Raw genomic sequence first — 56,587 nt, 5'->3', positions numbered from 1 at the left:
CGGCATCGCAGCGCGCGCTGCCGCTGATCGCGCCCGGCAGCGGCTGCCCCACGAACGCCCCCGCCAGCGTCGCACGCACCCGCCCCTCCGCCGATTCGCACGCGCCATCGACGAACCGCACCGTCACCCCGTCGAGGTCGAGCGCCGTCACCGGCAGCGGCGCGAAGGCATTGCCCGGCGACAGCGGTCCGCGCGCATCGATCACCGCCGCGCGGTTGCGCCCGATCTCGACTGTGCCCGCGATCCGCTGCGCGCTGTCGTCGCCCTGGCCCTGCAAGGCGATCCGCGCGCGCCCGATCAGCAGCGCGACCGGCGACAGTCCCGCGTCCAGATCGCCCAGCGCGATGTCGCCGAACTTCGCCTCGACCAGCCGCCCGGACCACAGGCTGCCCGTCACCTCGCGCGCGGTGAAGCCCTGCCCGTCCAGCCCGCTCCACCCCAGCGCCAGCCGCAGCGGCAGGAACGCCAGCATCGCCAGCGCGAAGAAGGCGAGGAACAGCGTGCGACGCCCGGTCGCCAGACGGATCCGCATCAATTCCCCCGCGTCCGCAGCGTCATCTGCGCGGTCACGCTGCCCGCGCCGTTGCCGGATACGCTGAGCGAGTCGACCAGCACACCGTCCGCCTCCAGCCCCGCGATCCACTGCATCAACGCCCCCGCGCGCGCGGTCGCGATCGAGGTGCGGATCCGCCCCGGCGCCTCGACGTCGAGGCTGGCGAGCGCGAAACCCGCCGCATCGGCACGCGCGCGCACCACATCGGCCAGCGGCGCGGACAATGGCGCGGCACGCCGCTGCAACGCCTTGACCTGCGCCAGCCCGGCCTGCGCCTCGCCCAGCCGCACCACCGCATCGGTATAGCGTTCGCGTGAAGAGGACAGGCCGTTGCGCACCGGCACGATGATCGCGCCCCACACCAGCGTCACGATCGCCAGCGCGACCATCACCAGCAACAGCCGCCGCTCGCGCGGCGACCGGCCGTCGAACCAGACCTTCAAGGCGTTCATGGCCGCACCGTCATGTCGCCGGTCAGTCGCCCGGCCGATTGCTGGAACACGCTCGATTCGACCGCGAACCCGGCCGCCGCCAGCCGCGACTTGACGGTGTTCGCCTGCGCCTCCCCGGCCAGCGACAACGACACGCGCAGCGCACCATTGGGCTCGAACTGGAGCGCGGTCACTTCGGTCTCCGGCACCGCCTCGACGATCGCATAGACGGCGGCGGCGGTGCGCGTGAAGCCCTGCCCCGGCCCGCGCAGCTGCGCCACCCGCTCGGCCAGCATCCGCGTCGCATCGCCGTCGCCGGTGCCGCGCGGCAATCCCTGTCGCGCGATCGTCGCGGCGCGCTGCTCGATCGCGTCGGCACCGAACGAATAGCGCATGATCCGGACGACATCGATCGCCAGCGTCGCCAGCAGGATCAGCCCGGCCAGCACCGCCAGTCGCCGCATCAGTCCCCAGTCGATGGCGGCGCGCCGCCGCCGCCGCGCGAACGCGCCCTGGCGCAGGTCGAGCGCCGGTTCGGCGATCGCCGCCACCGCCGCGGTGCGCAGCGCATCGGCGTCCAGCGCGCGCGGCGCCTCGCCGCGCGTCACCAGGTCGGTCAGCACCGGCTCGTCCGCCCAGCCGGTCGTGCGCCCGCGCACCACCTTCTGTCCCGGCAGGTCGCCGCGCCAATAGCCTTCCTCGGGCTCGGGCAGCAGCAGCGGCGCGGGAACCAGCGCGGCGGGATCGATCCCGCGTTGCGCCAGTGCCGCCAGCCAGCCCGCCATCCGCGCCGGGGCGACCACCGCGATCACGCGCTCGCCATCGCGCTCCTGCCCGACCGCGACGTGCAGGTCGTGCGCCGGCTCGGCGGTGGCATCGCTCACCACCACGCGCGCCGCCGCCACCGCCTGCGCGGCCGACCGCGCCGGCAGTGCCGCCCAGTGCAGCGTCACCGCATCGGCGGGCGCGACCGCGACGACGCGATCCGCGTCGGTCAGGTCGGGAAGCCCCTCGCCCTCGCGCTCGAACGCGTCGTCACGGATCCGCCACCAGCGCCACGGCTGCGAATCGTCGGTCGGCAGGAAGAGGAGCGTCGCGGCTGTCATGGTACATCCCCCCATTGCCGCGTCACGAGCCGGACGGGAAGGGTCCGCGCGTCGATCAGCCCCTCCTCATGCAATTCCGCGCCGCCGTTGGCGACATCGATCCGCAACGCGAACCACTTGCTGGTCGTCGCGGTCTGCTGCTGCGCGCCCAGATCGACCGAACCGCCGCTGCTCGCCAGTTGCGCCCAGAACTGGTCGACGCTGGCATAGCCGTTCGGCGGACGACGCAGCAGCAGCGCCTGCGCCTGCGCGATCCCCAGCGTGTCGGGCAGCAGCATCGCCAGCAACGGCGCCTGTTCGGGCAGCAGGGTGTTGACGTTCAGCACCGATTGCTGCGCGATCGGCAGCGTGCACAGCCACGGCCGCATCGCCCGATAGATGTCGGGCGTCACGCCCTTCACCGCGCGAAACTCGCTGACGTCGGCCATCAGCGTCCCGGCGGTGCGATAACCGCGATAGGCCGGATTCTCCGCGCCGCCCGGCAACGGCTCGTCGTTGCTGTCCAGCCAGTCGGCGGTGGCGACCGCGACCGCATCGCCGTCGGGGACGCGCAACAGCCGCATCAGCCGCTGAAAGCGCGTGATCGCCTGCCCGTTGACGCTGTACGTTCCCTCGAAGGCTGGCGACACCAGGCCGTTGAGATTGAAGCAATTGCCGCCGTCCGTGACACGCGCGGTGGCGGTGCCGCCGGGGATCGGCAGCCCGAACGGCCGCCCGCTCCACCCGCCGGTCAACGCCACGCGGTCGCGCGCCTGCTCCAGCAGCGACGTCACGCGCCGCGTCGCCAGCGTCTCGGCGGCATAGGCATAGCCGCGCGCGGCATCCAGCGCGACCGCATTGGCGGCCAGCCGCGTCGACAGCCGCAACCGCTCCAGCGCGGTCGCCGCCATCACCGCGATCACCGCCACCAGCAGCAGGACCGTCAGCAGCGCCGCACCGCGCTCGCCCTTATCGCGGCGCATCGATCGCTCCCTGCGGCGTGCCCGGCCCGCCTCCCTGCTGCGGCCCCTGCCCCTCGGCGGCGCGCGGCGCGCCGGTGCCGACCAGGAACAGCAAACGATAGGATTGCCCGCCGCCGCGCACGACCGTCAATTCCATCGCCTGCGGCAACGCGGCGCGCTCGTCGCCCTGCCACGTATCGCTCCACGCGCCGGCATAGCGGAACCGCACCCGCACCTCCTGCACGCGATCGAGCAGCAGCGCGGCCGGTAACGGCGCGGCCCCGTCCAGCGCGGGATAGGCGACGCGCTCGATCCCCTCGGCGGACAGACGATATTCCACCTTCTGCAACGTGGCGCGCGGCGCCTGATCGGGATTGCTCCATCCACCGCGCACGAGGCGCAGCATCGGCTGCGCGTTGCGATCGCCGCTGAATGCGGGGAACAGCGTCCCCGTCACGTCGCGGGTCGGTCGGTCCTGCGCCTGCGCCAGATCGGCGGTCATGATCGATACCAGCCGGTTCAGCGCCGCATTGTCGTCCAGCGCCGCGGCCATCGCGCCCTGCGCGCGGACGCTGAACGCCAGCAACGCGACGCCCGCCGCCGCGATCATGCCGAAGATCATGAGCGCGATCATCACCTCGACCAGCGTGAACCCGGCCTCGCGCGGGGGGCGCGCGCTCACGGCCCGGTCCTGACCTGCGCGACCGGGGCGGCGGGGGGACGCACCATCGTCGCGCGGCCCATCACCGCGCCGCCGGCATCGCTGACCGCGACATCGACGCGCTGCACGTCGCCGTCGCCCAGCGGCTGGACCTCGCGCACCCAGTTCCATGCGCGCCCGCCGGCCTGCTCCACCCCGGTCGCGCGTCCGCGCACCGGCGGCTGCGCGTCGGTCACCGCCTCGATCGCGACGTTGCGCGCGACGATCTGCGCCAGCAGCGTCGCCGACACGAATCCGGTCGAACGGATCGTCTGCCCCTCCAGCCGGATCAGCGCCAGCGCGGCCAGGCTGAACACGACCAGCGCGACCATGATCTCGATCAGCGTGAAGCCGCCCTGTCCGGCACGCCCGTCCCGGCGAACGCCCGACCGCCGCGAAACTTGCCGCTCCCGCCTCCTTCGGTCCGGCACCCCGGCGAAGGCCGGGGTCCATGTTTCCGCAAAAGCGACGACCGGTGCGTGTGCGGAAACATGGATGCCGGAACGCGTCCGGCATGACGAAGGGACGCTCGCGGACCGCGCGCGAACACCGGGGTCCGGTTCGGTAACGCCGGTGGCGCGACCGATCCGTTCCGTCGGCGGACCACGGCGTCTGCCGGGCGGGCACGGGGCCGCGGGGCGGCGGGCGGCGCCGCGCTCACCCCGCGACACGGACCGTCCCATCCGCCTCGATCGTCACGTCGGTCCGCATCCCCTCGCGGGTCAGCGTCACCGTCATCGCGCGGTCGGCAAGGCCGGTGGTGTCGAAGGTCAGCCGGTCGCGCGCCGGCCCCGCCGCCGCCGTGCCGGGCTTCCAGCGTTCGACGCCCAGCGCACCGTCCATCGGCGTCCATGCGCCGCCACGCCACTGGTCGAAGCCATAGCCGCCCGGCGTCACCCACAGGCTGACCGGGCGCGCCTCGACGATCGCCGCGTCATGCGCGGCGCGGGTCCGTACCGCGAAGCGCGCCGCCTCGTCCATCAACCGCCCGCGCGTGTCCGGCATCATCAGCACCGCCGCCGCCGAGGCGAGGCCGATGACGGTGATGACCACCATCAGCTCGATCAGCGTGAAGCCGCCCTCGCGCCGTGGCGACTCCGGCTTCGCGTTACTGCCAGGAACCGATATCGGCATCGATCCCCTGCCCGCCGTCCTTGCCGTCCGCGCCCAGCGTCCAGACGTCGGCGGCGCCATGCTGCCCCGGTGAGGCGTACAGATACGGCCGGTTCCACGGATCCTGCGGCAGGCGCTTGATATAGCCGCCCGCCTGATAACGCGCCGGATCGGCGCCCGCCGGTGGCGACACCAGCGCCTGCAACCCCTGCGTCGTCGTCGGATAGCTGCCCATCTGCAGGCGATAGAGTTCCAGCCCCTGTTCGATCGTCGCGATATCGGCCTTCGCCTTCTGGATGCGCGCGGTGTCGCCCGACGGCAGCACGTTCAGCGCGACGATCGTCGCCAGCAGGCCGATGATGACGATCACCACCATCAGTTCGACCAGCGTAAACCCGTTACGCTTCTTCCGACGGTTCTTCTGTTCGGTCGACATAGGCATTCTCATTGTCCGGCCAGCGTGTTGAGCTGAAGGATGGGGAGCAGGATCGATAGCACGATCGTCGCGACGATCGCGCCCATGATGACGATGATGAGCGGCTCCAGCAGCGACATGGCGGTGGCGGTGAAGCGATCGAACTCGCGCTCCAGATAATCCGCCGCGCGCTCCAGCATCTCGTCCAGCCGCCCCGCCGCCTCGCCGCTGGCGGCCAGATAGACCAGCAGCGGCGGAAACACCCCCGCGCGCCGCATCGCCGCCGACAGACTGCCGCCGCCACGGATCGATTCGGTGATCTCGTCCGATGCCGCCTTCAGCCGGCGGTTGTGGATCGTGCCCGCGGTCAGGCTCAGCCCTTCGAGCAGCGGCAGGCGGCTGGCGACCATCGTCGACAGCGTGCGCGCCATCCGCGCCGCGTGCAGGTCGCGCAGCAGCCGCCCGAGCAGCGGCACGCGCAGCAGCCAGCTGTCGAACGCCAGCCGGATCGGCGGCTGGCGCAGTGCGGCCCAGGCCCCGACGCCGATGGCGATCAGCGTCAGCAGCATCAGCCACCACCACCCCACCAGAACGTCCGATAATCCGATGACCACCCGGGTCAAAAGGGGCAATTCCTGACCGACCGTGTCGAACTGTTCGACCACCTGCGGCACGACGAAGGTCATCAGCGCCAGGACGACGCCCAGCGCGACGGTCGCCAGCACGGACGGATAGGCCATGGCGGTCAACAACTTGCCGCGAATCTCCGCCTGCCGCTCCAGCAGTGTGGACAGCCGCTCCATGATCTGCGGCAACGTCCCCGAACTCTCGCCCGCCGCGACCATCGCCCTGTAAAGCGGCGGAAAACTCTTGGGCTCGCGCGCCATCGCGTCCGCCAGCCGCCGCCCCTCGACCACCGCCGTGTGAACGGTCTGCACGATCGCGCGCACACTCTCCTGCTCGGTCTGGCGGGTGATCGTGCGGAGCGATTCCTCCAGCGGCGACACGCGGTTGAGCGTCGCCAACTGCCTGGTAAACAACGTCAATTGCTTGCCCGACATTTTCGGGCGGCCCAGTTCCAGCCCGAACAGCGGGCGGGTGCGCGCCTGCGGCGTCGCACCGGGATCGATGCGAACGACGTACAGCCGCTTGCGGTTGAGCGCGGCGCGCGCCGCCTCCATGTCGGTCGCGCTGACATGCCCGCGCGTCTCGTTCCCGCGCGTGTCGATCGCGAGATAGTCGAAGTCAGCCACTGGCGATCGCCGCCTCCGCCGCATCGGCGTTTTCGCTGCGGGAGACGCGAATCGCTTCCTCGGCAGTGGTTTGGCCACTCTCCACCAGCCGCCGTGCGGCGGTCGCCAGCGTATCGTTACCGGCGAAGGCATGGCGCGCGATGGCGTCTTCGTCGCCGCCCTCGTTGATGAGGCGGCGGACCACCGCATCGACCCTCACCGCCTCGTAAACGCCGATCCGGCCACGGAAACCCGTCCGATTGCATTGCTCGCACCCGACCGCCTCATACACAGTCGTTCGCGGATCGATGCCCAGCAGCGGCGCGACCGTCTCCGCCGCCGGCACCGGACGCGCGCAATGTTTGCACAGCCGCCGCACAAGCCGCTGCGCGATCACCGCGCGCAGCGTGGAGGCGAGCAGGAACGGCTCGACCTTCATGTCGCGCATCCGGGTGATCGCGCCGACCGCGTCGTTGGTGTGGACCGTCGACAGGACGAGGTGGCCGGTCAGCGACGCCTGCACCGCGATCTCGGCGGTTTCGCGGTCGCGGATTTCGCCGATCATCACCGTATCGGGATCCTGCCGTAGGATCGCGCGCAAGCCCGCCGCGAACGTCAGGCCGACCTTGGCATTGACCTGCGTCTGCCCCACACCTTCGACCGCGTATTCGACCGGATCCTCGACGGTCAGGATGTTGCGGCTACCGTCATTGAGCAGACGAAGCGCGGCGTAGAGCGTCGTCGTCTTGCCGCTGCCGGTCGGGCCGGTCACCAGCACGATTCCGTTCGGCTCGGCGATCGCCTCGCGCAGCAGCGCGTACATCGGCGCGCTCATGCCGAGCGCGTCGAGGTCCATCCCCGCATTCTCCTTGTCGAGGATACGCAGCACGACGCGCTCGCCCGCCCGGCTCGGCAGCGTGGACACGCGGACGTCGAGCAATTTCCCTCCCAACGTCAATCCCATGCGCCCGTCCTGCGGCACGCGCCGCTCGGCGATGTCCAGACGCGCCATGACCTTTATACGGCTGACCACCACCGGCGCGACATGCGGCGGCATCCGGAGCGTTTCGCGCAACACCCCGTCGATCCGCATCCGAACGACCAGCCCGGTCTCATAGGGCTCGATATGGATGTCCGACACGCCGTTGCGCGCGGCATCGGCGATGATGCCGTTGATCAGCCGGATCGCCGGCGCGTCGTCGGCGGTGTCGAGCAGGTCCTCGGCGGTCGGCAGCCCCTCGGCCAGAATATCGAGTTCGTCGCCCATGCCGACGGCGGCGGCGGCGGTGGCCTGTCCGTCCATCGCGTAATTGTCACTGAGCAGCCGGTCGAAGGCGACGGGCGGCACGACCGCGACGTCGAACGCGCGACCCAGCACGCGCCTGACCTCGATCAGCGCGCGCGGATCGCTACCCTCGCGCAGCGCCACGCCCTCGCCGTCCAGCACCACGCCGAACTTGCGCGCGAAGGCATAGGGCAAGGCGACCGGCGGAATGACCGGCACCGCGCCACCAAGCACGGTCGCCCCCTCGGGCGCGGGTGGCAATGGCGCGGCGGCGGCGTCGATCTGCGCTCCGGTGCGCAAGCTCATTTCCGCTTGCCCTGCGCGGGGATCACCGTCGTCGAATTGCGATAGACCGGTACCGCGACGCGCGGATCCTCGATACTACCGGGCAGGCCGGAGCCGACCGCGGGCAGCGGCGGCGTGGCGCCGAGATAGTCGCGGACGAGCTGGTCGATCGACGGCTCCGACGCGGGATCCTGTGCCGCCTGTTGCACGCGCAGATAGCCGTAGCGCTGCTCGGTCACGCGACGATTGTCGGCCGCCGACCGGATCACGGTCGGGCGAATGAAGATCATCAGGTTCGACTTGGCGCGCGTCTTCGCGCGGCTTTTGAACAGATTGCCCAGCACCGGAATGTCGCCAAGGAATGGAATTTTCTCGATCGTGCGGCGCTCCTCGTCGGACAACAGCCCGCCGATCACCCCGATCGCGCCGTCATCGACGGTCAGCACCGTCTCCACCTCACGCTTGTTCAGGATCAGGTCGGAATTGTTGCTGCTGACCGGACCGGCGATCGAGCTGACCTCCAGATGCAGGTTCATCTTGATCGTACCCGACGAATTGACCTGCGGGCGGACGTCCAGTCCGATGCCGACGTTCTGCCGTTGCGTCGTACGGAACGCATTGTTGAAGTTGTTCGACAGCGCCTCACCGGTGGTGACGGGGATTTCCTGCCCGACCAGCGTGTGCGCCTCCTGATTGTCGAGCGTCATCACCTGCGGCACCTGCAACAGGTTCGAGCGCGTATCGCTCTTCACCGCATTGATGATCGCGCCGAAGATCGTGCTGCCGACCTGCCCGCCAAACCCCGCGAAGCCGCCCTGCGAGCCGATGATCGAATTGATCGCCGATTGCGTCAGCTGGTTGGAGGCGGTGTTGTTGACGTTGGTGGTGGTGCGCGTACCATCGGGCGCGACGACCGTCGTCTGCGTGCTGCCCAGCTTCTGCGCACCGATCGCACCCGCGATCTGAAGGATGTTGGGTGCGGAGTTGCTGAAGGTCGAGGCCGCGAACGCGCCGCCGTCGATATTGCCCAGCAGGAATTGCGCGCCCAGCCGGTTGACCGTGCTGTCCGACACTTCGGCGACGATCGCCTCGATCAACACCTGCTGGCGCCGCTGGTCGAGCTTCTGGATCACGTCGCCCAATTGCCGCTGCACGTCGGCGGGCGCGGCGACGACGATCGCGTTCGCGCCGGCGTAGCGGGTGACGACCGCCGCGCTGCGGCCACCCTCGCCGCGGATCGCAGCCTGCTGCGGCTGTCCGCCGGATTGCTGCGCGCTGGCCTGCGCGCTCTGCTGGCGCGGCGGTTGCGGGGTCGCGCCGACGCCCGTCGGTCCCGTGCTGCTGGTGCTGAGCCCGGTACGGGTCAGCCCCTGATCCTGGATCGAATCGGGCGCCTGGCCGACCAGCTGCTGCAGCACCGGCAGCAACTGGTTCGCGTCGGAATTCTCCAGGAAGATCACGCGAATCTCGTTGGCGTTGCGCGCGCTCTGGTCCAGTTCACGCGCCAGCCCGGCCAGCCGCGCGACCGTCTGCGGATCGCCGCGCAACGCCACCGCGTTGCTGCTCTCGATCGCCACCGCCGACGCGCCGCCGGTCGCCGCCGAAGCGCCGCCCTGCGCCGCCCCGCCGATCAGCCCGGTCAGCGCGGTCGCCACCTCGGTCGCGCGCGCGTTCTTGAGCGGGATGATCCGGGTCGCCGACGTATCGGCGTCGATCCGCCGCACCACCTCGCGCACACGGCGCACATTGTCGGCGAAGTCCACGACCACCAGGCTGTTGCCGCCGCGATTGGCGGTCACCGAGCCCTGCGCGCTGACCAGCGGCCGCACGGTATCGACCGCCTGCGCGGCATCGACAGAGCGCAGCCGGATGATCTCCGTCACCAGCTGATTGCGCGCCGCCCCGGCCAGACCGATGCGCCCCGGCTGACTGGCGGCATTGTCGATCGGCTGCACGCGGAACGCGCCGTTCGCGGTCGGCACCGCGACCAGTCCGTTGGCACGCAGCGTGGAGAGGAACACCTCCAGATATTCGGTTCGCGACAGCGGGCGATCGGTGACGACCGTCACCTTCCCCTGCACGCGATTGTCGATGATGAAAGTGCGCCCCGTCACCTTCGCGGCATCGGCGATGAACGCGCGGATATCCGCATCGCGCACGTTGAGCGTGGTCTGCGCCAGCACGGGCTGTGCGGCGGCGAGAAGGGCAACGGGGGCCAGCAATCGGGCGGAACGGTTCATCGTGTTACCGGAATGGTGAGCGGCAGCGGCTGCCCGCCGCGCTCCACCGTGAGGGAAAGGGAGCCGCCCGCGGCGCGGCCGCGCGTGAGCTGGTCGAGATCGGACGCGCTGGCGATGGTACGCCCCGCGACCGAGGTGATGACGTCGCCGTCGCGCAGGCCGGCGGCGCGGAAGGCGTTGCCGCCCTGCCCGCGCACCGTGAGCCCGCTGATCTTGCCGCCCTCGATACGCGGGATCGCGCTGATCTCGGACCGCAATTGTTCGGGTGAGACGGTACCGCCGCCGCCCGCCGCGGGCGGCGCGCCGCCGGGGGATACCTGCGGCGGACCGGCGCCGGGTGGCGGGGACGGAGGTGGCGGATTGACCGCCGCATCGGCGTCCGGGGCCGGCGCGCCACCGGTCGGTGCGCCCGACTGGTTCAGGTAGAGATCCTCGGTCTGACCGCCGCGTTCGAGCGTGACGTGATCGAAGGCAACCGACCTCAGGATGACGCCGGGGGCCACTTCCTCACCGACCGCGACGCTTTTCTGCACGCCGTCGGGGCCGGCGATAATCGCCGCGCCGCGCGCCTGCGCGCTGTCCATACGGGTGCCAAAAAGCGTAAGCTGGAGCGAGGTGACGACCGCCGGTCCCTGCGCCTGCACCTGCCCGCTGACACGGTAGAAAGGATCGAAGCCGGCGAGCACGCCGGCGGCGTCGGCGGGCACGGTCGGCCCCGCCGGCACCCACGCGCCGAGCGGCGAGATCGGGGTCAGCACCACCCATGCCAGCCGCGCGCATTGCACCGCCAGCCCGGCGATCAGCACCAGCTCCGCCGCCGAATAAATGTTCACCACGGGCAGCCGCCGCAGGATCGCCCGCGCCCGGGCATCGAATTTCAAACGCATCCGCCTGGCCCAACTCCCCGGGAAACGGCCGCTAGGTTTACCATATTACGTGGGTATTGCGTGTTTGTGTAATATTTCTGTTCTTGGGCGCGATGCCCGGATTGTGGCAGGGAACGGACATGGCCACCGATCCGATCGCCGCGCGCCTGTCCGCCGTTCCGGGCATCCAGCGCCTTCCCAATCCGAAGCTGACGCTGTTCGTCAAGCGCGACTTCCTTGATGCCGACACCTGCGCGCATCTGATCGCACTGATCGACCTGGGGCGTCGGCCCTCGACGATCGCCGATGCCAACGGCGACACCGCGTTCAGGACCAGCGAGACCTGCGACCTGCCGGGCGACGACCCGGTGGTGGCGCGCGTCGACGCGGCGCTGGCGGCGGCGACCGGGCTGGACCCGCTGCACGGCGAACCGATGCAGGGGCAGCGCTATGCCGTGGGGCAGGAATTCAAGGCGCATACCGACTATTTCGAGCCGAACGGCGCCGACTTCGCCCGTTATTGCAGCGTCGCGGGCAACCGGACCTGGACCGCGATGATCTACCTGAACGTGCCCGAGGCGGGCGGCGCGACGCGCTTCAAGGCGGTCGACAAGACGATCCAGCCCGAAACCGGCAAGCTGGTGTGCTGGAACAATTGCCGCGCCGACGGCAGCCTGAACCCGGCGACGCTTCATCATGGCATGAAGGTACGCGGCGGAACCAAATATATCGTTACCAAATGGTATCGCGAACGTCCCTGGGGCTGGTGAGGCCAGTCATGACAAACCCCGCCGCATCGTGCGATGCAGCGGGGCTTTTTCGGCGTGTTCCGGCTTAGAAGGTCACACTGGCACCCAGCGTGAACACGCGGCCCAGCCGGTAGTTGTTCACGTTGACGACATTGCCGCTGTCGAAGATCTGCCGCTCCTGATAGCGGGTGCCGGTCAGGTTGCGGCCTTCCGCCTTGATCTCGATCTTGCGACCCAGGAACTCGGTCTGCTGACGCGCGACCAGATCCAGACGGATACCGGGACGCTCGACGATATCGGGCTGGAACCCGCTGCCGCCCAGCAGCGACGGTCCGCGGTTGGTCACGCGGTCGCTGGCATAGTTGAACAGCGCGGTGACCTGCGTCCCGTTGTCCTTGTCCTCATAGCCGAGTTGCAGGTTGACGAGATGGTCCGACTGACCGGTCATCGGCGCGCCGTCACGGAACAGCAGTCGCGCCGGCGCGAAATTGGCCGGGCAGCCGCCCAGCGTCGTACCTTCCAGCACGCCGGGGACGCAGGTGTCGTCGGCGGTGATCTTCGACTGCGTATAGGTGTAGTTGGCGATGATGACCGCACGCTTCCCCGCCATCGCCTCGCCGATGAAGTCGAGCGGCACGTATTTCTGCACCTCGATCTCGGCACCCCAGAGAGTCGCCTTGGGCAGATAGGTGAAGCCGGTCTGGAGCCGCGCGTCCGGGGTGGGGTAGAAACCCACCTGCTCGATCGGGCGATCGATGCGCTTGTAGAAACCGGCTAGCGTGATCCGCTGGTCACGCGCGTAGAACCACTCGTAGCGCGCCTCGAGGTTGTACAGCTCGGAGTCGCGCAGGCGCGGGTTGCCGAAGAACAGGCGGTCGGACTCGAAGTCGCGATACGCCTGCGGCGCCAGCTCGCGGAACTGCGGGCGCGCGATCGTCTTCGACGCCGCCAGTCGCAGTTGCATGTTCTCCGCGAAATTCCACGTCAGCGTCGAGGCCGGCAGGAAATAATCGTTGTTCAGGTTCGTGCCGCTCTGGCCGATCGGCACCACCGTCTGCTTCGCGGTCTCGTAGCGGACGCCGATGATCGCGCGCAGCCCGTCGAACGCCTCCGCCTCGGCCTGGATGTAGCCGGCATGGATGCGGAGCTTGGCGTCGTAGGAATAGGCGCCGTTCTGCCCCGGGGAGAAGCGCAGTTGAACCGCATTTTCGGCTCGCGTGCCGGTCAGCGCCGCCGGACAGCCGTTCAGCACATCGGGCGACAGCAGGTAATCGGGGCGGTACAGGTTGCACGGGAACGGGATCGCCTGCCCCGACACCGTCTGATAGGTGAACGGCAGACGGGTCGAGGTGCGGTCGTTGTCGGAGAAGTAATAGCCGGTCGACAGCGTGAACGGCCGCTCCGTCGACAGCTTGTAGGTGACGTCGGCCTGCCCCGAGTACAGATTCTCGTTCAGATCGCTGAACGCCACCGTGCCGAACGCGCCGAACGAGTTGTTTGACTGCCACACGCCGGGACATTGCAGCGCCGTGCCGCCGATCGGCTGCTGCACCACGGTGTTCAGCGTGTTGTTGCAGCTGTAGACGAACTCGCGCTCATACGGGGACTTGCGCTGTGAATTGGCATAGGCGCCGCGCACGTCGATCGACAGCATGTCGGTCGGCTTGAACTCGCCCACCAGCTGCGTCTCGATCAGCTGACGCTCGAACCAGTTGGTGTTCTGCTGGAACAGCGGCAGGCCGCTGGAATTGTTATAGACGGTCGCCGCCGAGGCGCGGCCCTGCTTCAGCGTGTCGTGGATATAGACGTTGGTCCAGCGGACGCGATGCTCGCCGAACTCCGCGCCGAAGCCGAGCAAGCCGTTCACGGTCGCGCGATTGTCGGTGATGACGGTGCTGAAGTCGTTGCGGGCGGTGCCATTGGCACTGATCGTGTCCTGCTGCCGCGTCGCGCGCGTCCGCCAGGTGTTGCCGATGCTGCCGTTCGCGATCAGCCCCACGCGCGCGCCGCGCAGATCACCGGTCAGCCCCATGCTGAGATCGCCCGACCAGTTGGCGGGAATATCGCTGTTGCGCTGGAGCAAGGTGGTACGCGCATTCGACATCAGCGCCAGCTGCGCGGCCGGGATGATGCCGTCGCCGGTCGGTGCGTTGCGGATGAACCCCGGCACCTTGCGCTCGCCCGAGTCGTAACCCAGCCAGTCGCTCGGCGACCCGTAATAGGTATAACCCAGCCGCCCCGTGGTCTCGGTATCGACCGCGACCGACGTGCCGCCGGTAATGAAGTTCTCGTCCGGAATCGCCTTGGTGGTCAGATTGATGACGCCGCCGCCAAACTCGCCGGGATAATTGGCCGAATAGGTCTTCTGCACCAGCGCCGACCCGACGATCGAGGTCGGGAAGATGTCCAGCGGCACCGTGCGGCGCAGCGGCTCCGGACTGGGCAGCGGCGAGCCGTTGAGCAGCGCCGAGGAATAGCGATCGCCCAGACCACGCACGAAGACGTAGCCGTTGCCGACCACCGACAGGCCGGTGACGCGGGTCAGCGCGCCCGCGATGTCGCCCTCGCCGGTGCGCGCGATATCGGCGGCGGACAGGACGCTCACCACCTGCGCGGTCGAGCGGACGACGTTGGGAATGTTGCGGCCGACGACGACGATGTCCTCGCCCGCCGAGGTGTCGACGCCCGGCGCGGAAACCTCCGCCTGTTCCTGATCCGGCGCGGCCGGCGTTTCCGCGGTCGCGGCGGGATCGGCGCTGGTGGCGGACGGCGTGGAGGGCGCGGGCGTCCCGCCGGCCGGCGGCGCGACCTGCGCCAGCGCGGCGGGCGCGACCAGCGTCGTGGTCAGCAGGAGGAGCGAGGCATAGGCGATGCGCTGTCGCATGATGGGGCTTTCCGGTCGAATGTCAAAGAACGGGGCCGGGGCGGCGCTGTTGGGCGCGCCCCGGCCACCGCCGGTTCATCAGGGCTGGGCGCGCCTCAGCGGCCCTGGCACTGGAAGTAGACCGAGTTGAAGGTCGGCGGGCCGGCGTCCTGCTTGGCCTGGTCGGCCGCACGGATCGTGGTGCGGTTGTCGCCGGTGCCTTCGCTGGCAACGATGTTCACGCAGGTCGTCGGCGACTTTACGATGCCGTTGACGAACGCGAAGTCCGCACCGCCGCGCAGGCGGATCGCCGACGGCGCCGGATTGGTGCCCGCCTGCTGGACGAAGGTGAAGTTGGCGTAGCGGCCGAAGGTGCGCGGGGTCAGATCCTCGGCACCGTTCGAGTCGATCTCGGTCGCGAACGAGTCGGCGGTCGCGCCCGACACCTTCTGTGCGGCGATGATGAACTGCATGAAGCCGCGCCAGCCGTTGTCGACGTCGAAGCCGTCATCGTCGGCGCCCGTGACGACGAAATACTTCAGGTTGGTCGTGCCGCCGAAGATCTCGATGCCGTCGTCCGACGAATTGTGGCTCTGCACATGGTCGATCGTCGTGCCCGTGCCGGTGCCGCCCAGCGTCAGCCCCTGCAATTCGTTGCCCGGCGTCACCTCGAAACCGGTGAAGCGGATCTGGACGTACTGCATCGTGCCCGAGCTGTCGGCGTCGTTCGAACCGCCGTAGTAATAGCCGCTCACGCCTTCGATCTGCTGCTGGCAGGGGTTGGTGAAGCCGGTCGCGCAGACCGCGGTGGTCGCGCGGCCGAGCAGGATGATCCCGCCCCACTGACCCTGCGTCACGTCGGACACGCCGTCGGACTTCAGGTTCTGCTGCGAGGTGAAGATGATCGGCGCGTCGGCGGTGCCAACCGCGTTGATCTTGTTGCCGCGGTTGACGATCAGCACGTCGACCGCCGAGTCCGAGCCGTCGGCGACCAGAGTCACGCCCGGCTGAATGGTCAGCGTCACGCCCGTGCCGCCGGTCACGCCATTGTCGGTGCCCACCTTCGTCTCGCCGCTGAAGCGGTAGAAGACGCCCGCGATCTTCGGCAGCGTCAGGTCGGTGGTGATCGTCGTCGGCAGGCGGCACGCGCGGAAGCCCTGCACCAGCCCGGCGTCGGTCGTCCCGGTCGGGCAGGTCGCGGCCGAACCGCCGCTGCCGATCGACGGCACCGCGGCGCAAGACGCCGAGTTCAGGAAGGTCGCGGCGGTCGAGTTGCAGGTCCAGCCCGAGAAGGCATTGTCGTTCGGGCCGCTCATCGCGCCGACGAAGCTGGTGTTCTGGATGAAGCTGGTGTTGCCCAGCACCGTCTGCGGGTTGCTGGCGGTGGCGAGCGAGGTGCCGCTGGTCGGATAGACGCCGTTCAGCGTCGCGCCGAAACCGTTGACGTTATTGTTCGTGCCCTTGTTCACCAGCGCAAGCTGCTCATCGACGGTGATGACCGAACCGCTTGCCGAACCGACCGTGGTGGCCAGCGCGAACTGCGCGGCGGTCAGCGCCGTCGGGGTCGGGGTGCCGGTCGGGGTCGGCGTCGGTGCCGGCGGGTTGATGACCACGTCGATCGCACCCGCGCCCGGTGATGCGACATCGTCCGCGCCGCACGACGCGAGGAACAATGCGGCACTGGATGCCAGCATAATCTGGCTGCGGCGGCTGAAGCTGACCATCGACTCACTCCCTTGGATAACAGGCCCATCTGCGAGGCCCCGATGCGAGTCGGGCCTGACTGCCCGCTCGTTCGTCGGGAGCGCCGCTAGGCGGCGGGGATGACATCTGAATGGAGGTTTCGAGACGACTGCGTGACGCGTGCGTTACGATCGCGTGACATGTGCGGGAGCAGGACGGCGACCGTAGCGCGTCGCGGCATCGTGGGTTCGGTTTTCTCACAAGGATCCTGGCCGTCTGAGAGCATCAGACTGCCGCTCGTTGGGCTGAAGCGTGAAGCGATTTTGACGTGAGCGAGCTGCCACTGCTCCCGCACGTCCGTCATTGCGAGCGTAGCGAAGCACTGACGGATAGAGCATCCGCGAAGGAGGACAGCGCCCCGAACGCGAAAAGCCCCGCCGGGTCATGGACCGGGCGGGGCTTTTCGTGCCATGGATGGTGGGCGCGACAGGGATTGAACCTGTGACCCCACCCGTGTGAAGGGTGTGCTCTACCGCTGAGCTACGCGCCCATCCGTTGGCGGAGCGGTGCCACTACGCAAGCGCCCCGCCCCTGTCCAGACCAAAATCGCGTCAGTTCAGCGAATCCTTCAGGACCTTGCCAGCCTTGAACTTCGGCTGGCTCGACGCCTTGATCGTCATCGGCTCGCCGGTGCGCGGATTGCGGCCGGTCGAGGCCTTGCGCTTGCTGACCGCGAAGGTGCCGAAGCCCACCAGCCGCACTTCGTCGCCCTTCTTCAGGCACGCGGAGATCGTATCGAATACCGCCTCGACCGCACGGCTCGCTTCATTCTTGCCCAGCCCGGCAGCCGTCGCGACCTGCGCGATCAGTTCCTGCTTGTTCATCCCCGGAAAACCCCGCTCGTTGTCGTTACGCAATCGTGATGGATTCGCGGTCTCATAACCGCATCCGCCCAGTAAGTCCTCTGTCCCGTGCCGAGTCAAACGAAACCGCCGCCCCGCGGAACGGAGCGGCGATTGTAAACGCTTGAACTTGCTAACACAGATCAGTGGTGGAGCTCGCCCCCGGCCGGCGCGATCGGTGCGGGCGGCAGCGCCGCCAGTTCGTCGGCTTCGGTCCAGTCGATCGCCTCCAGCGGGCGTACGAGCGCCAGCCGGAGCACCTCGTCGACATGCGCGACCGGCACGATGCGCAGCCCATCGCGGATATTCTGCGGGATCTCGACCAGATCCTTCTCATTTTCCTGCGGGATCAGCACAGTCTCGATCCCGCCGCGCAGCGCCGCGAGCAGCTTCTCCTTGAGGCCGCCGATCGGCAGCACGCGCCCGCGCAGCGTCACCTCGCCGGTCATCGCCACTTCCTTCCGCACCGGAATGCCCGTCAACGTCGAGACGATCGACGTGACCAGGCCGATGCCGGCCGACGGGCCGTCCTTGGGCACCGCGCCCTCGGGCAAGTGGATATGGATGTCCTTGCGGTGGAACAGGCTGGGCTTGATCCCAAACGATGGCGCACGCGCCTGCACGAACGAGAAAGCGGCCTGTACCGATTCCTTCATCACGTCGCCCAGCTTGCCCGTCACCTTCGCCGCACCCTTGCCGGGAACCGTGACGCTCTCGATCGTCAGCAATTCGCCGCCGACCTCGGTCCAGGCGAGCCCGGTGACCGCGCCGATCTGATCCTCTGTTTCCGACAGACCATGTCGGAAACGCTGGACGCCCGCGAAGTCGGACAGATTGTCGGGCGTGATCGTCACGCTCGTCGCCTTGCCCTCGAGGATCTGGCGCAGCGCCTTGCGGCACAGCTTCGCCACCTCCCGCTCCAGCGTGCGGACTCCCGCCTCGCGGGTGTAGCGCTGGATCAGCGCGCGCAGCCCCTCGTTGGTCAGCGTGAACTCGCCCGGCTTCAGGCCATGCGCCTCGATCTGCTTGGCGATCAGGTGCCGCTCGGCGATCTCGACCTTTTCGTCCTCGGTATAGCCCTCCAGGCGAATGATCTCCATCCGGTCGAGCAGCGGCTGCGGCAGGTTCAGCGAATTCGCGGTGCAGACGAACATCACATCGGACAGATCGATGTCGATCTCGAGATAATGGTCGTTGAACTTCGCGTTCTGTTCGGGATCGAGCACCTCCAGCAGCGCCGAGGCCGGGTCGCCACGGAAATCCTGGCCCAGCTTGTCGATCTCGTCGAGCAGGAACAGCGGATTGCTCGTCCCGGCCTTCTTGAGGTTGGTCACCACCTTGCCCGGCAGCGAGCCGATATAGGTGCGGCGATGGCCGCGAATCTCGGCCTCGTCGCGCACGCCGCCCAGCGACTGGCGGATGAACTCACGCCCCGTCGCCTTGGCGATCGACTTGCCGAGCGAGGTCTTGCCGACGCCGGGCGGACCGACCAGGCACAAGATCGGCCCCTTCAACTTGTTGGTGCGCGCCTGCACGGCCAGATATTCGACGATCCGGTCCTTGACCTTCTCCAGCGCGTAATGATCCTCGTTGAGGATCGCCTCGGCAGCCGGAATGTCCTTCTTGATCTTGCTCTTCTTGCCCCACGGCAGGCCCAAAAGCACGTCGAGATAGTTGCGCACGACGGTCGCCTCGGCGCTCATCGGCGCCATGGTCTTCAGCTTCTTCAACTCGGCGGTCGCCTTGGTGCGCGCTTCCTTCGACAGCTTCAGCGTCGCGATCTTCTGCGTCAGCTCGGCGAGCTCATCGCCTTCGCCTTCCTCGCCCTCATTCCCCAGCTCGCGCTGGATCGCCTTCAACTGCTCATTGAGGTAATATTCGCGCTGCGTCTTCTCCATCTGACGCTTGACGCGGCTCTTGATCTTCTTCTCGACCTGCAGGACGCCGAGTTCGCCTTCCATCAGCGCATAGGCCATTTCCAGCCGCTTGAGCGGATCGGCCTCCATCAGCAGCGCCTGCTTCTCGGCGACCTTGACCTGGATATTGCCCGCGACCGTGTCCGACAGCCGCCCGGCGACGTCGATCTCGCCCAGCTGCGCGGCCAGTTCGGCGGGCAGCTTGCGGTTGAGCTTGGCGTAATTTTCGAACTGGTCGACGACCGAGCGCATCAGCGCCGCCGCCTCCGGACCCTCGACCTCGGCATCCAGCACGGGCTCGATCGTGGCGGTCAGATAGGCGCCGCCTTCCTCCAGAGTCTCCAGCGTCGCGCGTGCCTTACCCTCCACCAGAACGCGGACGGTGCCGTCGGGCAGTTTCAGCAATTGCAGGACGGTGGCGGTGACGCCCATCGAATACAGGTCGTCGCGGACGGGATCGTCCTCCGCCGGGTCGAGCTGCGCGACGAGGAAGATCTCCTTGTCGGCGGCCATCGCGGCTTCCAGCGCGGCGACCGACTTGTCGCGTCCGACGAACAGCGGCACGATCATATGCGGGAAGACGACGATGTCGCGAAGCGGCAGAACGGGGAAAGTGGACGTCATGGATACTCCGGGGCCGCCCGTGGGGAGCGACCGATACCGTCTATATGGTGCCTGGGGGCGCGGCATCAATCGCATGGTGATGCTTACCATCCCGTTCAGCACGGCGGCCGCACAACTGCCGGGCAAGGGCGAGCCGCCGATCAGCACGCAGACGCAGGTGTCGGGTGGGGTTCGCGCCTTCGGGCAGGACGCGTTGCGGCTGCGCGCGGTCGATCTGATGCTGGCACCCGCTCCCGCCACGCGCCGGCTGGGCGGGCGTGCGACCCTGGAAGTGGCGGCGACGCGCGACGTCGCGGCGGTCACGCTCGACCTCGATTCGAACTACACCGTTCGCGAACTGTCGGTCGGGGGCGCCCCCAGCGCCTTCGAACGCCCCGATGGCCGCATCATCATCCGCCACCCGCTGAAGGCAGGAGAGAAAGTGCTCGTCGCGGTCCGTTATGACGGTACGCCGCATGTCGCTGTAAACGCACCATGGGACGACGGCATGGTCTGGGCGACCACCCGCGACGGGCGACCATGGATCGCCAGCACCAGCGAAGGCTACGGCTGCGACCTGCTGTGGCCGTGCCTCGACTTTCCCGCTGGCGAGCCGGACGTCGCCACGCTCCACATTACGTCGCCAAAGGGGTTGAAGGCGCCCTCGAACGGCAAGCTACTCGGCATCGACACGCTGCCTGATGGCCGCACCGTCTGGAACTGGCGTGCACGCCAGCCCAACACCTACGCCATTGCGATCAACATCGGCCCCTATGAGGTGATCGAGGGCACGTACAAGAGCCGCTTCGGCAACACGATCCCGCTTTACTACTGGCACCTGCCCGGCGAGGAGGCGAAGGCGCGCGCGCTGGTCGATGAATTCGCCCCGACGCTCGACTTCTTCGAAAGCGTGATCGGCCCCTACCCCTTCGGCGATGAGAAGGTCGGCGTGGTCGAGACGCCGCACAAGGGCATGGAGCATCAGACGATCAACGCTTATGGCAATGACTATGCGAAAGCGCCGGAAGGCTTCGACTGGCTGTTCCAGCACGAATTCAGCCACGAATGGTTCGCCAACCAACTGACCGCCGCCAATTGGGACGACTATTGGCTCCACGAAGGCTTCGGCAGCTACATGCAGCCACTCTACGGACAGTGGCGCGAGGGCGATGCGCGCTACGCGGTGATGATGGAGGCGCAGCGCAACCAGATCACCAACCGCGCGCCGATCGTCCGTGACCGCGTACTGACCGAGGAGGAGGTGTACGAACCGAGCAAGGGCGGCGCGGGCACCGACATCTATTACAAGGGCTCTTGGACGCTCCACACGCTGCGCTGGCTGATCGGCGACCGGGCGTTCTTCGCTTCGATCCGGCGGTTGGTCTATGGTCGCCGCGATCCGCGACCGGGGAATTTCCAGCCGCGCTACGGCTCGACCCGCGACTTCGAGACGATCGTGCGCGAGGAGAGCGGGCGCGGCCTGTCGTGGTTCTTCGACACCTATCTGCGCGACCGTGCGTTACCCGAACTGACGACGACGCGCGACGGCGACACGCTGCGGCTGTCATGGACGACGGAGCGCCCACGCGCCTTCGCGATGCCGGTCGAGTTGACGATCGATGGCGTGGCACACCGGGTGGAGATGCCCGGCGGCCGCGCCATGATCGATGTTCCCGCCGGCGCGCATGTCGTGATCGACCCGAACGCGCGCGTCCTGCGCCGCTCGGTCGCGGTGGAGGAGTATCAGGTGTGGAAGACGCAACGGCAGAAATCCCGCTGACCGCGCGGTTCGCGGAAATGGCGGCGATCTTCATGATCGGCGACGGCCTTCTCGGGCTGGTGCAGACCGGGCGGCACACGGACCTGTGGAAGGATCGCGCGCTGGGCGCGGAATATGCGGTGCGCCCGTTCGTGGGGCGGCCGGGGCGGCGGCGGCTCTATGCGCTGGCGCAGATCGCCGCGGGGCTGGCGCTGGCGGCGCGGCAGAAGCGTTGACCTACGGCACCACCGTCGTGAACAGATAGACCGCGAAGATCACCAGATGCACCGCCCCCTGCAACACGGTGGTGCGCCCTGTTCCCAGCGAGATCGTCGCGATGAACAGCGACAGCGCCAGCAGCACGATCTTCATCGCCCCCAGGCCCAGCGCCAGCGGGAGGTCCAGCACCAGGCTCACGATCGCGACCGCCGGGATCGTCAGCCCGATCGTCGCCAGCGCCGATCCCAAGGCGAGGTTCAGGCTGGTCTGGATACGGTTGCGCGTCGCCGCGCGGTAGGCGGCCAGACTCTCGGGCGCGAGTACCAGCGCCGCGATCACCACGCCGACCACCGCCAGCGGCAACCCGGCCCCGAGCACCGCCTCCTCCACCGTCCGCGACAGCGCCTTGGCAAGCAACACGACCGCAACCAGCGCGACCAGCAGCGTACCGAATGCCACGCCAGTCGTCGCGCGCGACGGCATGGCGGCATGACCGTCGTCATCTCCGTGTTCCGGCAGGAAATATTCGCGGTGGCGCAGCGTCTGCACCATCACGAAGACGCCGTAGAGGAACAGGCTGACCACCGCGACCAGCACCAGTTGCGACGTGGCGTAATAGGGTCCGGGTGTCGTCGAGGTGTAGTTCGGCAGCACCAGCGTCAGCACCGCCAGCGCCGCGAGCGTGCAGAGCGCCGCACTCACCCCGCGCAGCGTGAAGCGCTGCTCGCCATGCCGGAGGCCGCCGACGAGCAGGCACAGCCCGATGATCCCGTTGAGGATAATCATGATCGCCGCGAAGACCGTATCGCGCGCCAGCGCCGAGGCATCGCCCGCATCGGACATCATCAGCGAGACGATCAGCGATACCTCGATCACCGTCACCGCGATCGCCAGCACCAACGTCCCGAACGGTTCGCCGACCCGGTGCGCGACCACCTCGGCATGATGCACCGCCGCCAGCACACATCCGAACAGCACGATCGTCGCCCCGACCGTTCCCGCCACACCATAGCCGTATAGCGAGAACAACACCGTCACCAGGCCGAGCGCCGGCAACGCCAACGCCCATAGCGGCAGGTCGAGTCGATGCAGCAGCGAACGGCGGACGTCCGCGGGTGGCAAGGCGTCGTCTTCGATGGTCATGCGGTCGGAAAGCTCCCTTTCCCCACCAATGCGCGAGCGCCGGACATGATCCACTGGCGTAACGATGGCGTGGCCCCCTCTCTAAGCACCGCCACCACGGCGGACATTCGAGGTTAAGTTGCGCCACGGCAGTGGCCAACATGCCGGATCTCGCAACGACGCCCCGGCGCCAGCCGGAGCGGGAGCTTGGAAAAGGTGCGTACCGCCCAGCTCTTACGTCACCGCAGCGGAGGCCGGAGTACAGCGTGCCACATACGCTGCGCTACCGTCCCATGCGGCGACATACATGCCGCCGTCGCCTAAACGCGAGAGATCGGCATCGAACACGAAGAAGGGCGGCCACCGTTGCCGGCGACCACCCTCTTCATCTCACCGACATCGCGTGTCAGGCGACCTCGCCGGCCTTCTTGGGCTTCTCGGCATAAACGCGCACCGGATCCTTGCGGCCCTCGACCACGTCCTTGTCGATCCGCACCTCGTCGACCGAGTCCATCCCCGGCAGGTCGAACATCGTGTCGAGCAGGATGCCCTCGAGGATCGAGCGCAGCCCGCGCGCGCCGGTCTTGCGCTCGATCGCCTTCTTGGCGACCGTGGTCAGCGCATCGTCGGTGAAGCCGAGCTTGACGTCCTCCATCTCGAACAGCTTCTGGTACTGCTTGACCAGCGCGTTCTTCGGCTCGGCCAAAATCTTGACCAGTGCCGGAATGTCGAGATCCTCCAGCGTCGCGATCACCGGTAGACGGCCGACGAACTCCGGGATCAGCCCGAACTTCAGCAGATCCTCCGGCTCGGTCTGACGCAGCACCTCGCCGGTGCGGCGCTCCTCCGGGGTCGCCACATAGGCGCCAAAGCCGATCGACTTGCCCTGCAGGCGGTCGCCGATGATCTTCTCCAGCCCCGCGAACGCGCCGCCGCAGATGAAGAGGATGTTGGTCGTGTCGACCTGCAGGAACTCCTGCTGCGGATGCTTGCGCCCGCCCTGCGGGGGAACCGAGGCGGTGGTACCCTCCATCAGCTTCAGCAACGCCTGCTGAACGCCCTCGCCCGAGACGTCGCGGGTGATCGACGGATTCTCGGCCTTGCGGCTGATCTTGTCGATCTCGTCGATATAGACGATGCCGCGCTGCGCGCGCTCGACGTTGTAATCCGACGCCTGGAGCAGCTTCAGGATGATGTTCTCGACGTCCTCGCCGACGTAACCGGCCTCGGTCAGCGTCGTGGCGTCGGCCATCGTGAACGGCACGTCGAGGATGCGCGCCAGCGTCTGGGCGAGCAGCGTCTTGCCGCAGCCGGTCGGCCCGACGAGCAGGATGTTGCTCTTCGCCAATTCGACGTCGGCACCCTTCGCGCCGTGGTTCAGGCGCTTGTAATGGTTGTGGACCGCCACCGACAGCACGCGCTTGGCCTGCTTCTGCCCGATGACGTAATCGTCGAGCACGTCGCAGATTTCCTGCGGGGTCGGCACGCCGCCGTCCTTCTTCGCGACCAGCGCCGATTTCGTCTCCTCACGGATGATGTCGTTGCACAGTTCGACACATTCGTCGCAGATGAAGACGGTCGGTCCGGCGATCAGCTTGCGCACCTCGTGCTGCGACTTGCCGCAGAACGAGCAGTAGAGGGTGCTCTTGCTATCGCCGCCGGAAAGTTTCGTCATTCAGAGGTTCCTTGTCGTGGTCGCTAGCCACGGTCGCTTAGATTCGCACAGCCTAGCCGAACGGTTGGTGCCACGCCAACCTTGAAAGGGCGTTAAGCGGCCAACCCCGGTCGGCGGCTGCCGTCGTATATCGATGCTCGATGGGCGGCCTTCAAGGGCGAAGCGCGCTTGCCGGTCGCCGGTGGCATGGGGCAGAAGCAGCGCCTCATCTTTGGGGGGAACGGAACATGCTCGGACACGCGTGGTGGGAGCGGCGTGCCGCCGTGGGCGTGCTGCTGCTGCTGGCGGTCGTGCCGCTCATATGGCCAACGATTCCGCCGCTGCTGGATCTGCCAGGGCATATGGCCAGCTACGCGATCTCGATCGCGCCGGACGCCTCGCCGCTGCTGCAGCGCTATTACAGCTTTCAGTGGCAGCTCATCGGCAACCTCGGGCTGGACGTGCTGATGGTGCCGGTCGGCAAGATTTTCGGCGTCGAACTCGGCACCAAATTGGCCGTTATGACGATCCCGCTGCTGACCGTCGCCGGGATGCTATTGGTGGCGCGCGAGGTTCATGGACGTCTTCCGGCGACAACGGCCCTGGCGCTGCCGCTGGCCTATAATTATTTCTTCCTCTTCGGCTTCGTCAATTATTGCCTGGCGATGGCGATGGCGTTCTGGGCGCTGTCGCTGTGGCTGCACCTGGGACACAGGCAGCGCCATGGGCTGCGCTTTGCCTTGTTCGTGGCCATCTCCCCGGTGGTCTGGGCCACCCATGCCGTCGGATGGGCGGTGATGGCGATCATGTGCGGCGCGGCCGAACTGCAGATCCAGCTGTCGCAACGTCGGCCTGTCGCGGCGATCGTTGCCACCTCATTATCGTGTCTGGCGCTGCTGAGCGCGCTGGTGCCGATGGCGTTCCAGCCAGCCGGCGAAATCGACGGTGTCGGTGGGTGGCTGATCCCGCTGCAACTGGCGAAGTGGATGGTGACGCTGTTTCGCGACCGGTGGATGTGGTTCGATCTCGCCAGTCTCACGGTCGTGGCGACAGTCCTGGGGCTGGCGGCCACCCGGCGTCTTGACCTCCGGATTTCGCCCGTGCTCGCCGCAGCGGGCGGCGCGCTGACCATCGCCTATATCATCACCCCGGCGCGCTTTGCGGGGGCGGATTTCCTCCACCAGCGCATCATTCCGTACGGCTTGGCCCTTTTCATTCTGGGCATCGATACGAGCGCGGTCTCGTCCGCCAACCGCCGTCGACTGGCGATGGTGGCCTTCGCCTTTCTGCTGATCCGCACGGCGGGCCTCACGGCGAGCATGGCGGTCTACGATCGCGAGTGGCAGGAAAGGCTGGCGGTGCTCGACGCCGTCACGCCGGGCAGCGCGATCGTGACGCTCCAGGCCCAGAGCTGTGGCAACTCGCTCTCCAACTGGGCCTCGCCGCGTATCGACCATCTTGCCGGCATCGCGACCGTGCGCCGCGATGCGTTCGTAAACTCGCTATGGACGCTGCATGGCATCCAGCTGCTGCGCACCCACTATGCCGAAGCCGGTGCGTACCAGGCAGATCCTTCGAGCTTCGTCACCATCGAACCCTGCGGGATGATGACCCTCAAAGGGGCTCTCGCGCGGATACCGTATCGCGCCTTCGACTACCTTTGGCTGGTCCACGTGCCGCCCGAGGAATGGCCACAAAAAGACGCCCGTCTCCAGCTGTTGCGGAAGACGGGCGATTCCGCACTCTTTCGTATCGTTCCCGTCAGCGCTGCCGCCAGGTGAAAAGGGACGACATTGCGTAATTCCACACGACGCTGACCAGCACGCCGGCGATTGCCGAGAACACCCAATAGGTATGTCGCTCGAACAACCAGTCGGCCATGCCCACGTTCGCAGCGGCACCCGTGGCGCAGACCAGGTTGAAGGTGAGCCAGCCGCGCAGCAATGCCGGCCCCTTCAATCGCTGGTCGCGATAGGTCAGCAGGTTGTTCAGGATGAAGTTGTTGGTGATCGCCACCACCGTCGCCGCCGTCTGCGCCACCGCAAAGGCGGTGCCCAACGCGACGTAGCAGAAGGTCAGGATCGCGAAGTGGACGGCCAGACCGAATATCCCGACCAGCGCGAAGCTCATGAAGCGCACCGGGATGACGCGTCCGAACGCCTTGTCGAGGATGAGCTGGAAGTATTCCCAGAGCACCAGTGAATCGAGCTTGCTCTCGCCATGCTGGCGGTTGCGGAACGTGTAAGGCACCTCCGCGATCCGGAGCGGGGCCGGCGCGCTGGCGGCGATATCGAGCAGGATCTTGAACCCGACCGACGACAGGCGCGGTAGCGACCGTTCGAAGGCGTCCCGCGTGATCATGAAAAAGCCGCTCATGGGATCGCTGATGGGCGTACGCGTCAACATCGTCGCCATGCGCGTCGCAAGGCGGCTCGCCGCGAGGCGACGGCTGTTCCAATCCCCGACACTGCCGCCTTCGACGTAGCGGCTGCCGACCACCAGATCGACGTCGCCGCTCCTGATCGTCGCGAACATCGCAGCCAGCGCACGCTCGTCATGCTGGAGGTCACAGTCCATTACCGCGACGTACGGCGCGGCGCTGGCGAGGATTCCCTCCACGCAGGCCGACGACAGGCCACGCCGTCCGTAGCGCTGCACGATCCGCACACGCGCGTCGTAGGCGGCCAGTTCACGGACCCGCGCCGACGTACCGTCCGGCGAATTGTCGTCGACGAACACCATCTCCCAACGAATGTCGGGCAATGCCGCCGCCACGGCCTCTACCAGCAAGCCGACATTCGCGGCTTCGTTGAACGCCGGCACGACGATCGAAAGCTCGGCCGGTAGCGCCGCCACCGGATCGGCCCGCTCGGCCGCTAATACGTCAGTCGCACTCAAAGCATCACTCCGTCCATGAATCGACGGGCCGCCCTGCGACCTGCCCCCCGTTGCCCGGTTTGCACCCTAGCGACCGCGCTGATAACCGACAATTGCTGGCGTTCCGGGTAATCCCGCAACGGCACGGGGGGCGGCTGATGACGAACAACAGGCAAGTGACGGTGTATGGCGTCGTGGCAACGGCGATCACGGCGGCGATCGCTGTCTCGCTGCTGCGCGGCGTTTGGCTGGACGAGGGCTATACCTCGTGGTTCACAGGCCATGATGTCGGGTTCGCTCGGGCGTTGCACGATCGCTGGATGCGCGACGCTCATCCCCCGCTTTATTATGCCTGGGTCTGGTTGTGGCGACCGGTTGCGGGCGACGCCATCTCCACGCTGCGGCTCGTCAATCTGGGAGCGTTGCTGCTGCCGGCGCTGACCTGGTGGGCGGCATGCTCCGTTCCCGAAAAGGACGCGCGCTTTCACCGCTTGTTCGCGATGCTGGTGGTGTCCAGCCCGTTCTTCGTACTCTACGCTGCGGAATTGCGCTCCTACTTCCTGATGTACATCTGGGCGGCCGCGTTGGTGGCGCAGACGAAACTGTTGCTCGAGGCGGGCGATACGCCCCCGGCACGATTGATCGCGGTGACGGTCGGCACCGCGTTGCTGCTGTTCAACGTGCATTATCTCGGCGGGCTGATCGCGGGCGTGGTGCTGGCGCTGCTGGTGCTCGACGGCGTGATCCGCCGGCGATGGCGCGTCGCGGTTTGGTTGGTCGCGACCGGCGTGACCGGGGTGGTGACGGTCGCCGGAACCGCCGCTTATTATCTCGCGCACGCCGCCCCGGGCACGGGGCACGACATCGACATGGCAAGCGCCATCAAGGCGATTGCCGGCTTCCTGGCCCTCGCGATCGTCGCCGCGCCGGTCGCGATGGTGGTCGCGCTGCGTGCAGCCCTTCCCCCGGGCGCGGCGGTGTGGCGCGAACGGTTCGTCGTCGGCGCCGTGGCGGCGACGATGCTGCTGCTCGTCGGCTTTCTTGCGTACAACCTCGCGCAGCACAATCTGCTGGCACGCTACGTCATCGGGCTGGTGCCGGTCGTTCTTGGCGTCATCGCGGCGTTCGCGGCTCGCGGCTGCGAACGCTGGCGGTGGGGCGAAACCGCTATCGCGGTCGCCGCGCTCGTCGGGATTTTGGCCTCGGCCGCGTATGGATTGTGGAATCGCCGGTGGGAAACGAACGCCCCCGCGATTGCCAGGATCGTGTCGGACTGCCCGACGACGCGCGTCCTGGCGATCAGCGCGATTCCGTTCATGCAGGCCTCGTCACCGGTACTTGGCATTCCGGGCGTACGTGATGCGTTCCGCCTGACCTATCGATCGGCGGCGGCACGCTATGGCTTCACACCGGAAGTGATCGAGAAGACCGACGGGCGACGCACGATGCGCGCAGCTTGCCCGACGATCCTGTGGGTGGAGCACCGCTTCTTCGCGCCGATGTACGACGATCGCACTATTATCCAGGCTGCGGGATTGACGTCACCTGTCGGCATCAAGCAGCGGGTCGAGGGGAAAGGCCGGCTGCTGCTCGTGCTGGGATCGGCGAACGACGGCGCGGGCCGAAGCGGCGGCCCGCGCCGGTGATCGTCACGCAGTCGCGCTGGCGTCGTCGGCGGGCTGCGGCCGCTTGTCGAACACCTGATCGATCAGGCCGAACTCCTTGGCCTCCTCGGCGCTCATGAACTTGTCGCGGTCCATTGCGCGCTCGATCTCCTCCAGCGGCTTGCCGGTGTACTTGGCATACAGCGTGTTCAGGAAATGGCGCATCCGCAGGATCTCGCGCGCCTGGATCTCGATGTCGGCCGCCATGCCCTGCGCGCCGCCCGACGGCTGATGGATCATGATCCGGCTGTTGGTGGTCGCCACGCGCATCCCCGGCTCGCCGCTGGCCAGCAGGAAGCTGCCCATCGACGCCGCCTGGCCGATGCACAACGTGCCGACGCGCGGACGGATGTATTGCATCGTGTCATGAATCGCCATGCCCGCCGTGACGACACCGCCCGGCGAGTTGATGTACATGTAGATGTCCTTCTTCGGATTTTCCGATTCGAGGAACAGCAACTGGGCGCAGATCAGCGAGGCCATGCCATCCTCGACCCCGCCGGTCACGAAGATGATCCGCTCACGCAACAGGCGCGAGAAGATGTCGAACGACCGCTCACCACGATTCGACTGCTCGATCACGATCGGCACCAGCCCGGCCGTGGTCTGGTGCAGACCGATCCCGGCGCTCGCCAGCTTGCCTGCGAAATCGCCGGTCTCGAACGGATTGTGCATGGAAACTCTCTTTCGCGCTTTGGGAACAAGAACAACATCGGCGCTTGCGCAGGGCGGTTCAAGCCCCTTCGCCTTGGCGCCCATATAGTGCGTGATGGTTGAGAAAGTCGAAGCGGTTCCGAAACGATCACGTCAGTCGACGCGCCCGGCCCCACCAGGCGCACCGTAAGCGAGATATGCCAGCCGGCGCACTTCGCGCCGCCCGCGCACCACGGTGTCGAGAATCAGCCCGGCGAACACGCACAGCGCCGCCAGGATCACCAGCCCCGTCGCCAGGATCGCGGTCGGCATCCGCGGCACGAGTCCGGTCTGCAGATACGTGATCGCCAGCGGCGCCGCGAGTACGATCGCCAGCAGCGCGAGCAGCAACCCGACCCCGCCGAAGAACCACAACGGCCGCTCGATCCGGTAGAGCGTCCCGATCGTGCCCAGGATGCGCCATCCGTCGCGATAGGTGCTCAGCTTCGACACCGACCCTTCGGGCCGTGCGAAATACGGCGTATCGATCTCGCCGACCGGCATCTTGAGTTCCAGCGCGTGGACGCTGATCTCGGTTTCGATCTCGAACCCCACCGAAAGGACCGGAAAGCTCTTCACGAACCGCCGCGAGAACACGCGATAGCCGGTCAGGATGTCGGTAAAGCTGCGCCCGAACAGCCGCGTCAGCATTCCCGTCAACATCGCATTGCCCAGCCGGTGCCCGCGCCGATAGGCGGCCGCCGCCTCGCCGATCCGGCACCCGACCACCATATCGAGCTGTTCGTCGAGCATCCGCGCGACCAGCGCCGGGGCGGCGCTGGCGTCATAGGTGGCATCGCCATCGGCCATCACATAGATGTCCGCATCGATATCGGCGAACATCCGGCGCACCACCGCGCCCTTGCCCTGGATCCGCTCGGTCCGCACGACCGCTCCGGCCGCACGCGCGACCTCCACGGTGCGATCCTTGCTGTTGTTGTCGTAGACGTAGATCGTCGCATCGGGCAGCGCGGCGCGAAAGGCCGCAACCGTCTGCGTGATCGCAGTTTCTTCATTGTAACATGGCAACAGGACGGCAATCGTCGGCCGTGTTTCGATATGACCCATGAATTACCCCCGCACGCCTGGCACGACCGCTCGCCTACCGCCCTTTATGTGGTAGAGGCGTTAAAATCGAGGGAGCATCGCGTTGCGTCATCATCGTTGGGAACCAACCATCACCCGGCTGATGCCGCGACAGTTCCTGCTGTTGCTGCTCGCCCCGGTGCTGTTGTGGCCGGCGATCGTCAACGGAGACGCCTTCTTCTTCCCCGACACGCCCGCCTATGTGCGCAGCATCGACGCGCTGGCGGTACGCGCGCTGGGCCGGTCGAGCGACTGGACGACCGCGCGCACGCTGCATATCGCGGCACCGGCGGTCAAGGGGCCGCCCTCCACCACCGGCGCGCCGCGCGTCACCGATGAGAATGCGCCGATTCTGACCGGGCGCTCGCCCTTCTATGGGGTGCTCGCCTATCTGGGCGTGCTGACCGGCAGCTTCTGGGTCGTGATCGCGCTTCAGGCACTGGCGGCCATGGCGGTGCTGATCGGCGTCGTGCGTCATGCGATCGATCCGGCGCGCGCGCGCGCGTTCGCACTGGCCGTGGCCGCGACGGTGGCGGTCGGCGGCGTGACCTCGCTACCCTATTTCACCGCGATGCTGATGCCCGACATCTTCGCCGGGCTGGCGATCGTCGCCGCCGCCGTACTGCTGGCCGGCTGGCGACGCGAGACGCATGCCGGGCGGATCGGCTGGGCCGCCGTCGCAGGCTATGGCGCGCTGACCCATAGCGCGACGACGCTGATCCTGCTGGCGATGGCCGGTGCGGCCGCCGCGCTGTGGGTGCTGCTGCGCCGTACCACGTCGACAGCGGCGGCGGGTATCGGCGTGGTGGCGCTGTCCGCGGCGCTGGGACTGGCCGGCGATACCGCATTCGCGATCGCGATCGACCGCGTCACCGGCCATCCGCCGATCCGCCCGCCGTTCCTGACCGCGCGGCTGACCGCCGACGGCGTCGGCACCGACTTTGCGCGGCGGCATTGTCGCGACGCGAACTGGGTGCTCTGCCGTTATCGCGACCGCCTTCCGCTGCACAGCGACAGCTTCCTCTGGAGCCCCAACCCCGCCAACGGCGTGTTCATGACCATCCCGCCGGCCGAGGCCCGCGCGCTGTCGGGCGAACAGATGCCGTTCGTGATGGCCGTGCTACGCGACAACCCCGGTGTGGTGCTGCGATCCTCGGGCGCCGCGATCGTCGATCAAATGACCGAGGTCGGGCTGGAGGAATTCCATTACTCGCCCGAGGAGGTCGATGGCTTCGTCGATAAGATGCCGACGCGGCTCGTCGCACGGATTCGCGACACCGCCGCCTATCGTGGCACCGTGCCGATCGATCTGGTCGCCGCGCTTGGCTGGCCATCGGTACTCGCGAGCGCGCTGATCGTGGTCTGGGCGTCGCGACGGCCGGCGTTGCGCGCGCAGGCGACGCTCGGCGGCTGGGTGGTGCTGGGATGGCTGGCGAACGACGCGATCTGCGGCGCGATGTCGACCCCGCACGACCGCTACAACATGCGCGTGATCTGGGCGCTGCCGATCGTGGCGGCGGTCATCGTCGCGGCGGCACTGGCGGCCCGGCGGCGAAGCGGGCCGCACGTTACCGCCCTCCCGCCTGAATTGCCTGAACATCAGGCATTCGGCGCGCACCCATAGTTCACGACAACGGGTACGGCCCCTTGCCCTTGTCGGCGATGAAGCGATCGACCCGCTGGTCGATCATCGGCAGCGGCACCGATCCCAGGCTCAGCATCGCGTCGTGGAAGGCGCGATAGTCGAACTTCTCGCCCAGCGCCTTCTGCGCCTTCGCCCGCGCGTCGAGGAACGCCAACTCACCCATATAATAACTCAGCGCCTGCCCCGGCCACGCGATATAGCGGTCGACCTCGGTCGTGATCTCATGGTTGGACAGCGCGGTATTGTCGCGCAGGAAGGCCTGCGCCTGCTCGCGGGTCCAGCCCTTGGCATGGATGCCGGTGTCGACCACCAGCCGTGCCGCGCGCCACATCTGATAGCTGAGCATCCCCAACGTGTCATAGGGCGTCTCGTACATCCCCATGTCCTCGCCCAGCGCCTCGCTATACAGCGCCCAGCCCTCGCCATAGGCGGAGATATATTCGTTGCGGCGATATTCGGGCAGGTCGGTCAGCTCCATCGCGAACGGCATCTGAAACGCATGTCCCGGCGCGCTTTCATGCAGCGTCAGCGCGGGCAGCGAATAGAGCGCGCGCGACGGCAGGTCATAGGTGTTGACCAGATAGATGCCCGGCCCGCCACGCCCGCTGGTGTAGAAGGGCGCGATATCGGGCGCGACCGGCTTGATCGCGAAGCGCATCCGCGGCAGCCGCCCGAAATAGGTCGATGCCTTGCCGTCGAACGTCTTGGCGATCCACGCCGCGCGATTGAGCAGGTCCTGCGGCGTCTTGGCATAGAATTGCGGATCGGTGCGCAAATGGTTCAGGAACGATGACAGATCGCCCTGCCACTTTACCTGTCGCATCACGTCCTGCATCCGCGTGCGGATCTTGGCGACCTCGCCGAGGCCGATCGCATGGATCTCCTCGGGCGGCAGGTCGCGGGTCACGAACTCGCGGATCTTCGACTGGTAATAGGCGCGCCCGTCCGGCAGGTCATAGGCCGCCAGCTTCACCTGCGCATTCGGGATGTACTCGTCGCGCAGGAACGCTTGCAGCTTCCGATGCGCGGGCACCACGGCCTCAGCGATCACGCGCTTCGCCTCGGCGCGCAACTCGGCCTGTCTGGCCGCCGGGATCGTCGCGGGCAGCGTCCTGAAGGGCGCGTAGAAGGGCGACTCCTCGCCCGCCCCCGCCTTGACGATCTCCGCCACGCCCGCGTCGCGGCCCTGCAAGGTGACGCGCGGCGGCGTGAACCCACGCTTCAGCCCGGCGCGCATATTGGCGATCTGCTGATCGTAATAACGCGGCACGCTGGCCAGCTGCGACAGATACCGCCGCAGCGCCGCCTCGTCGCGGTACGTGTCGCGCGCCATCCCGCCGACGTTCATCCAGAAGCTGGTGTCGGCATTGAGCGGCTTCTCATATTCGCGGAACTGCTGCTCGGCGAGCAGCGCGGCGATCTGGCCGCGATAGACGGTGTAATCGTCGCGCGCCGCCGGTGACAGCTTCGCCGGGTCGATGCGGTCGAGCGCCGCCATCGTCTCGGTCCAGCGCTTCGTCATCGCCGCCTGTGCCGCCGGGCCGACATCGGGGAGCGTCGCATTCTTGCTGTTCGGCGAATCCTCGTCCGGCCCGTTCAGCGTCTTGCGCCACGCATATTCGCTCTCGGACAGTTTGCGGAACGCCGCATCGCCCGCGGGCAAGTTCGCCACCTTGGCTGGAGTGGCGGGGGCAGCGGCGGGGGCCGCCATCAACAGCGTCAGCGCCAGCGCGATCGTCATGCCTTCTCCTTCGTCACGTCGTCGATATCGCGCAGCAAGGCACGCGACACCACCACACCTTCTCGCTCGCTGACCGGGCGCAGCGCGTGGCGGCGCGAGCCCGACACCCGCGCGCCCTGCCCCTCGATCGCGGCAAACACCGTCTCCGCGCGCGCCATCTGCTCCGCCGCCGCGTCGCCCAGGAACCCGGCCGGATCGAGCGCGATGATCAGCTCGCCTCCCAGCGGCGAACCCTTCCGCCCCGCATCCCAGGCGATCGATTCCGCGCTGGTCATGTCGCCGATCAGCGGCCCGGCCAGCAATTCGACCATCAGCGCCAGCGCCGATCCCTTGTGCCCGCCGAACGTCCGCATCGCGCCCGCCAGCACGGCGGCGGCATCGGTCGTGTCGCTGCCGTCCGGCGCGTGGCCCCAGTCGTCCGGCACCGGCTTGCCCGCGCGCCGATGCAGCTCGATCTCGCCGCGCGCCACCGCACTGGTCGCGAAGTCGAAGACGAACGGCGCAGCGCCCTCGCGCGGCCAGCCGAACGCGATCGGGTTGGTCCCAAACACCGGCTGCGTCCCCCCGGCGGGGGCGACCCAGGCATGGTTGGGCGTCACCGCCAGCGCGACCAGCCCGCGCTCGACCAGCGCCTCGATCTCCGGCCAGAGCGCGGCGAAATGGACGACGTTGTTGATCGCCAGCGCCGCGATCCCGTTCGCGCGCGCGGCGGCGACCAGCGCATCGCGCCCGGTCTCGAACGCCAGTTGCGCGAAGCCGCCCTTGCCGTCGACGCGCACCACTCCGCTCGCGCGCTGTTCCAGCACCGGCACCGCATCCGGCACCACCACGCCGGTCGCGACCGAATGCGCCGCGACCAGCAGCCGGTACAGCCCGTGCGCCCCGCAGCCGTCGCGCTCCCCCGCGACGATCGTCTCGGCCACCGCCTCGACGTGCGCCGGGGCCAGCCCGACGCGGGTCAGCGTGGCGCGCGCATAATCGCGCACCTCGCCCAGGGTCATGCGGACCTGTTCGTTGCTCATGCCACGGTCGCGGGCCTGGCGGTGAACAGCCGCACGCCGAACACCGGCCCGGCGGTGTTCTTGTCATGCGGCACGAAGCGGACCTTCACCTTGCTCTTCCCCTTCGTCAGCGCCTCCGGCACCGGATAGTCGACGTCGAAGAACGCCCCCGGCTTGTCCGCATCCAGCGTCTGCGTGGCAATGCGTTGATTGTCGACCAGAATGTCGAAACTGCGCGGCCGCTCGTCGCCCCAGTATGTCGCCTGCAGGATCAGCGGCCCCGGCTTCACCGCCATCGCGAATTCGAAGAAGCCGCCGGTGCGCGCATCGCGCCCGTTCCGGCCGCGATAGACCACCGGATAGGAAATGTCGGACGTCAGCGCATGGTCGCGCTCGGGCTGCATCTCGCCCAGGTGCATCACGTCGACCGAGCGCGCGGCGATATCCTTCTGCCGCGCCTGTTCCGCGAGGAAGCCGGCTTCCTCCACCTTCCACTGCGCATCGGTGAAGCGCTTGAAATAGACCGCGCTGCGCCGGTCGTGCTGGCGATAGAAGGGCACGAACGTCAGGTCGGCAGGGCGGATCAGCCCGGTCGTGCCATATTGCGCCGCTTCGGCATCGACCGGGCGGAAAGCGGCGAGCAGGTCGGTGCCGACCATCGCCGGATCGGGCCTGTCCCAATTGCCGTCCGCACGCCCCAGATCGGCGGCGAGCACCAGCGGCCCGCGCAGCACCGCGATCGTCTGTTCGTCCCCCGGCGCCGCCTCGATCCTGAGGTCGAGCGGCAGGCGGATCGTCACTTTGTCCCCCGCCTTCCACCGCCGGGTGACGATCGCATAGCCGCCCGCCCGCGCCGCCGTCACGGGCTGGCCGTTGACCGACACTTCATGCCCCTTCGCCCAGCCCGGCACGCGCAGCGCGACCGGGAAGCGTCCCGGCTTGCCCAGCGTGGTGAAGGTCAGCGTCACCGCGTCGTCGAACGGATAGGCCGTCTCCAGCCCCAGCGTCGCCCCGCGCGCCGCCCACTGCGCATCGGCGGGGATGTAGAGATTGACGATCAGCGTCTCGTCGCCGCTCCAGAAGATGCTCTCGCCATGCTTGGCGTGGCTCTCCATGCCGGTCCCGACGCAGCACCAGAATTCCTCGCCGTCGCGGCCTGAATATTCGCGCTTCGCCCCCGTCATCAGCGGGGTCATATAGGTGAAGCCGCCGCTGACCGGCTCCTGCTGCGCCATGACGTGATTGAGGTGCGCGCGCTCGTAATAGTCGAACAGCGCGCCGTCCGGCTGCCACCCGTACAGGTGCCGCGTCAGCTTCAGCATGTTGTACGTGTTGCAATGCTCACACGTCTGCTCGGTGATATGCTGCGCGATCGTGTCGGGCGCGCTGAAATATTCGCGATCCGCGTTGCCGCCGATGACGTAGCTGTGGTGCCGCGTCACCTGCTCCCAGAAGAAGCGCGCGGCAGTGCCATAGCCCGCCTGCCCGGTGATCTCGTGCAGTCGCGCCAGCCCGATCAGCTTGGGCACCTGCGTATTGGCATGGATGTTGGCCAGTTCGTCGCGCTTCTCGGCGAGCGGCACCAGCACCTTCTTGTGGTACAGCCGCTCCGCCAGCTTCAGCCAGCGCGGGTCGTCGGTGCGCGCATACAGTTCGGCGAAGCTCTCGTTGATCCCGCCATGTTCGCACGCCAGCACGGTCTGCACCTGATCGTCGTTCAGCGCCGCGAACACGCGGTCGATATAGCCGCCCAGCCCGGTCATGATCGCCATCGCCTGAGGGCTGGGCCCGATATGGTCGATCACGTCGTACAGCCCGGTGTACATCTTGTGCCAGTTGTACAGCGGCACCCAGCAACCGTTGAGGTCGAACCCGGCCGAGCGGATATCGCCGCGCATGATCTCGGGGAAGATCTCCTTCCCGTCGACGACGGTCCCGTCCTTGCGCTTGCGCGTGAAGCCCGCGACATAGCCGTCGCCGTTCGCGGCCTGACAGCGCGCCAGTTCGGCGACGATATAGTGCGCCCGCGTCGCGCACTCCTGACATCCCGTCTGCGCATGGGTCAGCGCCAGCCCGGAGAGGTAATGGCCCAGCGTATGGCCCGCGATCGTGTCGCTTTCCCAGCCGCCATATACCGGCGCCTTGGGCGGCAGACCGGCGAACTGATGAAAATTATGAAGCAACCGGTCGGGAGACAGACGCAACAGATAGTCGCGGTTCACCTCCACCGCGCGCGCGAAATCCGATCGGCGCAGCCGCACGGCAGACAACGGAAATGGTGCTGCCTTCGCGGGCAACCCCGCTCCGATCTGCGCGACGGCGGGCGTCGCCAGCATCGGCACCGTCGCGGACGACAACAGAAACGCACGACGGCCCAACAACATTTCCATCTCCTCGGAATATTGTATACGATACGGCACGAACGGTCGGAGTCAACCGATCAACGGGCGGAAAAAGGGGCAGATCGATGCGGCGGCTGGCTTTGTATCTCGCGGGAGCGGCGCTGGGTAGCGGGGCATGGCTCCACGCGGCCGCCCCGGCCCCGGCGCGGCATGCCGTCGGCGCGCTGACGCTGACGCTCGATCCGGCCAGCCAGACGCTGCTGCATCTCTCCCCCGTCGCAGAACCGGCGTTCGACTTCGCACCCGGTGATCGGGCGCGGGAGCGCAGCGGGGACGGCTATGCGCACGTCGGCGATCTGCACCTGCGCCTCCGCGTCGGCGGAGGGGCATGGCGCGACTTCGCCTCGTCGCGCCACCGCGTGCCGGTACGCGCGCTCCCTGCCTCGGGCGCGGTGCTGGCGCACGCCGACATGACCGCGACGATGGGCGACGGCTTCCCGCTGACGGTCGAGCGGGCGTGGTTGCGCGATCGCGGCGCGCCGGTGCTGCGCTTCACGCTCGTCAATCGCGGGTCGCAGCCGGTGGAGATCGGCGCGCTGGGGATGCCGATGGTGTTCGACAACATCATCACCGATCGCTCGCTGGAGGAGGCCCATGCCAAAGCGAGCTTCGTCGATCCGTACATCGGCAACGACGCCGGCTATCTTCAGGTCACGCGCCTGAACGGCAAGGGACCGGCGTTGCTGGTCCTGCCCGACGGTCGCACCCCGCTGGAGCAATATCGCATTCTCCACGATGCGGCCAAGGCACCCGCCGGCGACATCTTCACCGATCGCACCAAGCGTCAGCAGACGTTCGAGGGCTTCTACGACTGGATGGTCGCATCGCGGGCGATGGACGACAAGGGGCAGCCGTGGAACCCCGCCACCGGCTTTACCCTCGCCCCCGGCGAGCGGCGGAGTATCGGCGTCCGGCTGGTCGCCGCGCCGTCGATCCGCGCGATCGAGGCGACGTTGCAGGCGGAGCGCCGCCCGGTCGCGATCGGCCTTCCCGGCTATGTCGTGCCGACCGACAGCCCCGCCGACCTGTTCGTCCGCGCCGGCCAGAAGGTGCGCGGGGTCGCGGTCACGCCTGCCGATGCGCTGTCGCTGACACGCGTCGCCGGGCCGAAGGGCTGGAACCACTGGCGTGTCACCGGCACCGGCTGGGGCCGTGCGCGCGTCGCCATCACCTATGCCGACGGCAGCGTGCAGAGCGTCCATTACTATGTCACCGGGCCGCTCGATCGGGTGTCCGCCGATCTCGGCCGCTTCGCCACGACGCGGCAGTGGTTCGACGACGCCGCCGACCCCTTCCACCGCGCGCCGTCGATCCTGACCTATGACCGCGACGCGAACCGCATCGTCACGCAGGACCAGCGCGTCTGGATCGCGGGGATGAGCGACGAGGGTGGCGCGGGCGCGTGGGTCGCCGCCGCCGTCAAGCAGCTGGACCACCCGGACGCGGGCGAGATCGCGAAGCTGGAGCGGATGATCGACGAGACCGTGCTCGGCAAGCTGCAGGTCGCGGACGGCGGGGTGAGGAAGAGCCTGTTCTACTACGATCCCAAGGCATTTCCGGCCTATTACGACAAGGGCATCGACTGGTCGACCTGGGCGTCATGGGACCGCAAGCAGGCCGACGATCTCGGGCGATCCTATAACTATCCGCATGTCGCGGTCGCGCATTGGGTGCTGTACCGGCTGGCCCGCCACCACGCCGGACTGGTCGCGCGGCACGACTGGCGCTTCTATCTCGACCATGCGTATCGCACCACGATCGCGATGATGCGCGACGCCCCGCATTACGCGCAATTCGGACAGATGGAGGGCGAGGTCTTCCTGGAGATCCTCGCCGACCTGAAGCGCGAAGGTCTGACCCCGCAGGCCGCCGAGGTGGAAAAGCTGATGAAGGCGCGCGCCGATCACTGGCGTACGCTCGCCTATCCGTTCGGCAGCGAGATGGCGTGGGATTCGACCGGCCAGCCGGAGGTCTATGCCTGGATGCAATATTTCGGGCACCGTCGCGAGGCGGCGGTCACGCGCGAGGTGATCCTGGGTTATGACCCGACCGTTCCGCACTGGGGCTATAACGGCAATGCCCGCCGCTACTGGGACTTCCTGTATGGCGGCAAGGTCAAGCGGATCGAGCGGCAGTTGCACCATTACGGCTCAGCGCTGAACGCCGTGCCGCTGTTCGACGCCTACCGCCGCGATCCCGCCGACCTGCACCTGCTGCGCGTCGCCTATGGCGGGTTCATGGGCGGGATCACCAATGTCGACCGCGATGGCTTCGCCTCGGCCGCGTTCCACTCCGAACCGGATATGATGCGCTGGGACGCGTACAGCGGCGATTACGGTATGGGGTATTTCGGCCATGCTTATGCCGCTGCCAGCTATCTCGTGAACGATCCGACGTTCGGCTGGCTCGGCTTCGGCGGCACCGTGACGACATCGGGCGACGCGATCGAGATCGTGCCGCATGACGGTGCGCGCACCCGGCTGTTCGTCGCGCCGGCCGGGCAATGGATCACGCTGGCGGCCGGCAGGATCGCGCGGGCGCGGTGGATGCCGGCGCGGCGACGGATCGAACTGACGCTCGACCCCGCGACGGCGGCGACGCCGGTCGCGCATCTCTCGGTCGAGGCGCCGGCGGGCGGCGCGCCTGACGTCGCGGATCGCGGCACGGCGGAACGCGGGTTCACGGCGGTTCCGCTGACGTCGGCGGCAACGACGGTTGTCCTGTCGCTGCGGTGAGCACCGGGCGTCGCGACTTGCGCCCTTCCCGCCCCGCGACTAGGCAGCGGCTTCGATGACACGCTCGGACCACCGCCCCGCCACGCTGATCCCGGGAGGCGCGGTGTTTCCGCACCGCCACCTGACCGGCATCGAAGGCTTAGAGCCGCACGAGATCACCTTCCTGCTCGATGAAGCGGAAACGTGGGTGGAGGCCAATCGCACCCGCGCCGCCCCCGACAAGCGTTTGGCCGGCTTCACGCAGATCAACGCCTTCTTCGAAAACAGCACGCGCACGCTGCTGAGCTTCGAGATCGCGGGCAAGCGGCTTGGCGCGGATGTGGTCAACATGCACGCGGCGCAGTCGAGCGTGAAAAAGGGTGAAACGCTGATCGACACCGCGATGACGCTGAACGCGATGCGTGCCGACGTGATCGTGATCCGGCACATGTCGTCGGGTGCGGTCCGGCTGATCGCGGACAAGGTCGACTGCCCGGTGCTGAACGCCGGGGACGGCCGCCACGAACATCCGACGCAGGCGCTGCTCGACGCGCTGACGATCCGGCGGCGGCTGGGCGGGATCGCCAACAAGCGCGTCGTGATCTGCGGCGACCTGCTGCACAGCCGTGTCGCGCGATCGAACATCCTCGCGCTGACCGCGCTCGCCGCCGAGGTGCGGGTCTGCGCGCCCTCCACGCTGATGCCGCCCGCGATCGAGCGTTTCGGCGTCACCGCCTTCACCGACTTCGACAAGGCGATCGAGGGTGCGGACGTGGTCATGATGCTGCGGCTGCAGACCGAGCGGATGGCGGGCGGCTACGTTCCCTCCACGCGCGAGTATCACATGCGCTACGGCCTCACGATGGAGCGGTTGAACGCGCGGGCGCCGGGCGCGCTGGTGATGCATCCGGGGCCGATGAATCGCGGGGTGGAGATAGACTCGGCGGTCGCCGATCATGTCGAGCAATCGGCGATCACCGAACAGGTGCAGATGGGAGTGGCGGTACGGATGGCGTGCCTGGACGTGCTGACGCGGCGTGCGCGCGGTGTGGAGGGCTGGGCATGACGCAGGCGCTTCACCTGACCGGGGCGCGGATTCTCTGCCCGGAGGGCGGCGAGCGGACCGGCGACCTGCTGATCGTCGACGGAACGATCGCTGCGGGCGAGGCGCCGAGCCACGCCGAGCATGTCGATTGTCGCGGCAAGCTGCTCGCCCCCGGTATCATCGACGTCGGCGTCGCGCGGATCGATCGCGCGGCGGCGCGCGCCGGCGGGATCGTGCGCGTCGCGCCGATGCCGGATCAGGTACCGGTGCTCGACGAACCGGGCGCGGTGCAGCGACTGGCGCTGATCGGACGACCGGATCTCTGGATTCACCCGATCGCGGCCGCTACGCGCGGGCTGGCGGGTACCGATCTGGCCGAAATGGCCGTGTGCCTGTCGGCGGGCGCGCGCGCGGTCGGCACCGGGCGCGGCTGGATCGCAGATTCGGGCGTGATGCACCGCGTGCTGATGTACGCACGCGACCTGGATGTCGTGGTCGTCTCGCATGCCGAGGACGGCGGGCTGGCGGCGGGCGCCGTGGCGACCGAGGGTGAGACCGCGACGCGGCTGGGCCTGCCGTCCGCCCCGTCGCTTGCCGAACCGTTGGCGATCGCGCGCGACCTGATGCTGGCGGAGGAAACCGGCGCGCGCCTGCATCTGCGTTGCGTCACGACCGCCGCCGGCTACGCGCTGGTGCGCGCGGCCAAGGCGCGCGGGGTGCGCGTGACCTGCGGCGTCACCCCGGCCTATCTGCTGCTCAGCGACAATGCGATGAGCGATTTCCGCAGCTTCGCACACCTGTCGCCGCCGTTGCGCAGCGAGGACGATCGCAAGGCGGCGCTGGCGGCGCTGGCGGACGGAACGATCGACCTGTTATGCTCGGGGCACGATCCCCGTGGTCCGGAAGAGAAGCGCCTGCCCTTCGCGGACGCGAGCGCCGGGGCCGCCGATGCCGCGACGTTGCTGCCGCTGGCGCTGGGACTGGTACGCGACGGGCGGATCACGCTGGAACGGCTGTTCGCGCTGCTGGCGCGGGGACCGGCGGCGCTGCTGGGGCTGGAAGCGGGAACGCTGGCGGTGGGCATGCCAGGCGACGTGATCCTGATCGACGAACAGGCACCGTGGCAGATCGACGCCGACACCTTGCCGGGTCAAGCCGGCAATACGCCGTTCGATGGCCTGCCGGTACAGGGGCGCGTGATCGCGATGTGGAAGGGCGGTCGTGCGATCGCCTGACCGTCAGCGGCTTGCGATGCGCACCGCTGCATCCCGATACCAGGCGACCGGTCGATCGCCTTCCGCGGCGCGGACGTAGCAGCGCCCGCCATGGGCGCGAAGCTCCACGCAGATCGCGTCCGCGTCGGCCAGCGCGAAGCCCCCGACCGACAGCCGGTACAATCGGCTGCCCGGGGTGAAGGCGATCGCAGAGGGTCGACGCCCATTTAGTACCGGCACGCGCCGCGTGATCCGCGCCCAGTCGGCCCGCGCCAGCCGCGCGCCGGTGTACGCACCGACCTGCACGAACCACCGTCCCCGTGCCGGTACACGCTCCAGCGCCGTCGCGCGCGCCGGCACTACAACGGGTGTCGCCGCTTCGGCGCTGGCGGTCGCCACCAGCGGAGCGGACGTTTCGGTATCCGCGCGCTCCGCAATCGCCTCCGGCTTCTCGATCGGGCGGCGGAGCGCCAAGGCGACCGGCGGACCGGGATCATCGACGGCGGGGGTGATCTTCAGCAGCGATGCGACCTGATCGGCGGCCCCCTGCGGCTGGGCGAACCGCATCCACTCCAGAATGCGGCGGCGCGCGGCCAGCGGGTCGAGGTCGAGCGCGACCAGCATATGCGCATCGCTCCATTCTCCGCACAGCGCGAGTGCCAGCGCGAGGTTCTGCCGCGTGTGCGCGTCGGCACCCGGAAGGCGCATCGCCGCCATCAACGCGACGACGCCTTGTCGCGGTTGCCCTGCGAGCGCCAGCGCCAGCCCGCGATCGGCCAGGGGGATGAGCGCGGCATGGCGATCCAGCGTCTCCAGCGCTTGTGCACGCTCGTCCGCCGCGATCTGCGTGAGTGCCAGATTCAAGGCGGTACGCGCGTCGGGCGCACGCAGCGTCAGGACATCCTCGAAAGCCCGCGCCGCCGAGCGGAAGCGCCCGGCGCGCAGATAGGCGGTGGCGAGCAACGCGCGCCGATCCGCGTCCCGTCCGTCCAGCATCACCGCCCGCTCGGCGGCGGGAATCGCCTGCGCCGCCTGTTGCGCGGCGCGCGACAGACCGGGCTGCGACGTGACGCAGCCGGCCAGCGGCGTGATCGCCAGCAGAAGCGTGGCCAGCCGCCCGATCGTCGCGCGCATGTCCTTGGCATCCTTCACTATCCGTCGCGCCGGGGATGCCAGCGCATGGTGGAGGAAGCGTTAACGATAGCGCGTCAGGCGCCCCATTCGGCGCGCGGCACGCCCTGCGCCCATAGCAAGGCGGTCAGGTCGCCATGCGCGATCCGCGCCGCCGCCGCCGCCGCGACGATCGGCTTGGCGTGATAGGCGACACCCAGCCCGGCGATCTCGATCATCGCCAGGTCGTTCGCGCCGTCGCCGACCGCCAGCGTCGCCGTCGCGGCGAGGCCGAGGTTTTCACGATATTCCAATAGCGTAGCACGCTTGGTCTGCGCGCCGACGATCGGACGCGCGACGGTGCCCGACAGCGCATTCCCCTCGATTTCCAGTACGTTGGCGATCGCACGGTCGAAACCGATTTCGGCCGCGACCGGCTCCGCGAAGCGGGTGAAACCACCCGAGACCAGCACCGCGCTCGCCCCCCAGCCGCGCATGGTGCGGACCAGTTGGCGTGCGCCCGGCATGATCCGCACCCGCTCCGCCCGGCAGGTGTCGATCACGCCCGAATCCAGACCCTTAAGCAGCGCGACGCGGGCATCCAGCGCACCCTCGAAATCCAGTTCGCCGCGCATCGCGGCCTCGGTGATCGCGGCGATCCGGGGCTTCAGACCGGCATAGTCAGCGAGTTCGTCGATACATTCGACGGTAATCATCGTCGAATCCATATCGGCGACGAGCAGCATCTTGCGACGCCCCTCGCGCGGCTGCACGACCACGTCGACGCGCTCGAACGCGCCCTCCAGCGCGGCGCGGGCGTCGGCGGGGGCCAGCTCGAACTGCCAGTCGGCGGCGTCGCCATCATCGATCCACGCCATCGTCGTCGGGGCGCAGCCCGCCGCCGCCAGCCGATCGTGCGCCTCGGCCATGATGTTGGGCGTCAGTCGCCCTGCTGCTATCAGCGTCGCCGTGAACATGCTCACCCCCGAGAAACCACAAGACCTGCCGAGGCTGGCGCTCATCGCAGGGCCGACCGCCAGCGGCAAGAGCGCGCTGGCGATCGACCTGGCCGAACGGGTCGGCGGAGTCGTCATCAACGCCGATGCCAGCCAGGTCTATCGCGACCTGCGCGTGCTGTCGGCGCGCCCTTCGGCGGAGGATGAAGCGCGCGTGCCGCACCGGCTGTTCGGTCATGTCGACGGCGCCGAGGCGTGGTCGGCGGCGCGCTGGGCGGCGGAGGCCGCCGTGGAAGTGAGGGCGGCGGTCGCCAGCGGACGGGTGCCGGTGCTCGTCGGCGGAACGGGACTGTACATCCGCACGCTGCTCGACGGGATCGCGCCGGTCCCGGAGATCGCCCCCGATATCCGCGCGGCGATCCGTGCGCTGCCGGTGGCGGACACCTATGACGCGCTCTGCCGCGAAGACCCCGACGCCGCCGCGCGCCTGAACCCGCGCGACACCACCCGCGTCGCGCGCGCGCTGGAGGTGGTGCGATCGACGGGGCGACCGCTCGCCGCATGGCAGGCGCAGCGGGTCGGCGGGGTCGCGGCGCGGTTCCAGGTGCGCGGGCTGGTGCTGCTGCCGGATCGCGAAACGCTGGTCGCCCGCTGCGACGCGCGGCTGGCGGCGATGTTCGCGCAAGGGGCGATCGAGGAAGTGGCGGCGTTGGTCGCGCGCGACGACGTGCCCGCCGATGCCCCCGTCCGACGCGCGATCGGCGTACCGGAGATCGCGGCGTTGCTGGCCGACACCCTGACGCACGACGAAGCACTTTCCGCCGCGCAACTGGCGACGCGACGTTATGCCAAGCGGCAATATACGTGGTTCCGCAACCAGTTGCCCCAGGAATGGCAATGCTGCACCGCGCCAGATTTGCAATTTTATTTCCCATAAAGCGTTTGACACGTAACTTTCTATGCCGTAGCGCGCGCCGACCTGACGGGCTAAGGACGCCCGGCATTCTTTTTCGAGGAGACGTGACGTGACCGAGAAGAGCGGAGCAGACATCCTGGTCGAGGCGCTGTGCGATCTCGGCGTGGAGGTCGTGTTCGGCTATCCGGGCGGTGCCGTCCTGCCGATCTACGACGCCTTGTTCCGGTCGAAGAAGATCCGGCACATCCTCGTGCGCCACGAACAGGCCGCGACCCATGCGGCGGAAGGCTATGCACGGTCGACCGGCAAGCCGGGCGTCGTGCTCGTCACCTCCGGCCCCGGCGCGACCAATGCCGTCACGGGCATCACCGACGCGCTGCTGGACTCGATCCCGATGGTCGTCATCACCGGACAGGTGCCGACCGCGCTGATCGGCTCGGACGCCTTTCAGGAGGCGGACACGGTCGGCATCACGCGCCACTGCACCAAGCACAATTATCTGGTGAAGGACCCGGCGCGGCTGGGTCCGGTCATCCATGAGGCGTTCCATATCGCGACGCAGGGCCGCCCCGGCCCGGTCGTGGTCGACATTCCCAAGGACGTGCAGGTTGCGACCGCGCGCTACACCAAGCCCGGCCCGATCCAGCACAAGACATATCGTCCGCAGATCAAGGCCGACCGCGCCGCGATCGAGCAGGTGGTCGACATGCTGGCGGCCGCCGAACGCCCGGTGCTGTACACCGGCGGCGGGGTCATCAACTCCGGCCCGGCGGCGTCGCAGCTGTTGCAGGAACTGGCGCGGATCACCGGCGCGCCGGTCACCTCGACGCTGATGGGTCTGGGTGCCTATCCGGCCAGCGGCCCGCTGTGGCTAGGGATGCTGGGCATGCACGGCACCTATGAAGCGAACATGGCGATGAACCAGGCCGATCTGGTCGTCGCGATCGGATCGCGCTTCGACGACCGCGTCACGGGCCGCCTCGACGCCTTCTCGCCGAACAGCCGCAAGGTGCATATCGACATCGACCGGTCGAGCATCAACAAGACGGTGCGGATCGATCTCGCCATCGTTGCGGACGCCGGTCACGCGATGGAGGACATGGTGCGGGTGTGGAAGGCACGCCAGCATCCCAAGCCCGACACGACCGAGTGGCAGCGCCGCATCGAGGGCTGGCGCGCGGTCAAGTGCCTCGACTTCCCGGAGACGGGGCCGAACGAGAACAATGGCGAGATCATGCCGCAGCGCGCGATCCGTGCGCTGTACGACGCCACGCATCACCGCCAGCCGATCATCACCACCGAGGTCGGCCAGCACCAGATGTGGGCCGCGCAGCATTTCGGTTTCGACCTGCCGAACAAGTGGCTCACGTCGGGCGGGCTCGGCACGATGGGCTACGGCCTGCCCGCCGCGATCGGCGCGCAGCTGGGCCACCCGAACGCGCTGGTCATCGACATCGCGGGTGAAGCGTCGATCCAGATGAACATTCAGGAACTGGCGACGGCGACGCAATATCGCCTGCCGGTCAAGGTGTTCATCCTGAACAACGAGTACATGGGCATGGTCCGCCAGTGGCAGGAGCTGACCTATGAGAGCCGCTATGCCGAAAGCTATTCGGACTCGCTGCCCGATTTCGTGAAGCTGGCCGAGGCGTATGGCTGGAAGGGTATCCGCATCGAGCGGCCCGACCAGCTGGAGGCGGGGATCGCCGAGATGCTGGCGCATGACGGGCCAGTGATGGTGGATTGCATGGTGGCGAAGCTCGCCAATTGCTTCCCGATGATCCCGTCGGGCGCCGCGCACACCGACATGATCCTGCAGGCCAATGAGGTCAGCGGCACGATGGACGACGAGGCCAAGGCGCTGGTGTGAGGCACCCTCCCCCTCCCTTGAAAGGGAGGGGACTTCAGGGATCAGAGCTTCGCGACGAAGGCGGCGTAGGCGGTTTCGTCCATCAGCGCGTCGAGTTCCGACACGTCCGACAGCGTCAGCTTGAAGAACCAGCCCTCGCCTTCCGGATCGCTGTTCACCAGCGCCGGTTCGTCGACCAGCGCCGGATTGCCCTCAAGCACGGTGCCGGAGACGGGCGAATAGACGTCCGACGCGGCCTTCACGCTCTCGACGACCGCCGCCTCGTCGCCCTTAGACAGCGAGCGGCCGGCGTCGGGCACTTCGACGAACACGATGTCGCCCAGCTGGCCCTGCGCATAGTCGCTGATGCCGACCGTGCCGGTGTCGCCGTCGACATCGATCCACTCATGGTCTTCGGTGAAATAGCGGCTCATCTTACTTAACTCCGCGAACGTAGCGATGGGGAACGAAGGGCATCGCGGTGACGGTGGCGCGGTGCGCCTTGCCACGCTGCGACAAGGTGACGACGGTGCCGGGGGCGGCATCGGCGAGCGGGACATAGGCCATGGCGATCGGCGCGCCGACGCTGGGCGCGAAGCCGCCGCTGGTAACGCGGCCGACGACCGTGCCCGATGCGTCCACCACATCCGCGCCCTCGCGCACCGGCTGACGCCCATCGACCAGCAGGCCGACGCGCTTGGTGGCGGGGCCGTTCTCGCGCTCGGCGAGGATGCGCGCGGCACCGGGGAAGTCGGCCGCCTCGCGGCGACGCTTGAACAGCGCGAAGCCCAGATCGGCCTGCACCGGCGTGATCGCGGGATCGAGGTCGTGGCCGTAGAGCGGCAGGCCCGCTTCCAGCCGCAGCGAGTCGCGCGCGCCCAGCCCGATCGGCTTGATCTCCGGCTGCGCGACCAGCGCCTCGGCGAACGCCTCGACCGCCTCGGCGGGCACCGACATTTCGACGCCGTCCTCGCCGGTGTAGCCCGAGCGGCTGATCCACAGATCATGGCCGTTCCACTCGAACGCGCCCGCCTGCATGAAGGTCAGCGCCTCGACACCGGGCACCAGCCGCGCGACCGCCTCGACCGCCTTCGGCCCCTGCACCGCCAGCAGCGCGTGGTCCTCCATCATGTTGAGCGTCACGTCGTCGGGCAGATGCTCGATCATGTGCGCGACGTCGTCGTATTTGGTCGCGCCGTTGACGACCATATAGATGCGATCCGCCGCTTGCGGCGTCAGCATCAGGTCGTCGAGCACGCCGCCCTCGTCGTTCAGCAGCAGCGAATAGCGCGCCTTGTTCATCGGCGCGTCGGCAATCGCGGCGGGCATCAACGCCTCCAGCGCGGTCGCGACGTTGTCGCCGGTGATCGACAGCTGGCCCATGTGGCTGACATCGAACAGTCCGGCATTCTCCCGCGTCCAGAGATGCTCGGCCATGATGCCCTCATACTGGACGGGCATGTGATAGCCGGCGAACTCCACCATCCGCCCGCCCTTCGCACGATGCCAGGCGTCGAGCGGCAGCGTCAGGATCTCGAGCGGCTCGAAACCATCGTCTTCATGGGTGGCGGGAACGTCGCTCATCATCGGTCTTCCGTCGCAAGAGGCCGGTCGCAACGGTGCCTCGCGGCCCGGTGGCGATCCGATTGTCCCCCTCTGTCACGGAACCTGAGAGCTTTCCTCGGGCACACCCGAGTTACCCCTTCGGTGGGCGTGGCGCCGGGGCGCATCGCCGCTTTCCAGAGTGTCGATCGGCCGGCGCGGTCCCTGCTGCCTGAGAGATTCCGGGGTGGTTGCTCCTTCGGCGGCGGCTGGTGACCTGGAAGGCCGGCCGCGCTCTCCCGCGCTGGCCCATGCCCCTTGCGCGGCATCGACCTCCGCGCCTCTACGCTTGCCGGTCGTGGAGTCAATCATGAATGGAGCCGTCACGGCTGCGGAACGTTTGCGACATCGGAGAAGGAGAAGAGATATGGACACCGCCACCTCCCCGCTCGTCGAACGGATCGCGCGCGTTCTGGCCGCGCAAAGTCTCAGCGCCAACGGCCATGGCACGGTCGAATCCGCCAGCGCGCAGGTCGATGCGCAGTGGAAGGATCACCGCGACGATGCGATGGCGGTCCTCCACACCATGCGCGCGCCCAGCCCGGCGATGGCGGCGGCGGGCGATGTCGCGGTCTGGGAACGGATGGTGCTGGCGGCGCTGTCCGAATCGAAGCCCGGCATCGTCATGTAGCGCGCGCGTCGGTGCGGCGCTGAAGCCGCCACGACGCCGCCAGCACCGCCAGACCGGCGACGGCCAGAACGGCGCCGACCGGCCCGGTCGACGTCCAGCCGTATCCGCCCGCAATCGCCATTCCGCCCAGCCACGGCCCTAGCGCATTGGCGGTGTTGAACGCCGAATGGTTGAGCGCCGCCGCCAGTGCCTGCGCATCGCCCGCCACGTCCATCAGCCGCGTCTGGAGCACGGTTCCGAGCGACCCGCCGATCCCGATCGCGACCATCGCCACCATCACGGTCGCGAAGTGCTGCGCGGCGAACGGCCACAGCAGCAGCGCGATCAGGCTCCACACCAGCACGCCGGCGGCGGTGGGCATGAGGGCGCGGTCGGCGAACTTCGGCACGATCAGATTGCCGGCCGTCATGCCGACACCGAAGGCGGCGAGCGCGAACGGCACCATGCGCGGCCCGACCTGTGTCACCGCCGCCATCGTGTCCGCCAGATAGGTATAGACCGCGAACAACCCGCCGAAGCCGATCGCACCGACGCCCAGCGTCAGCCAGACCTGCGGCCGCTTGAGCGCGCTGAGTTCCGCCAACGGACTGGCGGAAGGATCGCCGCGATCGCGCGGGGCGAAGGCGAAGACCAGCGTGGCCGTCAGCGCGGCCAGCCCGGCGACCACCACGAAGCATGACCGCCACCCGACCAGCTGCCCCATGAAATTGGCCAGCGGCACGCCGACGATCGTCGCGACCGTCAGCCCCAGCATGACGCGCGCCACCGCCTGCGTCCGCTTGCCCTGATCCACCAGCGAGGCGGCGACCAGCATCGCGATCCCGAAATAGGCGCCATGCGGCAGCCCGGCCATGAAGCGGAACAGCATCATCCAGCCATAGCTGGGCGCGAGCGCCGACAATCCATTGCCGAGCGCGAACAGCGTCATCAGCGCGATCAGCAGATGCCGCCGCGCCATTCGCGCGCCCAGTACCGCCAGAGTCGGCGCGCCCACGACGACGCCCAGCGCATAGGCGCTGATGACGTGCCCCGCCGTTGGTGCATCGACGCCCAGGTCACGCGCCATGTCGGGCAGCAGGCTCATCGTCGCGAATTCGGTCGTCCCGATCGCGAACCCGCCGACCGCGAGCGACAGATGGATCAGGCCGACCGGCGCGCGGCGCACCTCGGCAATGGCGGTGGCCATACGGTTTCCCCGGACGTCTGCTGGTTGTGCGAACCGCCTAGCTGGCGATTGTGCAGTGCAGCGTCAACCCTCCCACCGTCATTACGAGCGAAGCAATGACGGACGGTTATCCCGCCGGCGTCAACCGCCGCAGCCGCCCCGGGGAGCTGCCGCCGTCCTCCAGCACATAGATCGCGCCGTCCGGTCCCTGCTCCACTTCGCGGATGCGTTCGCCCAGCGACCATTGATCGCCCTTGCTGGCGTTGGTGCCGTTCAGGTCGACGCGCACGAGCGACTTGGACGACAGGCCGCCGATGAACGCATCGCCCTTGTATTGCGGGAACAGGTCGCCCGAATAGATCATCAGCCCGCCCGGCGAGATCACCGGGTTCCACCACACCTTGGGCGCCTCATAGCCATCGCCCGGCGCGTGATCGGGGATGTCGCTGCCGTCGTAGTTCGAGCCGTTCGACACGTTCGGCCAGCCGTAATTGCGGCCGGGCAGGATCAGATTGACCTCGTCGCCGCCCTTCGGCCCCATCTCCTGCTCCCAGAGATTGCCCTGCGCGTCGAAGGCGATGCCGAGCAGGTTGCGGTGACCATAGCTCCACACCTCCGGCAGGAAGCCCTGCGCCGCCAACGGATTGTTCGCCGCCGCCTTGCCGTCCGGGGTCAGACGCAGCACCTTGCCGAGCGACCCGCCCTTGTCCTGCGCGGGCGTGAACTTCTGCCGGTCGCCGTTGGTGAAGAACAGATATTGGCCGTCCGGCGAGAAAGCGATCCGGCCCGAATAATGCCCGTCGCCATCGACCAGCGGGCTGGCGCGGTACAGTGTCTCGATCGCCGTCAACTGCTCAGCCCCCGCGTTGCCCGACAAGGTGCCGCGCGCCAGCACGACTCCCTTGCCGCCCTGCCCTGCCGCCGAATAGCTGAAATAGACGCGCTTGCTGGTCGCGAAGTCGGGGGCGAGCACGACATCCATCAACCCGCCCTGTCCGGACGAGTCGACGTCGATCGTCGCCACCGTCCGCCGCGACGAACCATCGGCGGCGACCAGCAGCATCTGCCCGGCCTTCTCCGTCACCAGCATCCGTCGATCGGGCAGGAACGTCATCGCCCAGGGCGCGTCGAAGTCGGCGATCACCGCGCTGGCGAAGGGCGTCCCGGCCACCGGCGTTCCGGTCGGGAAGGTCGGGCCGGGCGTAGGCGTCGGTGTCGGCGCTGGGGCGACCGGCGCATCGGCGACCGGCTGCGTTGCCGCCGCGGTACCCTCCCCACCGCAGGCGGTGGCAGCGGTCAGGGCAACGGCGGCGAACGCGAAACGGGTCAGCATGTGGTCCTCTCCGGGGACGGGAACATTGCGCGATCAAAGCACGCGTCAGCTTCATGGTTCCCTCATGTTCGTTTCATCTGATTGCTGCCGGCCGTCGCCCTGCACGCAACGCGCTTGCGGCCAACCGACGGTGGCGCTATATCGCTCGTGCTTTCTCTTACATCGTGAGGTGCAAGGGGCTGCGGGGCCTGCTCCGCGGCGGCAAGAAACGCATGTGCGGAAGGTGCATTTGAACGACATCACTCCCCTCGTCCGGTTGATCGAGCCAGAGGCGAAGGCCCTCGGCTTCGCGCTGGTGCGCGTGCGCCTGTTCGGCAAGGGCGACGAGCGCACGCTCCAGATCATGGCCGAGCGCCCCGACACGCGGCAGCTGAACATCGACGATTGCGCCGAATTGTCGCGCCGCATCTCGGACAAGCTCGACGCGCTGGAGGAAGCCGGACAGGATCCGATCGAGGGCGCGTACCGGCTGGAAGTGTCGTCGCCCGGCATCGATCGCCCGCTCACCCGCCCGCAGGATTTCACCGACTGGGCGGGCCATGAGGCGCGCATCGTCCTGACCGAGGCGGTCGACGGACAGAAGCAGTTCAAGGGCGATCTGGAAGGGATCGACGCCGATGGCAACATCGCGATCCGCCACCCGCGCACCGGCGTGCTGGAACATGTGCCCTTCGCGCTGATCGCCGATGCCAAGCTGATGCTGACCGATCGCCTGATCGACGCCACCGTCCCGCTCTCGATGGAGGGCGCCGACGAAGAGATTCACGATACGTCCACGGACGCAGAAGAGGAAACCCACTGATGGCCACCGGCGTCACCGCCAATCGTGCGGAGCTGATCGCGATCGCCAATTCGGTCGCTTCGGAGAAGATGATCGACAAGGCGATCGTCATCGAGGCGATGGAGGACGCGATCCAGCGCGCCGCGCGCACGCGTTACGGCCAGGAAATGGACATTCGCGCGAAGCTGGACCCGAACAACGGCGATCTGCGACTGTGGCGCGTCGTCGAGGTGGTCGAGCTGGTCGACGACATCTACAAGCAGGTCGACGTCAACGGCGCGCAGAAGCTGCAGCCGGGCGCGAGCGTCGGCGACTATCTGGTCGATCCGCTGCCCCCGATCGAATTCGGCCGCATTCAGGCGCAGGCCGCCAAGCAGACCATCTTCCAGAAGGTCCGCGATGCCGAGCGCGAGCGCCAGTATGAAGAGTTCAAGGAGCGCGCGGGTGAGATCATCACCGGCGTCGTCAAGCGCGTCGAGTTCGGCCATATCGTCGTCGACCTGGGCCGCGCCGAGGGCGTCATCCGCCGCGATCAGCAGATCCCGCGCGAAGTGGTGCGCGTCAACGACCGCATCCGCTCGCTGATCCTGAAGGTGGTGCGCGAGAATCGCGGGCCGCAGATCTTCCTCAGCCGCGCGCACCCGGACTTCATGAAGAAGCTGTTCGCGCAGGAAGTGCCCGAGATCTACGACGGCATCATCGAGATCAAGGCCGCGGCCCGCGATCCGGGCAGCCGCGCCAAGATCGGCGTCATCAGCCACGATTCGTCGATCGATCCGGTCGGCGCGTGCGTCGGCATGAAGGGCAGCCGCGTGCAGGCGGTCGTGCAGGAGATGCAGGGCGAGAAGATCGACATCATCCCCTGGTCGCCCGACACCGCCACCTTCGTCGTCAACGCGCTCCAGCCGGCGAACGTCGCGCGCGTCGTGATCGACGAGGAAGAGGACCGCATCGAGGTGGTCGTCCCCGACGATCAGCTCAGCCTCGCGATCGGCCGTCGCGGCCAGAACGTCCGCCTCGCCAGCCAGCTGACCGCCAAGGCGATCGACATCCTGACCGAAACCGACGCCAGCGAGAAGCGTCAGCAGGAGTTCGTCAAGAATTCCGAGACCTTCCAGAACGAACTGGATGTCGACGAGACGCTGGCGCAGCTGCTGGTCGCTGAGGGCTTCGGCGCGCTGGAAGAGGTCGCCTATGTCGAGCTGGACGAGCTGGCGGGCATCGAGGGCTTCGACGAGGATCTCGCGCAGGAATTGCAGAGCCGCGCGCAGGAGGCGCTGGATCGTCGCGAACAGGCCAACCGCGAGGAACGCCAGGCGCTGGGCGTCGAGGATGCGCTGGCCGAGCTGCCGTATCTGACCGAGGCGATGCTGGTCACGCTCGGCAAGGCGGGGATCAAGACCCTCGACGATCTCGCCGATCTGGCGACCGACGAGCTGGTCGAGAAGAAGCGCGCCGAGCCGCGCCGCCGCAACGACGACGCGCCGCGCCGCAACGATCGCCCCGAGAACAAGGGCGGCGTGCTGGGCGAGTACGGGCTGAGCGATGAGCAGGGCAATGAGATCATCATGGCCGCGCGCGCGCACTGGTTCGACGACGAGCCGGCGGCCGAGCAGGCGTCGGAGGATCAGGACGCCTGATGCCGTTCGTATCGATCCGACTGGCGGGCGCGGCGACGCGCGAACAGAAGGCGGGGATCGTGGCCGACGTCACGGCCTCGCTGGTCACGCGGCTGGGCAAGAGCCCGGCCGTCGTGCAGGTCGTGATCGAGGAAGTGTCGACGGAGAATTACGGCGCGGGCGGGCACTTGCTCGCCGACCGCGACGGCGCCACTGGCAGGGGAGACGCTCATGCGGAACCCCGGCGATGAGACGCTGACGCTCCACCGTCATGCCGGACCTGTTCCGGCATCCACCGTCGTCCCGCAGTCGTCGACCGCTTGTTCGCCGCGAGGGCGATCAAACGCGCGTGGCGTCCAGGCCGAGCGCTACGGCGAGATCGTCCCAGTGCGGATTGTCGCGCTCGATCAGGTTGAGCTTCCATTCACGCGGCCACTTCTTGATGCGCTTTTCGGCAGCGATGGCGGCGTCCATCGTGTCGACCACCTCATATCAGACGAGGCGCTTCACGGCATATTGTTCGGTAGAACCACCGAACGTTCCGTCGCGGCGCTGCATGACCCTTCCGATCAGGCTGGATGTGACACCGACGTACAGCGTGCCGTTCCGGCCGCTCGCCAGAATGTAGACGCAGGGTTGTCGTTCTCTCACACCGCCCCTCCTTCGTCATGCCGGGCGCGTCCCGGCATCCACCCATCCGCAAATCCGACAGCGCTGGATCTTGCGGCACCGTGGACCCCGGAACAAATCCGGGGTGACGGCGCCTTTCCGAGAGACGGCGCATGACCGAACCCGAACGCTCCTGCATCCTCACCCGCGAGCGCGCGTCGCCGGCGGCGCTGATCCGGCTCGCGCTCGCTCCCGACGGTCGCGTCCTCCCCGACGTGCGCGCCAAGGCACCGGGTCGCGGCGCCTGGATCGGCGTCGCCCGCGCCGGACTGGAAGCGGCGATCGCCAAGGGCAAGCTGCGCGGCGCGCTGGCACGGGCGTTCAAGACCGGCGAGTTCGTCATCCCCGACGATCTGCCCGCGCTGATCGCCGCCGCGCTGGAGCGCAACGCCCTCGACCGCCTCGGCCTCGAATCGCGCGGCGGTACGGTGCTGACCGGCTCCGAACGGATCGAGACCGCGGCCCGCTCGGGCAAGCTGCGCGCGCTTTATCATGCCGCCGATGCCTCCGACGACGGATGCCGGAAACTGGCGCAGGCGTGGCGCGTCGGGTCCGACCGCGAAGGTTCCGACCTGAGGGGCTTGGCACTGCCGGTGCCGCGCCCCATATTGTCGTTGGCGCTGGGCCGCGAAAATGTGGTACACATCGGCGTCATCGACCGCGCTGCGGCACAACGACTCAGCGAAGCGCTCGATCGTTGGCTGCACTTTATCGGCCCTGATCTGAATTCGGCACCTTGCGCTACGGCCGCGCAAGGCGCATCGGCGCCCGGCATCGCCGGGACGACCATACCGGCCGTGAGACTGCACGAGGAATTTGAGTGAGCGAGACCGACAACGACAAGCCGAAACTCGGAATGCGCCAGCCGCTGGGGCTGAAGCGCACGGTCGAGACCGGCAAGGTGAAGCAGAGCTTCAGCCACGGCCGTAGCAATACGGTGGTGGTCGAGGTGAAGCGTCGCCTCGGGCGCGCCACCCTGCGGACCGAGCACGCGGCGACGCTTCACCTCGACCACCACCGTATTGCTACGGCCGTGGCTGAAGCTCTGCTTCACCTTGCCGGTCTCGACCGTGCGCTTCCGCCCCTGCGGCTGGCCGCATTCCGAGTTTCAGCTTGTCGTTGTCGGCCCACTCCACTCACACTCCTCGTGCAGTCCAACGCCCGTGAAGGTCGTCCCGGCGCTGCCGGACGCCGAACCCCCTTGACAGGCCTTAACACAATGAACCGAATTCAACAA

Annotated in this window: 46 protein-coding genes, 1 tRNA gene, 2 pseudogenes and 2 riboswitches; of the genes and pseudogenes, 17 read left to right on the top strand and 32 right to left on the bottom strand. The window is 68.0% G+C overall.

Annotated elements, in window-relative coordinates; translation table 11 throughout:
* From gspN to NS334_RS07255, 12 genes are all read right to left on the bottom strand, one after another.
* The coding region (gene gspN, locus NS334_RS07310) for a type II secretion system protein N (protein WP_058755314.1) at positions 1–532 on the bottom strand (532 nt) is incomplete at its 3' end.
* Positions 532–1,005: a type II secretion system protein GspM gene (gspM, locus tag NS334_RS07305; RefSeq protein WP_058755313.1), complete on the bottom strand. Its 474-nt coding sequence runs from the start codon at positions 1,003–1,005 to the stop codon at positions 532–534. The genes gspM and gspN, both read right to left, overlap by 1 nt.
* Positions 1,002–2,090 carry a type II secretion system protein GspL gene (gene gspL, locus NS334_RS07300; RefSeq protein WP_058755312.1) on the bottom strand — a complete coding sequence of 363 codons (1,089 nt, stop codon included), beginning with the start codon at positions 2,088–2,090 and terminating at the stop codon, positions 1,002–1,004. The genes gspM and gspL overlap by 4 nt, the downstream gene beginning before the upstream one ends.
* A complete protein-coding gene (gene gspK / locus NS334_RS07295; protein WP_058755311.1) occupies positions 2,087–3,052 on the bottom strand; it encodes a type II secretion system minor pseudopilin GspK in 966 nt (321 codons plus the stop codon). Before gspK ends, gspL begins: the two co-directional genes overlap by 4 nt.
* A complete protein-coding gene (gene gspJ, locus NS334_RS07290; RefSeq protein ID WP_083500314.1) occupies positions 3,039–3,713 on the bottom strand; it encodes a type II secretion system minor pseudopilin GspJ in 675 nt (224 codons plus the stop codon). The genes gspK and gspJ overlap by 14 nt, the downstream gene beginning before the upstream one ends.
* Positions 3,710–4,162 carry a type II secretion system minor pseudopilin GspI gene (gene gspI, locus NS334_RS19060; protein ID WP_275044678.1) on the bottom strand — a complete coding sequence of 151 codons (453 nt, stop codon included), beginning with the start codon at positions 4,160–4,162 and terminating at the stop codon, positions 3,710–3,712. Before gspI ends, gspJ begins: the two co-directional genes overlap by 4 nt.
* Positions 4,163–4,388: 226 nt before the next feature.
* Positions 4,389–4,865 carry a GspH/FimT family pseudopilin gene (locus NS334_RS07280; RefSeq protein ID WP_083500312.1) on the bottom strand — a complete coding sequence of 159 codons (477 nt, stop codon included), beginning with the start codon at positions 4,863–4,865 and terminating at the stop codon, positions 4,389–4,391.
* Entirely contained in the window at positions 4,840–5,280 is a 441-nt protein-coding gene (gene gspG / locus NS334_RS07275) for a type II secretion system major pseudopilin GspG (RefSeq protein ID WP_058755308.1), read from the bottom strand. The genes NS334_RS07280 and gspG overlap by 26 nt, the downstream gene beginning before the upstream one ends.
* Before the next feature lie 8 nt (positions 5,281–5,288).
* The gene (gene gspF / locus NS334_RS07270; protein WP_058755307.1) at positions 5,289–6,512 is read right to left on the bottom strand and encodes a type II secretion system inner membrane protein GspF; all 1,224 of its coding nucleotides are present in this window, start codon (positions 6,510–6,512) and stop codon (positions 5,289–5,291) included.
* The gene (locus tag NS334_RS07265; RefSeq protein ID WP_058755306.1) at positions 6,505–8,082 is read right to left on the bottom strand and encodes a GspE/PulE family protein; all 1,578 of its coding nucleotides are present in this window, start codon (positions 8,080–8,082) and stop codon (positions 6,505–6,507) included. The genes gspF and NS334_RS07265 overlap by 8 nt, the downstream gene beginning before the upstream one ends.
* Complete coding sequence (gene gspD / locus NS334_RS07260; RefSeq protein ID WP_058755305.1) at positions 8,079–10,301, bottom strand: type II secretion system secretin GspD; 2,223 nt, start codon at positions 10,299–10,301, stop codon at positions 8,079–8,081. The genes NS334_RS07265 and gspD overlap by 4 nt, the downstream gene beginning before the upstream one ends.
* Positions 10,298–11,188, bottom strand: a complete 891-nt coding sequence (locus tag NS334_RS07255; protein ID WP_058755304.1) for a type II secretion system protein N — start codon at positions 11,186–11,188, stop codon at positions 10,298–10,300. The genes gspD and NS334_RS07255 overlap by 4 nt, the downstream gene beginning before the upstream one ends.
* Positions 11,189–11,307: 119 nt before the next feature.
* On the opposite strand from NS334_RS07255, the gene NS334_RS07250 reads away from it, so the two are divergent.
* Positions 11,308–11,937, top strand: coding sequence for a prolyl hydroxylase family protein (locus NS334_RS07250; RefSeq protein ID WP_058755303.1), 630 nt, complete (start codon positions 11,308–11,310; stop codon positions 11,935–11,937).
* Positions 11,938–12,001: 64 nt separating this feature from the next.
* On the opposite strand, the gene NS334_RS07245 is transcribed toward NS334_RS07250, so the two are convergent.
* The 5 genes from NS334_RS07245 to lon form a co-directional block, all read right to left on the bottom strand.
* Positions 12,002–14,800 carry a TonB-dependent receptor domain-containing protein gene (locus NS334_RS07245; RefSeq protein ID WP_058755302.1) on the bottom strand — a complete coding sequence of 933 codons (2,799 nt, stop codon included), beginning with the start codon at positions 14,798–14,800 and terminating at the stop codon, positions 12,002–12,004.
* A gap of 95 nt (positions 14,801–14,895) precedes the next feature.
* Positions 14,896–16,503: a hypothetical protein gene (locus tag NS334_RS07240; protein ID WP_058755301.1), complete on the bottom strand. Its 1,608-nt coding sequence runs from the start codon at positions 16,501–16,503 to the stop codon at positions 14,896–14,898.
* Positions 16,504–16,937: 434 nt separating this feature from the next.
* Positions 16,938–17,012, bottom strand: a tRNA-Val gene (locus tag NS334_RS07235).
* A gap of 61 nt (positions 17,013–17,073) precedes the next feature.
* Positions 17,074–17,346: an HU family DNA-binding protein gene (locus NS334_RS07230; RefSeq protein ID WP_028965329.1), complete on the bottom strand. Its 273-nt coding sequence runs from the start codon at positions 17,344–17,346 to the stop codon at positions 17,074–17,076.
* Positions 17,347–17,507: 161 nt separating this feature from the next.
* A complete protein-coding gene (gene lon, locus NS334_RS07225) occupies positions 17,508–19,904 on the bottom strand; it encodes an endopeptidase La (RefSeq protein ID WP_058755300.1) in 2,397 nt (798 codons plus the stop codon).
* Positions 19,905–19,977: 73 nt separating this feature from the next.
* Here lon and NS334_RS07220 point away from each other — a divergent pair, with 73 nt between their 5' ends.
* Both NS334_RS07220 and NS334_RS07215 read left to right on the top strand, forming a co-directional pair.
* Positions 19,978–21,663 carry a M1 family metallopeptidase gene (locus NS334_RS07220; protein ID WP_058755299.1) on the top strand — a complete coding sequence of 562 codons (1,686 nt, stop codon included), beginning with the start codon at positions 19,978–19,980 and terminating at the stop codon, positions 21,661–21,663.
* Positions 21,633–21,878, top strand: coding sequence for a hypothetical protein (locus NS334_RS07215; RefSeq protein ID WP_241491848.1), 246 nt, complete (start codon positions 21,633–21,635; stop codon positions 21,876–21,878). The genes NS334_RS07220 and NS334_RS07215 overlap by 31 nt, the downstream gene beginning before the upstream one ends.
* Before the next feature lies 1 nt (position 21,879).
* Here the strand turns inward: NS334_RS07215 and NS334_RS07210 are convergent, their stop codons facing one another.
* A complete protein-coding gene (locus NS334_RS07210; protein ID WP_058755297.1) occupies positions 21,880–23,004 on the bottom strand; it encodes a calcium:proton antiporter in 1,125 nt (374 codons plus the stop codon).
* Positions 23,005–23,389: 385 nt separating this feature from the next.
* Positions 23,390–24,658: an ATP-dependent Clp protease ATP-binding subunit ClpX gene (clpX, locus tag NS334_RS07205; RefSeq protein WP_058755296.1), complete on the bottom strand. Its 1,269-nt coding sequence runs from the start codon at positions 24,656–24,658 to the stop codon at positions 23,390–23,392.
* A gap of 263 nt (positions 24,659–24,921) precedes the next feature.
* Here clpX and NS334_RS07200 point away from each other — a divergent pair, with 263 nt between their 5' ends.
* Positions 24,922–26,418, top strand: a complete 1,497-nt coding sequence (locus tag NS334_RS07200) for a hypothetical protein (protein ID WP_153002627.1) — start codon at positions 24,922–24,924, stop codon at positions 26,416–26,418.
* On the opposite strand, the gene NS334_RS07195 is transcribed toward NS334_RS07200, so the two are convergent.
* Entirely contained in the window at positions 26,399–27,535 is a 1,137-nt protein-coding gene (locus NS334_RS07195; RefSeq protein WP_153002626.1) for a glycosyltransferase family 2 protein, read from the bottom strand. The genes NS334_RS07200 and NS334_RS07195 overlap by 20 nt on opposite strands.
* Before the next feature lie 137 nt (positions 27,536–27,672).
* Between NS334_RS07195 and NS334_RS07190 the strand changes: the two genes are divergently transcribed.
* Complete coding sequence (locus tag NS334_RS07190; RefSeq protein WP_058755293.1) at positions 27,673–29,160, top strand: hypothetical protein; 1,488 nt, start codon at positions 27,673–27,675, stop codon at positions 29,158–29,160.
* Positions 29,161–29,163: 3 nt separating this feature from the next.
* On the opposite strand, the gene clpP is transcribed toward NS334_RS07190, so the two are convergent.
* Together clpP and NS334_RS07180 are read right to left on the bottom strand one after the other, a co-directional pair.
* Entirely contained in the window at positions 29,164–29,853 is a 690-nt protein-coding gene (clpP, locus tag NS334_RS07185; RefSeq protein WP_058755292.1) for an ATP-dependent Clp endopeptidase proteolytic subunit ClpP, read from the bottom strand.
* Between the two features lie 132 nt (positions 29,854–29,985).
* Positions 29,986–30,939: a glycosyltransferase family 2 protein gene (locus NS334_RS07180; RefSeq protein ID WP_058755291.1), complete on the bottom strand. Its 954-nt coding sequence runs from the start codon at positions 30,937–30,939 to the stop codon at positions 29,986–29,988.
* Positions 30,940–31,021: 82 nt separating this feature from the next.
* On the opposite strand from NS334_RS07180, the gene NS334_RS07175 reads away from it, so the two are divergent.
* On the top strand, positions 31,022–32,581 hold the full coding sequence (locus NS334_RS07175; RefSeq protein ID WP_153002625.1) for a hypothetical protein: 1,560 nt from the start codon (positions 31,022–31,024) through the stop codon (positions 32,579–32,581).
* A 1-nt stretch (position 32,582) separates the two neighbouring features.
* On the opposite strand, the gene NS334_RS07170 is transcribed toward NS334_RS07175, so the two are convergent.
* The 3 genes from NS334_RS07170 to NS334_RS07160 are packed head-to-tail and all read right to left on the bottom strand — an operon-like array spanning position 32,583 to position 37,728.
* Positions 32,583–34,343 (bottom strand): DUF885 domain-containing protein, encoded by a 1,761-nt coding sequence (locus NS334_RS07170; protein WP_058755289.1) that lies wholly within the window; start codon positions 34,341–34,343, stop codon positions 32,583–32,585.
* Entirely contained in the window at positions 34,340–35,365 is a 1,026-nt protein-coding gene (locus NS334_RS07165; RefSeq protein ID WP_058755288.1) for an Ldh family oxidoreductase, read from the bottom strand. The genes NS334_RS07170 and NS334_RS07165 overlap by 4 nt, the downstream gene beginning before the upstream one ends.
* Positions 35,362–37,728 (bottom strand): glycoside hydrolase family 127 protein, encoded by a 2,367-nt coding sequence (locus NS334_RS07160; protein WP_058755319.1) that lies wholly within the window; start codon positions 37,726–37,728, stop codon positions 35,362–35,364. Before NS334_RS07160 ends, NS334_RS07165 begins: the two co-directional genes overlap by 4 nt.
* A gap of 83 nt (positions 37,729–37,811) precedes the next feature.
* Between NS334_RS07160 and NS334_RS07155 the strand changes: the two genes are divergently transcribed.
* The 3 genes from NS334_RS07155 to NS334_RS07145 are packed head-to-tail and all read left to right on the top strand — an operon-like array spanning position 37,812 to position 42,740.
* Entirely contained in the window at positions 37,812–40,481 is a 2,670-nt protein-coding gene (locus NS334_RS07155; protein WP_083500310.1) for a DUF5695 domain-containing protein, read from the top strand.
* A gap of 55 nt (positions 40,482–40,536) precedes the next feature.
* Entirely contained in the window at positions 40,537–41,526 is a 990-nt protein-coding gene (locus tag NS334_RS07150) for an aspartate carbamoyltransferase catalytic subunit (RefSeq protein WP_058755287.1), read from the top strand.
* On the top strand, positions 41,523–42,740 hold the full coding sequence (locus tag NS334_RS07145; protein ID WP_058755286.1) for a dihydroorotase: 1,218 nt from the start codon (positions 41,523–41,525) through the stop codon (positions 42,738–42,740). The genes NS334_RS07150 and NS334_RS07145 overlap by 4 nt, the downstream gene beginning before the upstream one ends.
* Positions 42,741–42,743: 3 nt before the next feature.
* Here the strand turns inward: NS334_RS07145 and NS334_RS07140 are convergent, their stop codons facing one another.
* Positions 42,744–43,853, bottom strand: coding sequence for an SPOR domain-containing protein (locus NS334_RS07140; RefSeq protein ID WP_153002623.1), 1,110 nt, complete (start codon positions 43,851–43,853; stop codon positions 42,744–42,746).
* A gap of 74 nt (positions 43,854–43,927) precedes the next feature.
* Entirely contained in the window at positions 43,928–44,806 is an 879-nt protein-coding gene (gene serB / locus NS334_RS07135; protein ID WP_058755284.1) for a phosphoserine phosphatase SerB, read from the bottom strand.
* Here serB and miaA point away from each other — a divergent pair.
* Both miaA and NS334_RS07125 read left to right on the top strand, forming a co-directional pair.
* Positions 44,805–45,722, top strand: a complete 918-nt coding sequence (gene miaA, locus NS334_RS07130) for a tRNA (adenosine(37)-N6)-dimethylallyltransferase MiaA (RefSeq protein WP_058755283.1) — start codon at positions 44,805–44,807, stop codon at positions 45,720–45,722. The genes serB and miaA overlap by 2 nt on opposite strands.
* An 88-nt stretch (positions 45,723–45,810) precedes the next feature.
* The gene (locus NS334_RS07125) at positions 45,811–47,571 is read left to right on the top strand and encodes an acetolactate synthase 3 large subunit (protein WP_058755282.1); all 1,761 of its coding nucleotides are present in this window, start codon (positions 45,811–45,813) and stop codon (positions 47,569–47,571) included.
* A gap of 41 nt (positions 47,572–47,612) precedes the next feature.
* Here the strand turns inward: NS334_RS07125 and gcvH are convergent, their stop codons facing one another.
* Together gcvH and gcvT are read right to left on the bottom strand one after the other, a co-directional pair.
* Positions 47,613–47,984 (bottom strand): glycine cleavage system protein GcvH, encoded by a 372-nt coding sequence (gcvH, locus tag NS334_RS07120; RefSeq protein ID WP_058755281.1) that lies wholly within the window; start codon positions 47,982–47,984, stop codon positions 47,613–47,615.
* A 1-nt stretch (position 47,985) separates the two neighbouring features.
* Entirely contained in the window at positions 47,986–49,134 is a 1,149-nt protein-coding gene (gene gcvT, locus NS334_RS07115; RefSeq protein ID WP_058755317.1) for a glycine cleavage system aminomethyltransferase GcvT, read from the bottom strand.
* Between the two features lie 62 nt (positions 49,135–49,196).
* Positions 49,197–49,301: riboswitch (glycine riboswitch) on the bottom strand.
* Positions 49,302–49,404, bottom strand: a riboswitch (glycine riboswitch). It abuts the riboswitch before it with no gap.
* A 115-nt stretch (positions 49,405–49,519) separates the two neighbouring features.
* On the opposite strand from gcvT, the gene NS334_RS07110 reads away from it, so the two are divergent.
* A complete protein-coding gene (locus tag NS334_RS07110; protein ID WP_058755280.1) occupies positions 49,520–49,783 on the top strand; it encodes a hypothetical protein in 264 nt (87 codons plus the stop codon).
* Here the strand turns inward: NS334_RS07110 and NS334_RS07105 are convergent.
* Both NS334_RS07105 and NS334_RS07100 read right to left on the bottom strand, forming a co-directional pair.
* Entirely contained in the window at positions 49,776–50,969 is a 1,194-nt protein-coding gene (locus NS334_RS07105) for an MFS transporter (RefSeq protein WP_058755279.1), read from the bottom strand. The two genes, NS334_RS07110 and NS334_RS07105, sit on opposite strands and share 8 nt — an antisense overlap.
* 106 nt (positions 50,970–51,075) lie before the next feature.
* Positions 51,076–52,281: a PQQ-dependent sugar dehydrogenase gene (locus NS334_RS07100; protein ID WP_083500309.1), complete on the bottom strand. Its 1,206-nt coding sequence runs from the start codon at positions 52,279–52,281 to the stop codon at positions 51,076–51,078.
* Between the two features lie 229 nt (positions 52,282–52,510).
* Between NS334_RS07100 and rimP the strand changes: the two genes are divergently transcribed.
* From rimP to NS334_RS07085, 3 genes are read left to right on the top strand one after another with little or no spacing between them, the layout of a single operon-like run.
* The gene (gene rimP / locus NS334_RS07095; protein ID WP_058755315.1) at positions 52,511–53,083 is read left to right on the top strand and encodes a ribosome maturation protein RimP; all 573 of its coding nucleotides are present in this window, start codon (positions 52,511–52,513) and stop codon (positions 53,081–53,083) included.
* Positions 53,083–54,702 carry a transcription termination factor NusA gene (gene nusA, locus NS334_RS07090; RefSeq protein WP_058755278.1) on the top strand — a complete coding sequence of 540 codons (1,620 nt, stop codon included), beginning with the start codon at positions 53,083–53,085 and terminating at the stop codon, positions 54,700–54,702. The genes rimP and nusA overlap by 1 nt, the downstream gene beginning before the upstream one ends.
* Complete coding sequence (locus tag NS334_RS07085; protein WP_058755277.1) at positions 54,702–54,932, top strand: tautomerase family protein; 231 nt, start codon at positions 54,702–54,704, stop codon at positions 54,930–54,932. The genes nusA and NS334_RS07085 overlap by 1 nt, the downstream gene beginning before the upstream one ends.
* 88 nt (positions 54,933–55,020) lie before the next feature.
* Here NS334_RS07085 and NS334_RS07080 read toward each other — a convergent pair.
* Positions 55,021–55,332: pseudogene (locus tag NS334_RS07080) on the bottom strand (GIY-YIG nuclease family protein).
* A gap of 131 nt (positions 55,333–55,463) precedes the next feature.
* Here NS334_RS07080 and NS334_RS07075 point away from each other — a divergent pair.
* Both NS334_RS07075 and NS334_RS17645 read left to right on the top strand, forming a co-directional pair.
* The gene (locus NS334_RS07075; protein ID WP_058755276.1) at positions 55,464–56,174 is read left to right on the top strand and encodes a DUF448 domain-containing protein; all 711 of its coding nucleotides are present in this window, start codon (positions 55,464–55,466) and stop codon (positions 56,172–56,174) included.
* A gap of 32 nt (positions 56,175–56,206) precedes the next feature.
* Positions 56,207–56,311, top strand: a pseudogene (locus NS334_RS17645) (translation initiation factor IF-2 associated domain-containing protein); the annotation flags it as partial.
* Positions 56,312–56,587: the final 276 nt, after the last annotated feature.

The sequence above is a fragment of the Sphingomonas endophytica genome (assembly GCF_001476895.1).
Lineage (GTDB): Bacteria > Pseudomonadota > Alphaproteobacteria > Sphingomonadales > Sphingomonadaceae > Sphingomonas > Sphingomonas endophytica_A.
The sequence above is the reverse complement of the archived record's forward strand: the minus strand, read 5'-3'. Positions and strand labels throughout refer to the sequence as shown.

Coding starts and splice junctions, on each gene's coding strand:
- NS334_RS07220 (WP_058755299.1), top strand. CDS start 19,978: ATGGTGATGCTTACCATCCCGTTCAGCACGGCGGCCGCACAACTGCCG.
- NS334_RS07280 (WP_083500312.1), bottom strand. CDS start 4,865: ATGCCGATATCGGTTCCTGGCAGTAACGCGAAGCCGGAGTCGCCACGG.
- gcvH (WP_058755281.1), bottom strand. CDS start 47,984: ATGAGCCGCTATTTCACCGAAGACCATGAGTGGATCGATGTCGACGGC.
- NS334_RS07170 (WP_058755289.1), bottom strand. CDS start 34,343: ATGACGATCGCGCTGGCGCTGACGCTGTTGATGGCGGCCCCCGCCGCT.
- NS334_RS07075 (WP_058755276.1), top strand. CDS start 55,464: ATGACCGAACCCGAACGCTCCTGCATCCTCACCCGCGAGCGCGCGTCG.
- NS334_RS07145 (WP_058755286.1), top strand. CDS start 41,523: ATGACGCAGGCGCTTCACCTGACCGGGGCGCGGATTCTCTGCCCGGAG.
- NS334_RS07255 (WP_058755304.1), bottom strand. CDS start 11,188: ATGCGTTTGAAATTCGATGCCCGGGCGCGGGCGATCCTGCGGCGGCTG.
- NS334_RS07150 (WP_058755287.1), top strand. CDS start 40,537: ATGACACGCTCGGACCACCGCCCCGCCACGCTGATCCCGGGAGGCGCG.
- NS334_RS07110 (WP_058755280.1), top strand. CDS start 49,520: ATGGACACCGCCACCTCCCCGCTCGTCGAACGGATCGCGCGCGTTCTG.
- NS334_RS07250 (WP_058755303.1), top strand. CDS start 11,308: ATGGCCACCGATCCGATCGCCGCGCGCCTGTCCGCCGTTCCGGGCATC.
- gcvT (WP_058755317.1), bottom strand. CDS start 49,134: ATGAGCGACGTTCCCGCCACCCATGAAGACGATGGTTTCGAGCCGCTC.
- clpP (WP_058755292.1), bottom strand. CDS start 29,853: ATGCACAATCCGTTCGAGACCGGCGATTTCGCAGGCAAGCTGGCGAGC.
- NS334_RS07140 (WP_153002623.1), bottom strand. CDS start 43,853: ATGCGCGCGACGATCGGGCGGCTGGCCACGCTTCTGCTGGCGATCACG.
- NS334_RS07265 (WP_058755306.1), bottom strand. CDS start 8,082: ATGAGCTTGCGCACCGGAGCGCAGATCGACGCCGCCGCCGCGCCATTG.
- NS334_RS07085 (WP_058755277.1), top strand. CDS start 54,702: ATGCCGTTCGTATCGATCCGACTGGCGGGCGCGGCGACGCGCGAACAG.
- gspG (WP_058755308.1), bottom strand. CDS start 5,280: ATGTCGACCGAACAGAAGAACCGTCGGAAGAAGCGTAACGGGTTTACG.
- NS334_RS07155 (WP_083500310.1), top strand. CDS start 37,812: ATGCGGCGGCTGGCTTTGTATCTCGCGGGAGCGGCGCTGGGTAGCGGG.
- NS334_RS07160 (WP_058755319.1), bottom strand. CDS start 37,728: ATGTTGTTGGGCCGTCGTGCGTTTCTGTTGTCGTCCGCGACGGTGCCG.
- NS334_RS07230 (WP_028965329.1), bottom strand. CDS start 17,346: ATGAACAAGCAGGAACTGATCGCGCAGGTCGCGACGGCTGCCGGGCTG.
- NS334_RS07245 (WP_058755302.1), bottom strand. CDS start 14,800: ATGCGACAGCGCATCGCCTATGCCTCGCTCCTCCTGCTGACCACGACG.
- NS334_RS07180 (WP_058755291.1), bottom strand. CDS start 30,939: ATGGGTCATATCGAAACACGGCCGACGATTGCCGTCCTGTTGCCATGT.
- NS334_RS07190 (WP_058755293.1), top strand. CDS start 27,673: ATGACGAACAACAGGCAAGTGACGGTGTATGGCGTCGTGGCAACGGCG.
- NS334_RS07105 (WP_058755279.1), bottom strand. CDS start 50,969: ATGGCCACCGCCATTGCCGAGGTGCGCCGCGCGCCGGTCGGCCTGATC.
- gspD (WP_058755305.1), bottom strand. CDS start 10,301: ATGAACCGTTCCGCCCGATTGCTGGCCCCCGTTGCCCTTCTCGCCGCC.
- gspM (WP_058755313.1), bottom strand. CDS start 1,005: ATGAACGCCTTGAAGGTCTGGTTCGACGGCCGGTCGCCGCGCGAGCGG.
- NS334_RS07210 (WP_058755297.1), bottom strand. CDS start 23,004: ATGACCATCGAAGACGACGCCTTGCCACCCGCGGACGTCCGCCGTTCG.
- gspL (WP_058755312.1), bottom strand. CDS start 2,090: ATGACAGCCGCGACGCTCCTCTTCCTGCCGACCGACGATTCGCAGCCG.
- NS334_RS07240 (WP_058755301.1), bottom strand. CDS start 16,503: ATGGTCAGCTTCAGCCGCCGCAGCCAGATTATGCTGGCATCCAGTGCC.
- clpX (WP_058755296.1), bottom strand. CDS start 24,658: ATGACGAAACTTTCCGGCGGCGATAGCAAGAGCACCCTCTACTGCTCG.
- gspK (WP_058755311.1), bottom strand. CDS start 3,052: ATGCGCCGCGATAAGGGCGAGCGCGGTGCGGCGCTGCTGACGGTCCTG.
- lon (WP_058755300.1), bottom strand. CDS start 19,904: ATGACGTCCACTTTCCCCGTTCTGCCGCTTCGCGACATCGTCGTCTTC.
- serB (WP_058755284.1), bottom strand. CDS start 44,806: ATGTTCACGGCGACGCTGATAGCAGCAGGGCGACTGACGCCCAACATC.
- nusA (WP_058755278.1), top strand. CDS start 53,083: ATGGCCACCGGCGTCACCGCCAATCGTGCGGAGCTGATCGCGATCGCC.
- miaA (WP_058755283.1), top strand. CDS start 44,805: ATGCTCACCCCCGAGAAACCACAAGACCTGCCGAGGCTGGCGCTCATC.
- NS334_RS07165 (WP_058755288.1), bottom strand. CDS start 35,365: ATGAGCAACGAACAGGTCCGCATGACCCTGGGCGAGGTGCGCGATTAT.
- NS334_RS07100 (WP_083500309.1), bottom strand. CDS start 52,281: ATGCTGACCCGTTTCGCGTTCGCCGCCGTTGCCCTGACCGCTGCCACC.